The organism is Micromonospora sp. URMC 107 (genome assembly GCF_051386315.1).
Lineage (GTDB): Bacteria > Actinomycetota > Actinomycetes > Mycobacteriales > Micromonosporaceae > Micromonospora.
Genome location: NZ_JBPQTK010000014.1, coordinates 1 through 55,999, shown reverse-complemented (window position 1 = coordinate 55,999; position 55,999 = coordinate 1). Strand labels below are relative to the sequence as shown.

Genomic DNA, 55,999 nt, shown 5'->3' with positions numbered 1-55,999 from the left:
GGGGTTGAGCAGCTTGTTCGCCGGCGGTCGGTCGGGCGCGGCCGGGTGCGGTCGGGTCGGGGCGGTCTTCTTGGTCGCCTCCACCTTCCCGGCCAGCTCGACCATCTCCTCGTGGGCGACCGCGGCGCGCAGGCGTGGGAAGAGGTCGGACTCCTCGTCCTTGACGTGGTGCCGGATCGTGCTGGTCAGGTGCCCCAGCAGCTCGTCGAAGCGCGGGTCGGACGGGTCGAGCGACTCCAGCTCCTTCATGGTCCGCTCGGCGTCGGCGTGCTCGGAGATCTCGTGTTCGGCGATCTGGTCGCCGTCGGGCAACGCCTTGCGGGCGGTCGGATAGACGTGCATCTCCTCGGCGACGGCGTGGCGGACCAGCTCGGCGATCACCACGTCGGCCAGCTGCCGGCGGTGCTCGGGGGTGCCCTGCCGGCTCTCCAACTGCACGAAGAGTGACTCGACCTCACGGTGGTCGGCGGTCAGGACGTCCACCACGTCCTGCCCGGCGGTGTCTTGTGTTCTGGTCATGTCTGCCCCTTACCGGTTGCGGAACGGTCGGCTGTGGGCCTGGTACCCGAGAACCGGCGACCGAACCCACCGCGCCGCCGATCGACGTGTCTCACCGTCGCGCCGGTCGCCGCCCCACACCGCCGGCAGGACGCGCGAGGGCCGGCCCTCGTCGAGTCGGATCAGGACGAGTAGCCGCGCTCGGCGATCCAGTTGGCGACCTTGTCCAGGGTCATCCAGTACTCACCCTCGGGGGCGGCCGGGTCGGCGATCCGGATCAGGTCGCCGCCGTCCCGGTAGCCCACCAGGGTCAGGTAGTGCCCACCCTCGTACGAGTGCGGATTGCCGACGGTGTCGACCGCGGTGCCCTTGACGTTGGCCACCACCGGCCGGCCCTCGTCCAGGGCCGCGACGACGTCGGACCGCAGCCGGTCGACCTGCTCCGGCTTGGCCACCGAATCCGGGATCTCGGTGGTCCGGTACCCGCGGCCGGTCAGCTCGTTGAGCACCCGGGTGGTGTCCAGGGCCGAATCGGTGCCGGCCTCGGTGGTGCCCAGCTTCCTGGCGACCTCGTCCTGGGAGAGCGCCTTGCCCAGCGCCGACAGGGCGATCCGGGTCGCGGCCGGGCCGCAGTAGTAGAAGTTGGGCTGCGCCTGGTACTGGATGCCCACCGTGCGCTCGGCACGCCGGTCGGCGCGGCCGTTCTTGCCGGCCCGGCCCTCCTTGTCGGCGCGGCCGTTCTTGTCGGCGCGGCCGTCCTTGTCGGTGTGCACCGAGCCGACCGGGGTGGTCGCCGGCGGCGCCGCCTGGGCGGCCACCGCCGGACCCGCGAGGCATCCGCCGGCCACCAGCAGGCCGGCGACGGAAAGGCCACTCTTCTGGACGATCGAATTCATGGTCGGGCTCCAATCGGGGGTCGGCGCCTCCCGGGGGACCGGGGGCGCGCAGCACCGGGAAAGGCGCTCGGCTCGGGGACTCGACAGGCCCGCAGCGGTCGGCCCACGGGCGTACTCGGGGATGCAACGGCCCTGCCCCGACGGGCATTCCGGGCCCTGGGCCGGGGCGTACCGGCCGCACGTCGAGGTTCAACCGGGCCACGGTCGGCAGGATTCCGGCGTACGGATGCCCCACGTCACACGTCGCCCGCAGCCCCGTCCGTGCCGGGCCGGCCGGCGGACGCGCGCGGGCGAAACGGACTGGTCGAAGGCGTTCGGCGGGCGTGTCGCGGGGACGAACCGGTCGGCCGCGCCCCCGCGGGCGTGCCACGGGACGAACCGGTCAGACTGTCACAGACTGCCCAGCAGGCGGGTGACCGCGATCTCGATGACCACCCGGTCCGGATTCGGGCGGGGCGTCCGGTAGCGCTCGGCGTACCGCCGCTCGGCCTCGGCGACGGCCGGCCGGTCGGAGCGCACGACGGCCCGCCCCTCGATGGTCAGCCAGCGTCGCCCGTCGACGTGGCACACGGCCACCGGGGCGCCCCCGGGGCCGGCGGCGGCGACGTGTCGCGCCTTGCGGGAGGCCCCGCCGGTGATCACCCGGGCCAGGCCGCTCGACGCGTCGAAGGTGACCCCCACCGGTACGACGTGCGGGGTGCCGTCCGCGCGCAGGGTGGTCAACGTGGCCAGGTGCCGTTCCCGGCAGAACGCCACGACCCGCTCGTCGTGGGCCGTCAACCGGTGGTCGCCGGGCATGTCCGTCCCCTGTCTCGCGGTGCGGCGCCGGTCACGGCACGCGGCGGTGGGCCGGGTCGGGGTCGGCCGGTGCGCCGGGCAGCGGTGCGCTCGCGGCGCGGTGCTGCCGGACCAGCCGGCCGAGGTAGAGCAGCGCGCCCGTCAGCACCGCCATGTCGTCCAGGTAGATCGGGTCGGGAAGCAGGTCGATCGGCAGGACGGTGTAGAGCAGCGCGCCGTAGAAGGCGACCTTGCCGTTCACCCCGAGCGTGCCGAGCAGCCGGCGGGTGCGGATCACGCGGACGGCCAGCACCACCGCGCCGACCAGCGTGGCGACCGCCACGACGCCGACGACGACCCACGCCTCCCTGGACACACCGTCACGCTAGCCCAACGGCACCGGTTCCGCCCGGCTCCCGCCGGTCAGTACGCGGCAACCGCCGCCCGGCCCCGGGCCACCGCCGGCACGTCGCGGCCGGTCACCGTCGGGAACTCCCGGGTCTGCTCCGCCGCCGCGGCGCCCTCGATCAGCGGCAGCAGCGACTGCGACTCCTCGGGGCGGCGGTTGACCGCGGCGAACGCCTCGTCCCGCAGGCTGCGCGCCGCCTCGGCGGCGGTCTCGGCGGCCCGCCACGCGGCCTGCTCCCGCTCCCGGGCCGCCCGCTGCCGGGCGAGCAGGTTGTCCCGTACCGCCCGGCGCAGCACCAGCTCCTGCTCGACCGGGTGCAGCCGGGGGTCCCAGCCGTTGCGGTGCGCGAAGACGTCGCTGAGCTGCTCGACCGACAGCTCCTTCCGCCAGTACGCGTCGAGGGCGGCCCGGTGCAGGAAGCGCTCGCGCTCGGCGTACTCGGCGGGCGTGCGAACGGTACGCGGAAGGGGCATCGCCTCGGCGCCCGCCAGCCGGTGGACGTCCGCCTCGGCGGCCTCGTACGCCTGCCAGGCCGCCTCCACCTCCTCCTGCGCGGCCAGCCAGTCGGCCCGCAACCGGGCGGCGGTGGCGGCGGCCCGTTCCGCGGCGACCGAGACCTCCCCGGCGTACCGGGCCCGTTCGCGCGCCTCCTCGACCCGTTCCAGCTCGCTCGGCATCGCGGCGCGCCGGATCCGGGAACCGGCGTCGAACCGGAGGCGGCCGGGCCGCAGCAGCAGGCCGGCCACGGCGACGGCGACGACGCCGAGCAGGCTCAGCCAGATCACGGCGGCCCGGGGCACGTCCAGCAGGACGGAGGAGAACACGTTTTGCATGGTCAGCACCTCGCGGTCGATCGAGGGAAATCGACAGGGTCTGCGCCCGGCGTACGGGCGGGTGGGCATCGTGGGCGCGCGTGCGGGGCGTACCGGCGGCGGTGAACCGACGGGTGGACGCCGGTGACGTGGCGACCGGAGCACGGGGGGCCGGGGCGGACGGAACCGCGTCGCGCGACGGCGGCCCGTCGCGTCGGCGCCCCCGTGGTGCGAAACCGGTGGCCGACGGTCAGGCGGCGGGCGGACCGCGTCGGGCGGGAACGCCCCGGCCGGGATCGCGGGCGGGGCCGTCCGGACGGGCGACCGGAATGGCGGAGGTGTCGGCCCGACGGGCCGCCGACGGGGCGGCGGAGTCGCTGGCCTGCTCGGCCACGGGCTCCCGGCGCGGCAGCGGCTGCGGGATCCGGGCGCTCGCGACGGCCGGCAGGGCGGCGGTGACGGCGGCCGGAGCGGCGGCGGACGGCGTCGGGGCGGCGGTCGCGCCGCCGAGGCCGACGGCGAGCACCAGCGCGGCGACCGCCAGTCGGGTCAGCTCGCGCAGCGAGCGCAGCGTGACCGACCAGAACGGGTCGACGGACGCTACGGACGGCACCCGTCCAACCTATCGCCCGGGCCCGGGTCGTGCAGCGCGGCGACGGCCCGGGATCGGGTGACCGCCGCCACGATGTCCGAAATGGATCGCGGCGGGCGCGGGCGCGTCCGCCGGGAACGACGCCGGACGTGCGACGGCCCACCCGGTGGTACGCCCGCCGGGTGGGCCGTCGTCGTGCGGGTGTGCGTCAGGCGTCGGTGCCGAGCACGGGTGGGGCGGCAGCCGCGCCGTCCCCCCAGACCATGTCGTCCTCCGTCAGCCAGGTCAGCCGGCCGTCGGCGGTGTCGTCGTCGTGCACTCCGTGGCCGCCGCCCAGGACGCCGGGGCGGTTCGCCCCGCCGGCCGCGCCGCGCGCGCCGCCGGCACGTCCGGTCCCGCTGGCCGCGCGGTCACCGGCGGTGCCCTGTCGTGCCCCGTCCCGGGCGTTGTCGAAGCGCCGGCCCATCCCGGTCGCGGACCGGTTGTCCGCCACCGGAGTGCCGCCCGCGGTCCGGACCGTCGAGGCCGGCGCGTTGCCGCTCGCGGCGAGGGCTCCGGTGCCGAGCACACCAGCCGTCGGGCCGCCCTGCGGGCCGAACTGGAGGCCCGTCCCGGCCGAGGCCGTCGAGGTGCCGCCCAACCCGGCGGGACCCGTCGTGGCGGTCGCGCCGGTCAGCAGCGTGGCGCCGGCGAGGGAGGTGCCGGCCACGACGCCGCCGGGAGTGGTGACGACCGTGCCGCCGGTTCCGCCGCCGCCCGGGTGCCCGCCGCCGGCGGCGCCCGGGACGACCGTCCCGGTTCCGCCGCCGCCCGGTCCGGAACTCGGCCGGTCGGGGGCCGCGACGGTGGCGCCGCCCGGCTGCCCGGCGAGGCCGGTGGTGCCCGGCGCGGCCGTCGGCGTGCGGGCGCCCGGGCCGCTGCGCGGGGTCGTCGAGGAATCGCCACTGGTCGTGCCCGGGGTGTCCGGGTGCGGCGGCGGCGGCGCGACGAGCCGGCCGTACGCGGAGAGGTCGTAGCCGGCGGCCAGCTCGGCCACCACCTTGACCATGCGCTGGTGCGCCTTCTCCTGCTCGGCCTTGTCCTGCTGGTGGCCCAGCAGCCCGCCGACGACCATGCCCGGCACGCCGAACACGGCGCCCTTGGCCGCGCCGGCGACGGCCTGGTCGTGGTCGTCGGTCTCGGCCGGGCTCTCCGCCTGCTCGCGGGCGGTGCGCAGCTCGCCGGCCATCAGGGTCAGGCCCCGGCTCACGTCCGCCATGCCCTCGCCGAGCTTGTCGGCGTATTCGGTGACGAGCGTCAACCGCCGCTGGAACTCCTGCGAGGCCGAGCCCGTCCAGGTGTTGGCGAGCTTGTCGAGGTCGCCGCTGAGCTCGCGGGACAGCCCGTCGAGCATGCCCTTGAGCGCCGTCCACTGCGCGGCGACGCCGTCGATCTGGCCCGGCTGGCCGGCCATCACGGAGTCGTAGAGCTGCTGGTGGCTGACGTGCTGGTAGCGCTGGGTGTACTCAGACACGCGGATCCTCCTTCCGCTTCAACGCGTCGTCGACCCCGTTCAGCGCGGCGGCGATGTCGGCGGAGTTGGCCGCGTTGCGCTCCTCGGCGGTGCGGTAGTTGGCCAGGATCGTCGCGGTGGCGCTCTGCGCCGCCTTCACGGCGGCACGCAGCCGGTCGACCTGGTCCACGTAGGACTGGTGGATGTCGGAGTAGCGGCGGGAGTTCTCGGTGGCGTCGGCGAACGAGCCCAGCGCCGGAGGCCGGCACTGCATCTCGGTGCTCAGCTTCCGCAACGCCTTCTCCGCCTCGGTCAGCCGGTTGGCCAACTTCAGGTGGAAGTCCTCCAGGGACAGCAGGTCGACTGTCGTGCGCCCGGTCATGGCAGCATCCCCGTACGTCATCGTCGATAACCGTTGGCAGGGCTCAGGTTAGTCGACCGGCGCGGCTCGGGCGACCCGCTGTCGGCGTCGATCCACCACGTGCCGCTCAGCCGTCCGCCTCCGGGGTGGGGGACGACGAGTCGGACGAGGCGGGAGCCCCCGACGCGGGCTCGTCGGAGGGCGTCGCCGACGCGCCGGACCGGTCCGGCGCGGGGCTGTCGGTCGGCTTGGCCGGGCCGCCCGCCGGCGCCGACGGCGCGGGGCCGGGCGCGAAGTGGGAGAGCGCGTCGTCCCGCGAGAGGGTCGGCCCCGTGGGCACGAGGGCCAGCAGCGACGCGGGTACGGCCAGCGGGGTGACCCCCTCGTAGCCCAGCGCCGACATGGCGCCGACGCCGAGCGGGTAGCGGACGCCCTGCGCGCTGATCAGGTAGACGGTGGCGCCGGGGGCGGCGGTGCCGCTCTCGCCGGACCCGGGCGTGGCCTGCACGAGCACGCCCTTGCCGCCGGGCAGCAGCACGCCCTCGGCGGTGCGCACGCCGTCGCGCGCGCTCTGCCGCACCGGAACCGCGCCGGGCGCGGCCAGCTCCGCCGGCACGCGGTCGAAGACCTCCAGCGTGGTGGTGGGCGGCCCGCCGTCGGTGCCCGCCCGGTAGGTCGCGCAGACCGCCGTGCGGCCCTCGGTGACCGGGTGCAGCGCGGGCAGGACCTGCGGCATCCCGGCCTCCTCCGCCCGCTGGTCGGTCAGCAGCTTGCCGGCCTGCGCCGGGGTGATGTCGGTGACCTGGCCGCCGTCGCGCAGCAGCAGCAGCGCGCTGATCTCGCCGATCGCGGAGAGGCCCTCCCGGGTGAGCACGTAGTGCTGGCCGGCCGCCCGGAACACCTGACCGACCCTGGCCGGACGCTCGGTCAGGGTGCTGGCCTCGTCCTCACCCGCGATCGCCGGCTTGCGCAGGACCGGCCCGGCCGGCACGGCGTTGAGCAGTTGCTGCCCCACGGGCAGGCGGGGCGCGTTGGCCATCCGCAGCGCGGCGAGCGCGGAGTCGCCGCCCGTCACCTGCAACCGCGTGTCGCCGGTGAGCAGGTGCCGCTGGCCGTCGGCCTCCACCAGCACGGCCCGGTCGCCGAGCGGCGCACCGCCGGGCAGGGGACGGTCGATCACCACGCGGGTGCCGGACCTGCGGGGATCGGCCGGGTCCGGGACGTCGCAGACGGACCAGGGCAGGCCCGTCAGGGACTTGCGGTCCGGCAGCGCGTCCGGGGCGCCGACGATGCCGACCGTACGCCCCCGGGGCCGGTCCCGGATCGACGCCTGGGACATCGTGCGCACCTGCGGGGCGGGCTCGTTGATGATCAGCCGGGCCGAGGCGTAGTTGAGGGTGGGGTGCAGCTGCCCGTCGACGAAGACGTACGTCGCGCCGGTCTCCCGCTCGATCACCAGGGTGTTCGGCTCCAGCGGCGCCGTGTTACCGGTGAACTGCCCGTACGCGCCGACGCCACCGAGCACCACGGCCGCGGCGATGACGCTGCCGAAGACCGCCATGCCGAGCCGCCGCATCGGCAGGTTGCTGGTCTCGGGGTCGCCCGACAGCAGCGCCGAGACGATCCGGCGGGTGACGAAGCGGTACGCCTGCACCTGATCGCGGCGGGTCCGCATGACTTACCTCCGGCGGGGGGTGGGTCCGCGACGAGCAGGTCCGAGTCGGTGTCGCGGGCTTCCCTACGATAAGGGGCCGTCGACGGGTCACCGGGACCAGCGCCCGACCTGATCCGGCGGACGCTCCGCCGTCCAGAAAGGACTGTCAGCGATGACGCAGGTTCAGGCGCCACCCGGTCGTCCGGCACCGCAGCCGTCCGGCGTCGCCCAGCGGCCGGTCGTTCCGGCCGACCGGCGCGACCGTGGTCGGATCGGACCCGTGGCCGTGGGGCAGCTCGTGGTGCTGGAACTCTGCGCCCTGGCCGTCTGGGCGGCGCTGGGCGGACCGGTCTGGCTGGCCGGCGCCGTCGGGGCGCTGTCGCTGGCGGTGGTGGTCGCGGTCTTCGCCCGCCGCGGTGGCCGCTGGTGGTACGAGGACCTGCTGCTGCGCCGCCGGCTGCGGCGGCGCCGGGAGGCGGCCAGGAGCATCGTCGCGGCGGGCGGCGGGGCCGACCCGAGGCTGGCCGCCCTGGCCCCCGAGCTGACTATGACCGAGCTCACGGACCGTGGCACCCGCCTCGGTATCGGGCAGGACGCGCAGGGCTGGTTCGCGGCGGTGGCGCTGCAGGGCCGGGCCGGGGCGGCCGCCGGGTCGGTCGAGGCGTCGGTGATGGACCGGGCACTGCGCGTGCTCGCCGACTTCACCGGCCCGGTCACCCGCACCCAGGTCGTCTCGCACACCCTGGTCTGGTACCCGGCGCCGGGAGCGCCGCCCGCGGCCCACCGGACGGTCTGGCTGGCGCTGCGGCTCTCCGTGCGGGACGCCCGCGTCGAGACCGTCAGCCGGGGTGGCGGAATGCCCGGCGTGCACCGCACGCTCTCCGCCGGGGTCGGCCGGCTGGGCAAGGCGTTGACCGCGGCCGGGCTCGACCACCGGCCGCTCAGCCGCGACGAGCTGCGTGCGGCGGTGGTCTCGGCGGCCGGGCTGGACCTGGCGCCGACGCCGCCGGCGGAGACCTGGACCGGCCTGCGCGGCGGCGGTTGGACCCAGCGTTGCCTGGTCCTGCGGCCCCGGGCCGACGCGCCGTTCGGCCCGCTGGTGGACGCGGTGACGGCGACGTCGGCCCCGTCGCACACCCTGGCCGCCGTGGTGCTGCCGGGCGGGCGCGTGGCCCCGCCGATGCTCCGGGTCGCGGCGCTCGACGACCACGTGGAGGCGCTGGTCAAGGCGGTACGGGAGGTGGCGCGCCGGTCCGGCGCACCGGCCCGCCCGGTGGACGGCCAGCACGGCCCGGGGGTCTACGCCACGGCCCCGGCGGCCACCACCGTCACGACCCTGCACCCCACCGACTGAGAGCGCGGGTCAGGGGCGGAGGTTGACGATCCAGCCGTAGAGGCCGACGACCCAGAAGGCCAGCGGGACCAGCGCGATGATCAGCATGATCTCCACGATGTCGAGCAGCCGGCCCCAGACCGGGGAGATCCGCTTGCCGGCCACGGTGAGCCCGTAGATCAGGCTCACCACGGCCGCGAGCACCAGGCCGCCGAGGATCAGGCCGAGGCGTACCGCCGTCGAGCTGTTGCCGAACGTGGCGGCGGCGGTCAGGCCGAGCCCCGCCGTGCCGGCGAAGAGCACCGGGGTGCGCTGGGCGCGGCCCAGGAACGGGCGGGCCCGCAGCAGCGACAGCAGGGCCAGCACGAGGCAGAGCAGCACCGCCGGCAGGCTGCCGTGCAGCGCGAGCACGACCTGGGCGCCGAGCACCAGCAGCGACACCGTCCAGAGCAGGCCGGTCAGGAACTCGTCGGCCCGCTCGCTGAGCTGGAGGACCTGCCGGCCGTCCACCGACTCGGTGTCGCTCTTCAGGTCGTCGGGGCCGGTCGGGATGGACGGGACCGGCAGCCGGGCCAGCCGGTACGCCGCCATCGGCAGCGCCGGGACCGCGCCGAACGCGACCGCGGCGACGACGGCGGCGGCGGCCGGCGCGTCGGTGTCGAAGGCGAGGCTGACCAGCGCGCCGAGGCCGGTGGCCGCGCCGACGGCGACCGCGCCGAAGAAGAGCGGGAGCCGGTCGCCGACGGCCAGCGCGGCCACCGCCGCGCAGAGCACCACCGCCGTGGCGCCGAGGAGCACGTGCGGGGCGGCCAACCCGGTGAGCGGGCGGTCGCCGGCGAGCAGCAGCAGGCCGCCGACCCCCGCGTACACCAGGCCGACGACCCCCAGCACCGACCCGGTCGCGCTGTCGGCGGCGGCCCGGGACAACACGGCCGCGGCGACCACCAGGGCGACCGCCACGACCAGCGCGGCCAGCGCGCCGGGCAGGTGCGGCGGCCCGGTGAACAGCGCCGCCACCGCGCCGGCGCCGAGCGCCGCCGCGGCGAAGAGCACCGCGAAGGAACGGGTGGTGCCGACCTGCCAGGCGCCCGGGCGCTGGTTGGTGGCGGTGGCCACGGCGTCGACCACGTCGTCGAAGACGATCTCCGGCGCGGTGGCGGACCGGGGGTTGAAGTAGAGCACCTCGCCGTCGCGGATGCCGAGCTGCGTGGCGGTCCGGCCGCCGTCCAGCGGCTGGCCGCCCAGCCGGGCCAGGCTCCAGCCGCCGTGCCGCACCCCCTCGTCGGCCAGGTCCTCACCCGCGTAACGGAGCAGGGTCGGCAGCAGGTCGGCGAGCGGTACGTCCGACGGCAGCGCGAGGTCCATCCGCGTGCGGGGCGCCACGATGGTGATCCGGCTCAGGCCGCCGGTCGCCGTCTTCGTCGCCACAGTGGCCTCCTCGCGCTCTCTTCGATCACCCCTGGCCGGCGGCACCGACGCACGGGTTCCTGACGCCCACGGGAGATTACCTACGATGGCGGGCACGTACGATGCCCACCCGACGACTCCGGTCGCTCGCCGAACTTCATCAGGGCCGCTTCTGGGAGGAGACAGCCGTGAGCACGGTGGTGTTCCGCCGGCTCCCGCGTCAGCCGGGGCCTGCGCTGCCGCGAGGCGAGGTGCTGCTGGAGTCGCCTCCGGAGCTGCCCGAGCCGACCCCGCGCGGGATGGGGCAGCTACTGATGATCCTGCCGATGGTCTGCGGCGTGGGCGCCATGGCGTTCCTCTACGCCGGCCGGGGCGGCGGCACGATGACCTACATCGCCGGCGGGCTCTTCGGCGTCTCAATGCTGGGCATGGCGATCGGGTCGCTGAGCAACGGCAACAACGACAAGGCCGAACTCAACGCCGACCGGCGCGACTACATGCGCTACCTGGCCCAGATGCGCAAGCGCACCCGGCGCGCCGCCGAGCAGCAGCGGGCGGCGATGGCCTGGCGGCACCCGGAGCCGGACGCGCTCTGGTCGATCGCCGCCTCCCGGCGGCTGTGGGAGCGGCGGATCACCGAGGACGACTTCGGCGAGACCCGGATCGCCACCGGCCCGCAGCGCCTGGCCGTGGAGATCGTCCCGCCCGAGACCAAGCCGGTCGAGGACCTGGAGCCGATGAGCGCCATCGCGCTGCGTCGCTTCGTCCGCGCCCACTCGAGCGTGCCGGACCTGCCGACCGCGCTCTCCGTGCGGGCCTTCAGCCGGGTGGTGCTGCGCGGCGACCGGGAGCCGGTGCTCGACCTGACCCGGGCCGCGCTCGGCCAGCTCGCCACCTTCCACGCCCCGGACGACATGGTCGTCGCGATCGTCGCCGCGCCGGACCGGCAGCCCTCCTGGGACTGGGTGAAGTGGCTGCCGCACAACCACCACAGCGCCCGCACCGACGCGGCGGGCGCCCGCCGGATGGTCTTCGCGAGCCTCGCCGAGGCCGAGGAGGCGCTCGCCGGCGAGCTGGCCGGCCGGCCCCGGTTCGCGCCGGAGGCGAAGCCGCTGACCAGCGCGGCACACCTCGTGGTGGTGATCGACGGCGGCGAGGTCTCGGCGGCCTGCCAGCTCATGGGGCCGGGGCTGCTCGGCGCGACCGTGATCGACCTCTCCGGCACCGTGCCCCGGGACGCCGGCCGCTGGCTGCTCTGCCTCGACGTGGGCGACGGCAGCTCCCTCGAACTGGTCCGCGGCACGTCCTCGTCGCGGCTCGGCCGGCCCGACCGGCTCACGGAGGCCGCCGCCGAGGGGCTGGCCCGGCAGATCGCCCCGTACCGGCTGTCGCAGCAGCAGACCACGTCGGACGAGCCGCTGGCCAAGAGCATGGAGCTGCCGGACCTGCTCGGCGTCGGCGACGCCGCCTCCGTCGACGTGCAGCAGACCTGGCGCCCGCGCAGCCACCGCGACCGGCTGCGCATCCCGCTCGGCGTCGGGCCGGACGGCAACGTGGTCGAGCTGGACTTCAAGGAGTCCGCGCACGAGGGCATGGGCCCGCACGGCCTGATCATCGGCGCGACCGGTTCCGGCAAGAGCGAGCTGCTGCGCACGATCGTCGGCGCGCTGGCGGTGACGCACTCCTCCGAGGAGCTCAACTTCGTCCTGGTCGACTTCAAGGGTGGCGCCACCTTCGCCTCACTGGACGCGCTGCCGCACACCAGCGCGGTGATCACCAACCTGGCCGACGAGCTGCCGCTGGTCGACCGCATGAAGGACGCGCTGGCCGGCGAGATGACCCGCCGCCAGGAGGTGCTGCGGGCCGCCGGCAACTACGTCTCCCGCTACGACTACGAGAAGGCCCGGGCCGCCGGCGAGCCGCTGGACCCGATGCCCAGCCTGCTCATCATCTGCGACGAGTTCAGCGAGCTGCTCGCCGCGAAGCCCGACTTCATCGACCTCTTCGTGATGATCGGCCGGCTGGGCCGGTCGCTCGGCGTGCACCTGCTGCTGGCCAGCCAGCGGCTGGAGGAGGGCAAGCTGCGCGGCCTGGACACCCACCTGTCGTACCGGATCGGTCTGCGCACCTTCTCGGCGGTGGAGAGCCGGATCGTGCTCGGCGTGCCGGACGCGTACGAGCTGCCCAACGCCCCCGGCCACGGCTACCTGAAGACCGACACCACCACCATGCTGCGGTTCCGGGCCGCGTACGTGTCCGGGCCGTACCGGGCCCCGGGGCAGGCCGCCGTGTCGTCACGGGCGCTGGTGCAGCGCCGGATCGTCCGGTACGGGGTGGACTTCGTGCCGGTGCAGAACCCGACCCTGCCGGTGCCGGACGCGCTCGAGCCGGAGCAGCCCACCGACGGCAAGGCCGTGGCGATGCTGGACGTGCTGATCGACCGGCTCAAGGGGCGGGGCCGCCCGGCGCACCAGGTCTGGCTGCCGCCGCTGGCGGAGCCGCCGGGCCTCGGCGAGCTGCTGCCGCCGCTGAGCGTCGACCCGAGGTACGGCCTCTGCACCGCCTCGTGGGTCGGGCGCGGGCGGCTGGCCGCTCCCGTGGGCATCGTGGACCGGCCGTACGAGCAGCGCCGTGACCCGATGCTCGTGGACCTGGCCGGCGCCGGCGGCAACGTGGTGATCGTCGGCGCCTCGCTCAGCGGCAAGAGCACGATGCTGCGTTCCATGCTCGCCTCGCTCGCGCTCACCCACACCCCGCGCGAGGTGCAGTTCTTCTGCCTCGACTTCGGCGGTGGCGCGCTGCGCAGCCTGGACGGGCTGCCGCACACGGCCGGCGTGGCCGGGCGGCGGGACACCGAGGCCGTGCGCCGCACGGTGGCCGAGGTGGTGGCCGTGCTGGACGAGCGGGAGAACCGGTTCGCCCAGCACGGCATCGACTCGGTGGCCAGCTACCGCCGGCGTCGGGCGGCCGGGGAGTTCGCCGACGACCCGTTCGGCGACGTCTTCCTCGTCGTCGACGGCTGGAACACCCTGCGCCAGGAGTACGAGGAGCTGGAGCAGACCATCACCACCCTGGCCAACCGCGGCCTGGGCTTCGGCGTGCACGTGGTGCTGACCGCCGTGCGGTGGGCGGAGATCCGGATCAACATGCGGGACCTGCTCGGCACGAAGCTGGAGCTGCGCCTCGGTGACGCCAACGAGTCGGAGATCGACCGGCGGGCGGCGGCGAACGTCCCGACCGGTTCGCCCGGGCGCGGCCTCACCCGCGACAAGCTGCACTTCCTGACCGCCATCTCCCGGATCGACGGCCGGCGCGACATCGACGACCTGACCGAGGCGTCCGTCGCCCTGTCCCGGCACGTCGCGGAGGCATGGAAGGGCCAGCCGGCGCCGAAGGTACGGCTGCTGCCGCGCCGGCTGCACCTCAGCGAGCTGGCCCGGGTCGTCGACCGGTCGGCGCCCGGCCTGCCCATCGGCGTCAACGAGTCGGCGCTGGCCCCGGTCTACCTCGACCTCGTCAACGAGCCGCACCTGACGGTCTTCGGCGACGCCGAGTGCGGCAAGACCAACCTGCTGCGGCTGATCGCGCGGGGCATCACGGAGCGGTACACGCCGGCGCAGGCGCGGCTGGTCATCGCCGACTACCGGCGCGGTCTGCTCGGTGCCGTCGAGGGGGACCACCTGCTCGACTACGCGCCGTCGAACCAGGTGTTCGCGCAGGGGCTCGGCTCGATCCGCAGCGCGCTGTCCAACCGGCTGCCCGGCCCGGACGTCACCACCGCGCAGCTGCGCGACCGCAGCTGGTGGAAGGGGCCGGACCTCTACATCCTGGTCGACGACTACGACCTGGTCGCCTCGGGCGGGAACAACCCGCTCAGCGCCCTGCACGAGCTGCTGCCCCAGGCGCGCGACATCGGCCTGCACCTGATCATCACCCGGCGGGTGGGTGGCGTGGCCCGGGCGCTCTACGAGCCGGTCCTGCAGCGCCTGCGCGAGCTGGACCAGCCCGGCCTGCTGATGTCCGGCAACCGGGAGGAGGGCGCGGTCTTCGGCACGCTGCGGCCGAGCCCGCAGCCGCCGGGCCGGGGGACGCTGGTGCGCCGGCGCGACGGCCAGCAGCTCATCCAGACCGCCTGGGCGGAGCCCGTCTGACGAGCCGGCCTGCTGCGGGGTCGGCCGGGGGGTGATCGCATCCGGTAACCTGCGGCACGAGCGCCGCAGCCGACGAGAGGACCGTGTTGAGCACATCGTGGACGCCGGGCGCGGGAGCGGCCGGACTCGAGGGCCTCCTGCGGCAGGCGCAGGAGCAGCAGCGCCGGCTGGCGGACTTCCAGCGGCAGCGCGCCGAGCTGCGGGTCACCGGGGAGAGCCCGGACGGCCTGGTCCAGGTCACCGTCGACGGTGACATGAAGGTCGGCGACATCGAGCTCGACCCCCGGGCCATGCGGCTGGACAGCTTCACCCTGGTCGAGTCGCTCCAGGCGGCGATCGACGCCGCCTACGCCGCGCACGCCGAGCGGCAGCGCGAGCTGGTGGAGGAGATGGTCGGCGGCGGGGACCTGGTCCGGCGGGCCGAGGCGGGGAAGGTGACCCCGGAGGAGTGGTTCCGCCAGTTCGGGGTGGACATCAACGACCCGCTGCGCCGGCTGCGCGGCTGACGACGAAGGGGGAGGACAGTGGCGAACACGGTCGACGTCGGCGCGATCAGGGATGCCGCGAAGAAGCTCGCCGCCGAGGACGGCCCGAAGGCGTTCCTGCGGAACGCGAAGGAGAAGCTGGACGAGGTCAAGCTCTCCGGCATGTCCATGACCATCCTGGGCATCGGCGCCGTGGGCAGGCACAACGCGGTGATCGACGAGCACGTCGACAACCTGAGCAAGGGCGTCGAGCACCTGCAGAGGGCGGCCGACAACCTTCAGCAGACCGCAAGCAACTGGGAGAAGTCGGACCAGCCCTGGGTGGTCAAGTGACCTCGCGGGCGCAGGACGCAGGGAGGCGCTGATGCCGGAGATCCTGATCGCCAATTCCTCGGGCTCGGTGGTGGGGACGCACAGTGTCGCGGCGCAGACCGCGCCGGTGCGTACGCTGGCCGGGGCGGCCCGGGCCAACTGGATGTGGCTGGCCGGCGCCGGCATCCTCATCGCCGCCATCGTCCACCTCGAGTCCTTCGACAACGACGAGATCTCCAAGGCCGTCAAGAACTGGGGCGACGCGGCCGCGTATCTCGGCGGCGACCAGTTCGGCAAGGCGATGGAGAGCGTGCCGCCGTCCGCCGAGGAGTGGAACTTCGAGGACCGCGAGGCGTTCGACACGTTCGTGCAGCAGCTCAACATGGAGGTCGCGGCTCTCGCCGAGGCGCTCAACGCCAACAAGGACGCGTTGCAGGGCCTCCAGGACCACTACAACTCCGTGATCGACGCGCTGGTCGCCGTGTTGACGACGATCCTGATCGCGGTGATCGCGGCGGTGGCGCTCCAGGCGTTCCCGCCCACCATCCCGCTGGCGAACGCGATCGGGGTGGCCGGCCTGACCGCCAGCATGGCGATCATCGCGCTCGTCTTCCAGGACATCGGTTCGGTGCTCTCCACCATCTCGAGCTCGTTCCGGGGGGCCGAGGCGCACCAGTTCACCGCCGAGTCCAAGCCGGGCTTCGCCTCGGGGCCCGATCCCGACATCAAGGACATCAAGATCGACTGGGTGCAGGATTCGGGGTTCTACGCGGCCTGAGCGGCCGCACGAAAGGTGGGCGGCGCCGTGGCGTGGCAGGCAGTCTTGTTCGTGTACGCACTGGTCGCCGTCATGCTCTTCGTCGTGCTGGGAGTGGTCGCGCGGCTGACCCGCTCGCGTCTGGCCCAGCGGTTGGCGGAGATCGCCGTGCTCAGCAGCGCGGCCGCGTTCGCGGTGGCGCTCGGTTCCGTCGCGGACGACGGACTGCAGTGGACCCTGGTGGTGCTGCTGGGCCTCATATTCGTGGGGGGCCTGGTGATGCACGTCCGCTCGTACTCCCGTTCCTCCTAGGGGACGTGCCGTCGAGCGGCTGGCAGGCAGGCTGGGGCAGGGCTGCGCGGACTGGACGGCGTCCGCTACGGTCTTGGCTGAGTGTCCGTCGGTGGGGTGATTGCCTTGCGGCGGGGGAGGACGCGGCGACTGCGCCGCCACAAAAAGACGGAAGGGTGTGAAGCATGGCGTTCGAGGTCGAAGCAGCGACTCTGCATACCGCCGCGGGTGACGTGCGCTCCACGCGCAGCGAGGTCGACGGCGAGCTGAAGAAGCTGTGGAACGTGGTCGACGACCTGGCCATCGCCTGGAAGGGGCAGGCGTCCACCGGCTTCCAGTCGCTGATGCAGCGCTGGAACGAGGACACGGGCAAGCTGCTGACGGCGATGGACAACATCGCCGACCTGCTCGACAAGTCGGGTACGACGCACCAGGTCAACGACGAAGAGCAGCAGCAGATGCTGGACAAGTTCCACTCTGCACTCAACCCGTGATCCGCCGAGACGAGCAGGGGAGGAACTCATGAGCATCAAGGTTGACTACGCGGTCCTCGAGAGCAGCAACCAGCAGATGATGGCCATCTCGCGGACCATCGACGAGAAGCTGGACACGCTGCGGTCGATGCTGTCGAAGCTCCAGTGGGACGGTGAGGACCGTGCCGCGTACGAGCAGCACCAGGCGCAGTGGGACGCCGCCGTCCGGGACATCAACAAGATCCTGAACGACATCGGTGGCGCGGTGGGCATCGCCCGCGAGAACTACGTCAGCACCGAGATGAGCAACGCCAAGGCGTGGAACTGACACGATCGCCGACGCGGCTCCGGTCCGGTTCGACCGGGCTGGAGCCGCGTCGCGTTGTGCGCCGATAGGTCCTGGGAGAGTCATGCGTGCGAGGAAGCCTTCGCGGCCGTTGTTCAGGGTGGCCGTCGCCGCGGTGGCGTTGGCCGTCGGCGCCGGGACCGGCCCGCTGCTCGCGCCCGACCCGGCACGCGCCGACACCGTGCGCGGCCTCCAGTGGTACCTCGACTCGCTGAAGATCCCCCAGGCGCACAAGGTGACCAAGGGCAAGGGTGTCACCGTCGCCGTCATCGACACCGGCGTCGACCCGAACCTGCCCGATCTGCGCGGCCAGGTGCTGCCGGGCAAGGGTGTGACGGCCGGCGCGGCCCCCGACGGCCGCCGCGACGACGACACCAGGTTGGCCCACGGCTCGGCGATGGCGGGGATCATCGCGTCCAGGGGTGGCGGCGCGATGCGCCACCTGGGCATCGCCCCGGAGGCGAAGATCCTGCCCGTCTCCATGGGCGACTCCTTCAACTCGGGTGACCTCTCGGAGGGCATCCGCTGGGCGGCCGACGCTGGCGCGGACGTGATCAGCATGTCCGTCGGCGCCGAGGCGCAACCCACCCCGGCCGAGGTCGCGGCCGTCCGCTACGCCCTCGACAAGGACGTCGTGCTGGTCGCCTCGGCCGGCAACCGGAAGCAGGGCGACCGTCGTGTCAGCAGCCCGGCCAACATCCCCGGCGTCATCGCGGTGACCGGCCTGGCGAAGGACGGGGGGCACTTCGCCGAGAGCGTCGGCGGGCCGGAGGCGGTGCTCGCCGCGCCGATGGAGGACATCATCTCCCCCCGGCCGAAGTCCGTCTCGCCCAACGGCTACGGCCTCGGCAGCGGCACCAGCGACGCCGCCGCCATCACCGCCGGCGTGGCGGCGCTGGTCCGGGCGAAGTACCCGGACCTCGACGCGGCCAACGTGGCGAACCGGCTGATCCGCACCGCCCGCGACAAGGGCCCGGCCGGCCGCGACAGCCAGTACGGATTCGGCGCGATCGATCCGCTCGCCGCGCTGACCCGGTCCGTCCCGGCGGTGGACGCGCACCCGCTGCTCGCCGGCGCCGCGACCGGTGCCGCCCCGTCCGCCGGCGCGGTCGACCCGGCGGAGGACGACGGGCCGGCCGTGTCGTTCAGCATGAAGAAGGGCCCGGGTGCGCTGATCCAGGCGGCATTCTGCCTGGCCGTGCCCCTCGTCCTGCTGATCGTCGTGATCGTGCTGGTGCGCCGGTCCCGCCGGAAGGCGACGGCCGGCCCGCCCGGCTATTCCCCGTCGGCCGGCCCGCTCCGCTATCCGCCACCCGGCGGTCCACAGGCCGGCCCGCCCGGCTACCCGCCGCCTCCCGGTCACCCGCCGGCCGGCGCCCCGGGGGTGCCGCCCCACATCCCGCAGTTCGGTACGCCCGGCAACCCGCCGACCGGCGGAGCACCGACGGGCCTGCCCGTTCCGCCCCAGGCGGGACCTCCGCCCGGGTACGGCCCGATGCCCACCGGCGGGCCCGATCCGTACGGCGTGCCACCGGTGCCCCAGGCCGATGCCTGGCAGCCACCCGGCACCGCGCCGACGGCACCGCCACCTCCGCCGGCTCCCGGCGGGCACCAGCAGTAAGCCAGATTGTCAGTCGGCGACGGGGAGGAACCGATGACGGAAGACCGGACGAGCCCACGGGTGGACAGGACGGAGCAGCCGGAAGAGCTCCGGGTGGACACCCCCTACATGCCCATCACCCCGCTGGCACCCACGGTGCACATCAGCGGCATCACGATGGACAACGTCAACCGGGCGCAGACGCCCTCCGGCCTGGTGCCGGGGGCGGGCGAGAGCGGCGACAACACCGAGTGGGACGCGTCCAGCCTGGACAGCGCCATCGAGTGGCTCGAGTCGCACGCCTCGTTCTTGAACAAGCAGTCGTACACGATGGTCGAGATCCAGGACAAGATGGGCGGCACGGCCGGCGGCGCCGGCGTGAACGCCGTGGGTGGCGGGGCTTCGAGCCCGCTCGGTGGCTTCGACCGGGCGGGGGACCTCGCCCGCAAGCACTCCAGCCTGTTCACCAGCACGCAGCAGAACGTCCGCAAGCTCGCCGAGGACCTCTACAAGGCGGCGAACGCGCTGCGTGAGGTCAAGGAGAACTACGAGACGGCGGAGAAGGCCAACGCCATGTCCGCGGCCGAGATGGAGCGCGCCTTCAGCGAAGCCGCCACCAGCGGATCCAACGGCTGAACGGGGAGGGTGACAGGATGCCGAGCTGGGAAGAGATGTGCCAGCAGGTCGTCATTGCGGGCCGGCCGGGCGACGTCGCCAGTGCCGCGCTGGGCTGGGACCAACTGCTGAAGAACCTAACCTCCGTCAAGGAGAGCCTGGAGAAGAACGTCAAGGACCTGGGCGAGGTGTGGAAGGGGCCGGCGTACGACTCCTTCAAGACCCACGTCGAGCAGATCGCGAAGGACACCGGCCGGATCGTCGAGGACGCCGAGGGCCAGAACGGCATCGTCCGGTCGCTCAACGACGCCGCCGACAAGCTGAGCGCCGCGCAGGCCGAGTTCCCCATTCCGGCGAGCTGCGTCAACGACGTGCTGGAGGCGCGCAACGGCCGCCTCGTGATCAGCACCGGCTTCTTCGAGATGAAGGTCAAGCCCGACTTCCTCGGGCTGCTCGATCCGCTCACCTCGCTGGCGGACTGGATCAACGACAAGTCGGATGAGGCGGCCAAGGTCTACAACCAGATCAGCGGCGAGTACACGACGATCGACTCCGGTACGCCCGGCCAGACCACGCCGCTCGGCGTCCAGAGCCCCGAGGTGGAGACGCCGAACCTCGGCGGTGGCCCCGGCGCCGGCAGCGTCGGCGGCGCACCCAGCATGGGTGGGATGCCCTCGACCGGCGGCATGCCGGGCGGCGGCATGCCGTCGCTCAGCGGGGCCGGCATGCCCGAGACTGGGACCACCGGCATCGGCTCCACCGCGCACCCCAACCTGACCGGCGGCGGCTACGACCCCAACGGCGGCTACGACCCGAGCGACGTCTACACGCCGAGCACCGACAGCCTCGCCGACGACTACGGCAGCGGTCTGGCCGGGGCCGGTGCCCCGACCGTTCCCGCCCTCGGCGGCGGCGGTGGCGGCGGCCTGCCCAGCACCTCCGGGCTCGGCGCCGGTGGCGGGCTGGGTGGCGGTGGCGGCGGACTGGGTGGCGGTGGCGTGATCCCGGGCGGCGGCTCGCTCGGCCGGCCGGTGAGCCCCAACATGGGGCCGATGATGGGCGGCGGCGGGGCCGGCGCCAATCGCGGTGGCGGCCGGGGCGCCGGTGGCAAGCTCGGCGCCGGCGGCAAGCTCGGCGCGGGTGGCATGGCACCGATGATGGGCGGTGCGGCCGGTGGGGCCGGCCGCGGTGGCGGCCGCGCGGGTGCCGCCGGTGCGGGCGCCAAGGGCGTCGGTGTGGGCGCACGGGGCGTCGGTGGCATGGCCGGCATGGGTACCGGCGCCGGCTACGGCGAGGAGGAGCTTCCTCGTAACACCTGGCTGGAGGAGGACGAGGACGTGTGGGGTGCGGACGGCGGCGGTACGCCCGGCATCCTGCGCTGACAGCGTCGGCTGAGCGCCGTCCACCGCACCGGTGGGCGGCGCTCAGCGCTGTCCGGCTGGACGTGCGGCACCCGAGCCCCGGGACTTGCTCGTCCCGTCGGCGCGGTGGTGCCGGAACGAGGGGCGTCAGCCGGTCGTGGCGTCCGCTCCGGACGGGCGGCGGCCCGGACGCCAGCCCCGGCGTCGCCCGCGGATCAGGATCGGCTTGACGGAGAGCAGCAGCGCGGCGACGAGCGCGCCGACGGCGGCGGCCCAGACCGCGACGGTGCCCTGCCAGGCGAGCGGGTCCGCGGTGGAGGGCGGTGCCGGCATCGCGCCGGCCGGCGGGTCGGTACGCGTGCCGAGCAAACTCGCCACCGCCCGGTACGGATTCACCACCCCGTGGCCGACCTCGGCGTTCTTCCCCTCGGGCGGGCTGTCGGCCGTCCGGATCAGCCGGTCGGCGACCTGCTCCGGGCCGAGGTCCGGGTGGGCGGCCCGGACCAGCGCGGCCACCCCGGAGACGTACGCGGCGGCGAAGCTGGTGCCGCCCTGCGGCTCGGCCAGGTAGCCGTCGCCCCCGGGGGCCGGGCCGAGGATGTTCAGCCCGGGTGCCGCGAGGTCGACGTAGTCCCCGCTCACCGAGCTGCCCACGTGGCCGCCCTCCTCGTCGACCCCGGCGACCGCGATCACCCCGGGGTAGGCGGCCGGGAACGCGGGCCGGTCCTGCTGGTTCTCCTGGCGGTTGCCGGCGGCGGCCACCACGACCACCCCCTCGTCGAGGGCGTAGCGGACCGCGTCGGCCAGTTCCTGCCGGTCCAGGGTCACCAGCGACAGGTTGATCACGTCGGCGCCGTTTCGCACCGACCACCGGATCGCCTCGGCGATCTGCCCCGGCAGCCCCTCGTCGGCGGTGGTCTTGGTGTCGGGCAGGACGCGTACCGGAAGGATCCTGGCCTGCGGCGCGATGCCGCTGAACGACGCGCCGGTGCCCTCCTTCCCGGCGATGATGCCGGCGACGATGGTGCCATGCCCGGCCAGGTCGCAGCGGCCCTCCTGCTGCGGCAGGCCGTTGAAGTCCCGGCCCACCCTGACCTGGCCCTTGAGGGCGGGATGGCTGGCGGAGACGCCGGAGTCGATGACCGCCACCGTGACGCCGGCACCACGGGAGATCCGCCAGGCCGACGAGGGTTCGAGTCTCCTCAGCGGCCACGGCGTCTCGGCGGGAGCGGCGACGCCGGGGGGCCCGCAGCGGGGGACCGCCGCCGAGGCGGGCGACGGAGCGACGACGGCGGTGCCGAGCAGGGCCGCGGCCGCTCCACAGAGGACCGCGCGGGCACCGCGCCCGGGTCGGCGGGCCGGCTCGGTCCCGCCCGGTCGGAAACTCTCGCGCACGCGGTGAGATTACCGCCGCGGACCGGAGGCGCGCCGCCGCCTCCGCGGCGGGCGGCGGCGCGACCGGCTGATGGTGGCCTGGTGGCCGGAACTTCCGGCGGCCGGCGGCGCGGGCCCGGCCGTCAGGGGCGCTCGGTGGCCTCGGCCGGTTGCTGCTCGTCGGTGAAGAGGGCGAGCAGGGCGCCGACCTGCCGGTCCGCTTCGGCGGGGTGCCGGAACCGGCCGGCGGGGTTGAGCGTGTACTCGTTGCGTCGGCCCACCCGGGTGCGGTACAGGTAGCCGCCGGCCTCCAGGTCGGCGACGATCGCCTGGGCGGCCCGCTCGGTGACGCCCACCTCGTCGGCGACGTCGCGGAGCCGGGCGGTGGGGTTGCGGGCGATGGCGAGCAGCACGTGCCCGTGGTTGGTGAGGAACGTCCAGTTGCGGGTGCTCCCGTTCTCCCCTGTCGTCGCCATGTCCGTCATCGTATGGCCCTTGCTTCGTGTCTGCCCTGTGCCCTTGCGGCGGGCGGGTGCGTGAGCGCCACCGCACTCCGGCCCGCCGAACGTATGAAACGCATATCACGCATCCCTTGACGTATCTTGCGTTGCGTGTGACGGTGGTGGCAGCCCGCGTCCAGCGTCGGCCCGGGTGACCAGGCCGTTCACGTGAGGTAGCGAGGTGTGGGATGAGTCGTCCCGGATCGCCAGGTACTCAACCGGGCCCGGAGCGGACGCTCCCGGTGCCGGGCGCGGGCGATGCCGCGGCCGACGTCGGTACCCCGTTCGCCGCCCCCGCGAGTCCCGAGCAGGCGCTCGCCGAGCTGCACGCCGGCAACCGGCGGTTCGTGACCGGCGCCCCGCGCCACCCCAACCAGGACGCCGGGCACCGCGCCGCGGTCGCCGACGGCCAGCACCCCTTCGCGGTGATCGTCGGCTGTTCCGACTCCCGGCTCGCGGCCGAGATCATCTTCGACCGGGGCCTGGGTGACCTCTTCGTGGTCCGCACCGCCGGGCACACCATCGGCCCCGAGGTGCTGGGCAGCGTGGAGTACGCCGTCACGGTCCTGGGCACGCCGCTGGTGGTCGTGCTCGGGCACGACTCCTGCGGGGCCGTCCAGGCGGCACGTGCGGCGGACGCCACCGGCACCCCGCCGGTCGGGCACCTGTGCGCCGTGGTCGACGCGGTGGTGCCCAGCCTGCGCCGGGCCGCCGCCGAGGGCGTGGACGACATCGACCGGATCGTCGACATCCACATCGCGCACACCGTCGAGGCGATGCTGGGCCGCTCCGCCGTGCTCGCCGCCGAGGTGGCCGCCGGTCGCTGCGGGGTGGTCGGCATGTCGTACCGGCTGACCGCCGGCGAGGTGCGGACGGTGGCCGCGGTGCCCGCCCGCGCGGTCGACGCGCCGGAGCCGGCGGCCAGCGCCGCGCTCGCCTGATCCCCCGGCCCTCCGCCGGTCGGCCCTCGGCCCCGCCCGCGGCGCCCTACCGCGCCGCGCTGTGCCCCGTCGTGCGGTGCCCCGTCGTGCGGTGCCCCGTCGTGCGGTGCCCCGGAGTGCCGTGCCCCGCCGTGTCGTGCCCCGGAGTGCCGTGTCGCGGCGCGAGGGCCCGTCTCCCGCCCGTTCCGGCCTGCGGCCTGTCCCGACCCGCCGTTCCCGCGGCCGGTCCCACGCGACGCCACAGGGCCGCCGCGCGTCCGGCGGGGCGGCCCTGTGGGTGGGGTCTCGGCTAGAGCAGTGAGACGTGCACGTGGTCGGTGTGGTTCGACGGGCCGCTGTAGGACTTCCAGCCGGTCGCCGGGAACCAGATCTGCCGGTTCCAGATCACGTAGTAGATGCCGAGCCGGTCGGCGTTACGGACCAGGAAGGCGGTCAGGTTGTTGCCGTACATGTATGTGTCGTCGTTGTGCCAGGGGGAGAAGCCGCTGCGTTGCAGCGACCAGTCGCAGGCCCGGCCCTTCGGGTGCTCGTACGGCCCGCCGGAGCGGTAGCAGCCGACGAACCGGTTGAAGCCGGCCCGCCTGACCTCCTTGTACATGTGCAGGGTGCGCGCGGTGATTCGGCCGGAGGTGGTGGGGTCGTCCTCGGTGGCTGACAGCGGCCGCCAGTCGCCGTCGGCCGTGCGACCCGGCGCCATCCGGGCCACCGGCGAGGTGGCGACCACCTTGCCGTCGGTCAGCCCCCTGCCGCCGACCAGCGCGAGCGCCTTCTCCGCCTCGCGCTTGCCGCGCGCCAGTTCGTTCTTCAGCTTCTGCTGCTCGCGCACCTCGGCGTCGACCGCCAGCTTGGCCTGCTTGGCGCGGTCCCTGATCGCGTTCACCTCGGCCAGCTTCTTGGAGTTGACCAGGTTGATCTCGTCGAGGGCGGCGGCGCGGCGGACGAACGAGTCGGGGCTGGCGGTGTCCAGCAGCATCGACACCGCGCCGATCCGCCCGGTTCGGTAGGACTGGGCGGCGATCTGGCTCACCTGCGGGGCGAGCGCGTCCAGTTCGGCCTGTGCCCGGTCGACTTCCAGGGCCAGTTCGAGTTGGCGCTCCTCCGACTTCTTCAGCTTCGCCTGGGCCTGCACATAGGACCGGTTGCGGGCCTCGATCAGGTCGTCGAGCAGCTTGGGCTCGTCGTCCCCGTGCCCGGAGGGCTTGGGCGGGGTGGGCGCGGCCGCCGCCGGGAGGGGCCCGGCAAAGACCGCCAGGGCGGCGAGCACGGCCACCACGGGCGTCAACCAGCGGCGTAGGGGTGCCGTCACAGTTTTCCCTTCCGTCGACCGCCGACCGGGTTAGCTGACGGGTTCGGGGCGGAAGTGGCCCCTACCGCTGTCGCGGATTCACCCCACGTACCTGGGTCCCCGGCTCGCCTGGCGGCGATTGGGCGGCGGCACCGCAGGCGCCGCTGCGCGCCTTCGGCGGTGACCGGCAGCGAGGTTACCCGAGAGCACTCCCGGGGATCTACGTCCCTAAGCCGACTAAATGCGTTATTTCGTAATGGCGGAGGGTGAGCAGTGACGCGTTTATCAGGTCGGGCGTCCTGATCGGTCACGCTGAGGAGTGTCACCATGCGGTGTCCGTGCTCCTGTCCCGGCCGGGCCATCCGCCGGGAGCGGCGGACGGCGCGTCCGCGGCGCGCGGCCCGCTGAGCGCCTCCAGCGCCTCGGACCGGTCGGCCGCCGGCCGGGGCGTCGGCGCGGGCACGGACGCCGCTCGGTCCGTGGCGTCCCCGCCCCGCCGGCCCGCCGCGGTCACCACGGCCGCCAGCCCGGTGGTCAGCGGCACGGCGGCGATCAGGCCCAGGGTGGCGACCGCGCTGCGGACGATCTCCTGAGCCAGGAACTCGCTGGTGAGGATCTGGGTCACCGCCCGCGAGTCGGCGGTCAGCAGGAGCAGCACCGGCAGCGAGGCGCCGGCGTACGCCAGCACGATGGTGTTCACCGTCGAGGCGATGTGCGCCCGGCCGACCCGGGTCGCCGCCCGGTAGAGCTGGATCCGGGACAGCCCGGGGTTGGCGTGCGCCAGCTCGGTGACCGTGGCGGCCTGGGTGACCGTGACGTCGTCGAGCACGCCGAGGGAACCGATGATGATCCCGGCCAGCAGCAGGCCATGCAGGTCGACGTCGGCCTGGTACATCGACAACGTGGTGGCGTCCTCGCTGCCGAACCCGGTCAGGTGGGTCGCGGCGGTGGCGATCGTGCCGAGGACGCCGGTCAGCACCAGGCTGCCCAGCGTGCCGAGCACGGCGACCGAGGTCTGCGCGGTCACCCCGTGGGTCAGGTAGAGCACCACGAACATGATCAGAGCGGCGCCGACGACCGCGACCAGGAGTGGTGGGTTCCCGGCGCTGATGCCGGGCAGCACGAAGGTCAGCAGGATGGCGAAGCTCGCCGCCAGGCCCGCCAGCGCGGCCAGCCCGCGCCACCGCCCGAAGGCGACGATCGCCGCCGCGAAGAGCGCGACCAGCCAGAGCAGCGGCTTGCCGCGCTGGTGCTCCGCGATGTTGTAGGTGCTGGCCGTGGGATCGGCGGGGTCGGTGAGCTCGACCAGGATGATCTCGTCGCCCACGGCGACGGTCGGCGCGCCGGGTCCGGCCGGCACCGGCGTCTCCACCTGCTGGCCGGCGTCGGGGCCGTCCTCGACCCGCACGGTGACCGTGCCGCAGGGGCCCTGCGCCGCGTCCGGGCTCCCCTCCGGCGTCTCCGGGGCGGGCGGGCAGGGCTCCGTCACCACCCGCGTCACCGTCCCGTGGTGGCGGGGCGGCTCGGTGCCGGCGGCGGGATCGCGCGAGTCCCACGGCCAGAGCACCAGCGCCGCGATCACCGTGGCGACGAAGAGGGGCACCACCGTCGCGACGAGGATCCGCCGCACCCCCGGCGGGGCGGACGGAGCGGGACGGGTGTGGTCGGCGCCCATCGAGTGTCTCCCAACGAGTCCAGGGCGGGGTACGTGCCGGCGGGCCGGTCGGTTCAGCGTCGCCGCGTGGCGGGGGACGGGGGTCGCCTCCGCGTGGCGGTGCGGTCACGTACCGCGGTCGTCGGCCCCGGCCCGGTCGTGAACGGTCACCGCCGCCGCCCGGTGGGGGGCGCGGGACGGGCGGTGCGGAATCCGGAGGGCCATCGGCCGAATGGTAGCCATCCCGGGATGCGGGCGCAGGTGGTGCGGGGTGGTGTCGGGACGCGGACGCCGACGGGCCACCTTCGGCGCCGGCTGTTCCCAGGGCGCGCCGCGCGGTGGACGAGCTCGCCCGGGGCGCGAACGCGGGGGCCAAGGCTCTGGCCGGACAGATCGTCGGCACCCAGCAGGCCGAGACCGACACCATGAGGAAGATCCTCGGCCGGCTCTGACCCGGTCGCCCCGGCGTTCCACCCAGGGGGGGCGCCGGGGCCCCGGCGCCGGGCCGCGACCTCCGAACGGGTCGGGACGGGCGTCCGGTGGCGCGGCGGCTGGTCCGCCGGGAGGGGCCCGGCGGCGGTGTCGCCCGGTCAGCCCCGCCTCATCAGGCGGCCGACGTCAGCCCCGCTTCATCAGGCGGCCGACGGCGGCCATCATCTCGGTGGCCATCTCGTCGGTGCGGCCCTCGGCCGCGCCCTCGTGCATGCAGTGCCGGGCGTGCCCGTCGAGCAGGCCGAGCGCGACCTTGTCCAGGGCGGCCTGGATCGCGGAGATCTGGGTGAGCACGTCGATGCAGTAGCGGTCGTCGTCGACCATCTTCTCGATGCCACGGACCTGCCCCTCGACGCGGCGCAGCCGCGCGAGCAGCTGGTCCTTGGTGGCGGTGTAGCCCCTGGTCGGGGCGGGCGTCGGTGTGGTCATGGGGTCGAGGATACCGTACCCCTCGGGGGTATGGTACGGTCGTTCCTGGCCGGGATACCCCCACCGGGTACCGGTACAACGCACAGGCGCCGGTCTGCCTCCGGCTTACCCCTGGGGGGTATAGGCTGGAGGCGTCGAGAGGAGAGTTCGATGACCACCACGACGTACCAGGTGCAGGGCATGACCTGCGGGCACTGCGCCACCTCCGTCAGCAACGAGGTCGGCGCAATCCCGGGCGTCAGTGACGTCCAGGTCGACGTCGCCGCAGGTCGGGTCACCGTCACCAGTGAGGGCCCGTTGGACACCGACACCGTGCGCTCCGCCGTCGACGAGGCCGGTTACGACCTCGTCGGCGTCTGACAGCGAGCACGGGGGAAACGAGGCGCATCATGAACACGGCGACGAAGCTGAGCGGTTTCGCCCTCGGCCTCGCGGTGTTGTTCGGCGCGACGTACGGGGTCGGCCGGGTGGCCGACCCCGTGGCGCCGCCCGCCGAGGCCCCGCACGAGGCCACCGGGGGGCACGGCAACGACGGCGGATCCGGACACGGGGGCGACAACGGCGCAACGGCGCACCTGCCCGGCGGCCTGCTCGTCTCCGACCGCGGGTACACCCTCCGTCCGGTGGACGCCCCGGCCGGGCAGTTCGCCTTCCAGGTCACCGGCCCGGACGGCCGGGCGGTCACCGCGTACGACGTGGCGCACGACAAGCGCATGCACCTGATCGTGGCCCGCCGCGACCTCTCCGGCTTCCGGCACGTGCACCCGGAGATGGCGCCGGACGGCACCTGGCGGGTCGACTCGCCGCTCGCCGGGCCCGGCGTGTGGCGGGCGTTCGCCGACTTCACCCCGACCGGGGGCGAGCCGCTGACCCTCGGCGTCGACGTGACCGTCCCCGGCGCGCTGACCGGGCGGCCCCTGCCCGCGCCGGCGACCAGCACCACGGTCGACGGCTACACCGTCACGCTCACCGGCGCCCCGCAGCCCGGCCGCACCGCCGAGCTGACCCTGACCGTGAGCCGCGGCGGCGCGCCGGTCACCGACCTGGAGCCCTACCTGGGCGCGTACGGCCACCTGGTGGCGCTGCGCCAGGGCGACCTGGCGTACCTGCACGTGCACCCCAACGGCGAGCCCGGTGACGGGCGGACGCGGCCCGGCCCCGAGGTGAGCTTCTCGGCCGAGGTGCCGTCGGCCGGCGCCTACCGGCTCTACCTGGACTTCAAGCACGGCGGCGTCGTGCGTACCGCCGAATTCACCGTCGTCGCCGGCAGTCCGACCGCGCCGGGTGTCCCGGCCACGACGGGCGCCCCGACGGCGGGCACGCCCGCCGCCACGAGCTCCCCGTCCGCCGACGCCGGCCACGGCGTCCCCGGTCACGGGCACGACTGAGGGACCGTGATGACGATCAGCAGCAAGCCCCTGGCGTACGCGCCGAACCAGATCGAGCTGGCGATCGGTGGGATGACCTGCGCCTCCTGCGCCTCCCGGATCGAGAAGAAGCTGAACCGGATGGACGGGGTGACCGCCACCGTCAACTACGCCACCGAGAAGGCCACCGTCCGCTACGCCGACGAGGTCACCCCGGACGACCTGATCGCCACGGTGGAGAAGACGGGCTACACGGCGGCCCTGCCGCCCCCGCCCGCGCCCGCCGGCGGCGAACCGGCCGCCGCGCCGGTGGACGAGCTGCGCGGCCTGCGTACCCGACTCTGGGTCTCGCTCGTGCTCACCGTGCCGGTGATCGTGCTGGCGATGGTGCCCGCCTGGCAGTTCGACTTCTGGCAGTGGCTGTCGCTGACCCTGGCCGCCCCGGTCGTGGTCTACGGCGGCCTGCCCTTCCACCGGGCGGCCTGGATCAACCTGCGGCACGGCGCGGCGACCATGGACACCCTGGTCTCGGTCGGCACCCTGGCCGCGTTCGGCTGGTCGGTCTGGGCCCTCTTCCTCGGCACCGCCGGCACGCCGGGGATGACCCACCCGTTCAGCCTCGCGATCAGCCGCACCGACGGCGCCGGCAACATCTACCTGGAGGCGGCGGCCGGGGTGACCGTGTTCATCCTCGCCGGCCGCTACTTCGAGGCGCGGGCGAAGCGGACCGCCGGGGCGGCCCTGCGCGCCCTGCTGGAGCTGGGCGCCAAGGACGTCGCGGTGCTGCGCGGCGGCACGGAGACCCGGATCCCGGTGGACCAGCTCGCCGTGGGGGACCGGTTCGTGGTCCGGCCCGGCGAGAAGATCGCCACGGACGGCGTGGTCGACGAGGGCACCTCGGCGGTCGACGCCAGCATGCTCACCGGCGAGTCCGTCCCGGTCGAGGTCGGTCCGGGCGACTCCGTGGTCGGTGCGACCGTCAACGCGGGCGGCCGGCTGGTGGTCACCGCCACCCGCATCGGGGGCGACACCCAACTGGCCCAGATGGCCCGGCTGGTCGAGCAGGCACAGACCGGCAAGGCGGCGGTGCAGCGGTTGGCCGACCGGATCTCCGGCGTCTTCGTGCCGATCGTGATCGCGCTCGCGGTGGGCACCCTCGGCTGGTGGCTCGGCACCGGGTCGGGCGCCACCGCCGCGTTCACCGCCGCCGTGGCGGTGCTGATCATCGCCTGCCCGTGCGCCCTCGGACTGGCCACGCCGACCGCCCTGCTGGTCGGCACCGGGCGGGGTGCGCAGCTCGGCGTCCTGATCAAGGGACCGGAGGTGCTGGAGTCCACGAAGCAGGTGGACACCGTCGTGCTGGACAAGACCGGCACCGTGACCACCGGTCGGATGACCCTGGTGGACGTGGTCCCGGCGGCCGGCGAGGACCGCGCCGAGCTGCTCCGGGTCGCCGGGGCGCTGGAGTCCGCGTCCGAGCACCCGATCGCCCGGGCCATCGCCGCCGGGGCGGCCGAGGCGGGCACGCTGCCGCCGGTGGCCAACTTCGCCAACGCCGAAGGGCTCGGCGTGAGCGGGACGGTCGAGGGCCGGGAGGTGCTGATCGGCCGGCCCCGGCTGCTGCGCGAGCACGGTCTCGACGTACCGGAGGAGGTCGCGCGGGCGGCGGCCACGGCGGAGGGCGAGGGGCGGACGGCGGTGCTGGCCGGCTGGGACGGCCGGGCCCGCGGCGTCCTCGCGGTGGCCGACGTGGTGAGGCCGACGAGCCGGGCGGCGATCGCACGGCTCCGCGCGCTCGGCCTGACGCCGGTGCTGCTGACCGGCGACAACACCACCGTCGCCCGCGCGGTGGCCACCGAGTTGGGCATCGACGAGGTGGTCGCCGAGGTGCTGCCCGCCGACAAGGTCGACGTCGTGCGGCGGCTCCAGGGCGAGGGGCGGACGGTGGCGATGGTCGGTGACGGGGTCAACGACGCCGCCGCGCTGGCCCAGGCGGACCTCGGCCTGGCCATGGGCACCGGCACGGACGTGGCGATCGAGGCGTCCGACCTGACCCTGGTGCGGGGCGACCTGATGGCCGCCGTGGACGCGATCCGGCTCGCCCGGCGCACCCTCGGCATCATCAGGGGCAACCTGTTCTGGGCCTTCGCCTACAACGTGGCGGCCCTGCCGCTGGCCGCCGCCGGCCTGCTGAACCCGATGATCGCCGGCGCCGCGATGGCCTTCTCCTCGGTCTTCGTGGTCGCCAACAGCCTGCGGCTGCGCGGCTTCCGCCCGGTCGTCTGACCCCTTCCCACCCGCGCCGCCGGCCCACCCGTGGGGCCGGCGCCGCGGGTCGTGGCGGGGCCGGCGCGGGCCGTGTGCTGACGGTGGGTGACCGGGGACGGTTGGACGGCGGCGGGACGGGGTACCTCAGGGGGCGTACCGGCACCGCCAATCGGGAGGTTGACATGGGTTTCGACGACAAGATCAACAACACGACCGAAGATGCGGCCGGCAAGCTGAAGGAAGGCGCCGGCCGGGCCACCGACAACGAGCGGCTCGAGGCCGAGGGGCGCAACGACCAGGCCAGCGCCAAGCTCAAGCAGGCCGGCGAGAAGATCAAGGACGCCTTCAAGAGCTGACCCGCGTACGCGCCCTCCGCCGGATCGGCATCCAGCCGACCCGGCGGAGGGCGTACTGGCGCATCCGGCGGACGTGTCCCCCGGGTGGCGCCACTCGTTGGCAGGTCGACGTCCCGCCGCCCGGCGTCGGCCGAACCCGGGCCGTTCCCGCAGGACGGCCGAGAGCCCGAACGGGAGGTCCCGTGTCCCGATCCGTCGTCTACGCGCGGCGCGCCGCCGCCACGGTGGCGCTCGGGGTGCTCGCCGTGGGATGCCAGGACACCGCGCGGGAGGAGGCCGCCCGCACCGGCGCGCCCCCGCCGAGCCCGACGGCCTCGGCGAGCGCCACCCCGAGCCCGTCCCCGGTCGCCACGACCGCCGCCAACACCGCCGAGGTCTGCCGCGAGGTCGACCGGGTGATCCTCGCCGGCAGCCGGAGGATCGCCACCGACTCGGCGGCCTCGGTGACCCGTGACCTCACCGGGGAGCAGGTCGCCGACCAGCTCCGGCGCAACCTGGCGGAGCTGGCCGACGACGTACGCGCCCAGGCCCGCCAGGCCGCCGACCCGGAGATCCGCGCCCTGATCGAGGAGACCGCCGACCGGATCGACGCCGGCTCCCGGGCGTCCCGGCCGGCCGCCTGGATGGACTCCACCTTCACCGGCATCCCGCCGAAGCTGACCCGCGAGTGCCGCGCCTGAGCCGGTAGCGGCGCCGTGCCAGGACCAGCTCACGGGTGGCCGGGTGCCTCGGCGCCCGCGAGCCGGGCGGCCCGCAGCTCCAGGTAGCGCTGCTCGGGCAGGCTCGTCGTCCCCCGGGCCGCCGCCCGGTACGCCGCCCGCGCCCGCCGCGGTTCGCCCGCCAGCTCCCACAGGTGGGCGCGGACGGCGGCGAGCCGGTGGTGCCCGGCGGTGCGGTCGTCGTCGTCGAGCCCGGTGAGCAGGGCCAGGCCGGCGCGGGGACCGTCCACCATGGCCACCGCGACCGCCTGGTTCAGGGTGACCATCGGGCTCGGGGCGGTCCGGGCGAGGAGCCGGTAGAGCGCCACGATCTGTCGCCAGTCGGTCCGCTCGGCGGACGGGGCCTCGGCGTGCACGGCGGCGATCGCCGCCTGGAGCTGGTACGGGCCGGGCGGCGACCAGGTCAACGCCTCGGTGACCAGAGCGGTCCCCTCGGCGATGGCGGCGTGGTCCCAGCGGTCGCGGTCCTGCTCGGCGAGCGGGACCAGCTCCCCGGCCGGCCCGGTGCGGGCGGCCCGGTGCGCGTCGGTGAGCAGCATCAACGCCAGCAGCCCGGTCACCTCGCCGTCGTCCGGGAGCAGCCGGTGCACCAGCCGGGCCAGCCGGATCGCCTCGGTGGTCAGGTCGGCCCGGTGCAGCTCCGGCCCGCTGGAGGCGGTGTACCCCTCGTTGAAGATCAGATAGAGCACCTGGAGCACGGCCCGCAGCCGCTCGTCCCGGTCCCCGGGCGCGGGCATGGTGAAGCGCGCCCCGGCGGCCTCGATCCGCTGCTTGGCCCGGCGGATGCGCTGGCTCATCGTCGCCTCGGGCACGAGGTACGCCCTCGCGATCTGCGCGGTGGTGAGGCCGCCGACCGCCCGCAGCGTCAGCGCGACCTGGGCCGACCGGGCCAGCGCCGGGTGGCAGCAGAGGAACAGCAGGGCCAGGGTGTCGTCCCCCGCCGGCGGCTGGTCGTCGGCCGCCGGCGCGACCGTCGCGTACGCCGGCTCGCGGGCGGCCAGCGCGGCCTCCCGGTCGCGGCGGGCGCGCTCGCTGCGCCACTCGTCGGTCAGCCGGCGCGTGGCGACGGTGAGCAACCAGGCCCGGGGGTTGTCCGGCACGCCCTGCTCCGGCCACCGCACGGCGGCGGCGAGCAGCGCCTCCTGCACGGCGTCCTCGGCGGCGGCGAACTGGCCGTAGCGGCGGACGAGCAGGCCGAGGACCTGCGGCGCCAGGTCGCGCAGCAGGTCCTCCAGGTGCCGTCCGGTCACATCTCGGTCCCGGCCTCGTCCATGACCGCCCGCACCTCCAGCACGCCGAAGCCCCGCCGCACGTCCGGCCAGCTGGCGGCGATCTCGGCGGCCCGCTCGGGGCTGTCGCAGTCGACCATCAGATAGCCGGCGAACTGCTCCTTGCTCTCCATGTACGGCCCGTCGGTCACCTCCGGCCGGTCCCCGGCCAGCCGGACCGTACGCGCCTGCGACGGGTCTGCCAGGGCCTGGCCGCCGAGGAACTCGCCCGACTCGGTCAGCTCCCGCATGACCTCGTCGACCTCGCCGAAGAGCGCGCTGCGCTCCTGCTCCGAGAGCCCCTCCACGAACCCCGGGCGGTTCCAGATCAGCAGCATATACTTCATCGGGTGCTCCTCGTCGCGTCGGCCGCGCCCATCGTGGCGCGTCTCCGGTGAGGGGTCGGAGCCGACCCGCCGGTTCCGACAGCCGACGGGGAGGAATCTCAGCGCCGGCCGCGTAGCTGGCGCTTCGGGGCGGGGCCGGCGGCGAGCGAGGCGCGGTCGGCGGCGGAGGTGCCCGAGGACCAGCCGTCGGCGTCGCGGACGGTGAGCCGGCCCCGGGTGACGCCGGGGAAGAGCGTGTCGAGGCGTTCGCGTACCGCCTCGGCGCGGGTGGCGAGCACCGGCAGCAGCCGCTCCGGCCCGGCCTGCGCCGTCGCCTCCCGGTCGGCGGCGTCGGTGGCGGCCCGCAGCCGCTCGCCGATCCGCAGCGCGAAGGCGTTGAGGAAGGACTCGTCGTAGTCCCGGGTCCGCCGGCCGCCGCCCTTGGCCCGCCGTTCGCCCCGCCCGCGCAGCATCGCGGTGGTGGCCTGCACCAGCAGCGAGGTGTGGAGCAGCTCGACGGCCTCCAGGTCGGCCGGCCAGCCCAGCACCGTGGTGAAGCCGAGGTCGTCGGACCAGACGGCCTCGCAGCGGTTCGCCGCCGCCACCTCCTGCGCCAGCAGCGCCTTCGCGCCCGCGTACGGGGGGTCGGTGCCGAGGCGCACCCCGCCGGGCCGGTCGGCCGGCTCGGCGACGCCCGCCAGCAGTGCCTGGTCGATGCTGTGCCGGGCGATCAGCTCCTGGGCCTTGCCGGTCAGCGCCTCCGCCTCGGCCGGGTAGGTGGTCGACTCCGCCTTGGCCAGCAGCGCCCGCACCCGGTCGAGCATCCGGGAGCCGCTGCCCGGCCCGCCGCGCGCGACGCCCGCCAGGGGCGCGCCGGGCGGCGGGCGCAGCACGGCGATCGGTGGGAGCCCCTCCACCAGGGCCAGCGCGTCGACCGCCGCCCGCAGCGCGGTGAACCGGTCGTACCCCACGCGCGCCGACCAGGCGGTCAGGTGACCCTCGTCGGCGTCCCACCACACCCCCGCGCCCAGGTCGCGCAGCTGGTCGTCCCACCACGGCGGCACGGGCCCGGCCAGCTCGCGGCGCTGCGCGGCGAGCGCGTCGGTGACCAGCCCGGCAGCCCGGGAGCCGAGTCGGCGGGCGGCGAGCCGGCCGAGGTCCACCGGCTGCCAGCCGTGCTGCGCCAGCCGCGCGACGCCCCGGGCGAGGCGGCGCAGGAGCGCGGCGTCCACCGCCGCCGCGCCGTCCGCGGCGCCCGTCCCGATCATCAGCCGGTCCAGCTGACGCTCCGCGAGGCGTACGTCGGTGCCGCGCACCGCCGCGAGCGCGTCGCTGATGAGTTCCTCGGCGTCCGGCACGGCCGTGTCCTCCTGGGGTCTGCTTCTCCCGCGCCGGGAAACGATCGTCACCCGCCCGCCGAAGGTACCTCCGGGCCCGCCCGCCGTCCGCCGGTCGTGACCGGTGCCACCGCGACCTCCCCGGCCCGACCGCCCGGCCGGCGGGGAGCTTCCGCATGGTTCGGCCGGTCCCGGGTAGTTCCGGGGAACGCGAGCGATGCGAGGTGGAGATGGCGGGATCGTGGTTGCTGGGCAACGGCTCCGGCGCTGCGGCGCGGCGGCCGACGGCCGTGCTGGTCGCGGTGCACCAGGACGAGGCGGGGGACACCGGGCCGGGTACGGAGGTGTCGCTGGCCGAGCTGCGCCGCCTCGCCGACACCGACGGGCTGGCTGTCGTCGACGAGGTGGTGCAGAACCGGCCCCGCCCCGACCCGGCGACCTTCGTCGGCTCCGGCAAGGTCGACGAGCTGGCCGCCCTCACCGAGCGGACCGGCGCCGACCTGGTCATCGCCGACGGCGAGCTGACCCCGGGACAGGTGCGCAACCTGGAGGAGCGGGTCGGCGTACGGGTGGTCGACCGCACCGCGCTGATCCTGGACATCTTCGCCGAGCACGCCCGCACCAGCGAGGGCCGCGTGCAGGTGGAGCTGGCGCAGATCGCGTACCAGCTGCCGCGGCTGCGCGGCGACGGACGCTCGATGTCGCGGATCGGTGGCGGCCGGATGGCCGGCGGCGCCGGCATGGGTGTACGTGGCCCCGGTGAGATGCGGCTGGAGACCCAGCGGCGCCGGCTGCGTCAGCGGGCCACCCGGCTGCGCCGCAGCGCCTCGGAGCTGACCCGGCGGCGGGACCGCAACCGGGAGCGGCGGGCCCGCAACCAGGTCCCCTCGGTGGCGATCACCGGTTACACGAACGCCGGCAAGTCCGCCCTGCTCAACCGGATGACCGGGGCGGACGCCCAGGTGCAGGACGTGCTGTTCGCGACCCTCGACCCGACGGTGCGCCGGGTACGCGTCGGCGACGTGCTCTTCACCGTCACCGACACGGTCGGGTTCGTCCGGCACCTGCCGCACCAGCTGGTCGACGCCTTCCGGTCGACGCTGGACGAGGTCAGCCGCAGCGACCTCGCGCTGCACGTGGTGGACGCCTCCGCGCCCGACGCCCTCGACCAGATCACCACCGTGCACGGCGTGCTGCACGAGATCGGCGCCGGCGACGTGCCGGAACTGCTGGTGCTCAACAAGATCGACGTGGCCCCGGCGGAGTGGGTCGACGCGCTGCGCCGCGTCCATCCCGCCGCCGTCGCCGTGTCGGCGCTGACCGGCGCCGGCACGGACGAGCTGCGCGCCGCGCTGGCCGACCGCCTGGCCCGCCGGTGAACCGCTCCGGCGCACCCGATCTCCGCCGGTCCGTGCTCGCCGCCGCCGTGATCGGCGCGGCGGTGATGGCGGCCGTCGACGAGATCGTCTTCCACCAGCTCCTCGGCTGGCACCACTTCTACGACCGCTCCACCCCCTCCGTCGGGCTGCTCTCCGACGGGCTGCTGCACTCGGCCGAGCTGCTCGCCCTGGTCGGCGGCTTCTTCTGGTTCGCCGACCTGCGCCGCCGGGACGCCCTGGTGCCCCGGGCCGCCTGGGGCGGGTTCCTGCTCGGCGCCGGGGCGTTCCAGCTCTTCGACGGCATCGTCGACCACAAGGTGCTCCGGCTGCACCAGATCCGCTACGGGGTGCACCTGCTCCCGTACGACGTGGTGTGGAACGTGGCGGCGGTGGTGCTGTTGCTGCTCGGCGCGTGGGTGACCTGGCGGGTGCGCCCCCGCCCCGGCCGCGACGCCCGGTGACGCCGCTCGCGTACACCGGTGCGGCCGCCGGGCCGGATCCGATGCCGCTCGCGGCGGTCGCGTTGCTCGCCGCCGGCTACCTGCTGGCGGTGTCCCGGGACCGGCGCGGCTGGCGCCGCCGGCGTACGGTCGCCTGGCTGGCCGGCTGCGCGGTGCTCGCGGTCGCTCTCGGCCCGCTGGCCGGCGGGCCCGGCGACCCGCGCGTGCACATGGCCCAGCACCTGCTGCTGGGCATGGTCGCGCCGCTCGCGCTGGCCCTCGGCGCGCCGGTGACCCTGCTGCTGCGGGTCGTCCCGCCGCCGGTCGGCCGCCGGGTGGGCCGGTTCCTGCGGGCCGGGCCGGTGCACCTGCTTGCCCATCCGGTGACGGCGGCGCTGCTCACCACGGGCGGGCTGGCGCTGGTGCTGCTCACCCCGCTCTACGCGGCGGCCGAGCGGAACCCGGTGCTGCACCACGCCCTGCACGTGCACTACGTCGTCGCCGGCTACCTGCTCGCCTGGTCGGTGGCCGGCCCGGACCCGGCCCCGCGCCGGCCGGGCCTGGCGGTGCGGGCCGGCGCGCTGCTCGGCGCGGGCGCCGGGCACGCCGTGCTGGCGAAGTACCTCTACGCGCACGCCGCCACCCTGCCGCCCGCGCTGCCCGACCGGGACGTCGCGGCGCTGCGCGCGGCGGCCCGGTTGATGTACTACGGCGGCGACGTCGCCGAGCTGCTGCTCGCCACCGCCCTCTTCGCGGCCTGGTACCACCGGCGTCGGCCACGTCGGCCGGCGCCCTCCGGCGGCGCGGACCCGTCCGGGCCCGCGCCAGGACGCGCGGCCGTCCGGGTCGGTCCGGTCAGCCGGCGTACGCGTGCCCGGCCGTCAGCCGCAGGGTGAAGCCGCCGTCGTCGCGCTGCCAGGTCACGTGGTTGCAGGACTGGTAGGTGATCCAGAGGCCGAGCCCGCCGGGGGCCCCGTCGGACGCGGGGAGCAGGCCGCAGAACGGGTCGTCCGGCCCGTCGCCGCCGTCGCTGACCGTCGCCACGATGCGGTCGTCGCCGGCCCAGACGCACAGCCGGACCGGCGGCCTGCCGTGGCGCAGCGCGTTGGTGACGATCTCGCTGACCGCGACGACCAGGTCCTCCACGTCGTCGATCGGCAGTTGGCCCTGGTCGGCCTTGTGCACGGCGGCGCGCGCCTCGGCCGCCGTCGGGTCGGTCAGCTCGATGACCGGCGGCCGCGCCAGGAGGGGGTCGGGTACGACCCGGGGGCACCGCCGCAGGTATTCGGTGGGCGGCGTCCACGTCGGGCTGGGCACGTGCCGCCCGTCGGCGGTGGCGAAGCGGGGGTGCGTCCGGGCCACGTCCGCCAGCACCTCCGGCGGCGTGATCCGGGTGTCGTACGCGCACATGCTCCACAGTGGGAAGTCGTCGTAGGCGTGGTTGATCGCCGCCTCGTAGCGGGCCCACCAGTCCCAGGTCGCGCGGAACGAGGCCGGGGGCACCTCACCGATGATCCGGACCTGCCCGGCGCCGGCGGCCACCAGTTCGGCGAGGAGCTCCCGGTAGCTGCGGATGGCGGCGGCGGGCCGGGAGTAGAGGTCGCCGCCGGGCAGGAACTCGACCGGGGTATCGGCCGGCAGCGCCGAGCGGACCAGGCCGCCGGTGCGCTCGCCCAGCACGACGAAGGTCGGCTCGCCCGCCTCGGCGCCGCCGAGCAGGAAGGGCACCGCCACGGCGAGCAGCTCGTCGTCGGTGTCGTAGCGGACGGCCTCGTGGTAGTAGCCGTGGTGCTGGGCGGCCGCACCCGTCCTCATGGCGTGACCTCCACCCGGATCCCGGGCAGATTCAGCAGGTCCACCAGGCGGGCCGCGGCCGAGCGGGGGGTGCGCAGCACGGCGGTCGCGCCGCGCCGGTGCGCGTACTCGGCCAGGTGGGTCAGGGCACGGTGGTCCACGAAGCGCAGGTCGGCCGCCGACAGCACCAGCTCACCGTCGGTGGGCCGCAGGTCGGCGCGGTCCAGGGCGGTGCGGAACAGCTCGTGGTTCGACATGTCCAGCTCGCCGGCGAGCGCGGCGTGCCCGTCGGCGGGCGGCGCGGCGTACAACCGGAACAGCAGGTCCTCGACGTTGCTGCGCGGATGCATGCAGGCCAGCTCGGAGACCGCCCGGTCACCCAGCTTCAGCCGGTGGTAGGCGCACGCGGCCTTGAACGGCCGGGTGCGCATGTAGCGGTCGATGAGGTGTTCGTAGCGGGTGAAGACGTCCAGCTGGGCCGGGGTGCGGACCAGTTCGGTGGCCTCCGCGACCACGCGCAGCCCGCTGTGGCCGGCGGCCAGCGCCGCGTCGGTGGCGGCCGCGTAGGCGGCGACCTGCGTGGCCGGATCGACGACGTGGTCGGGCGAGTAGGTCGAGACCAGGGGGACCACCGCGGCGGCGTTGCGGCGCACGGCGTCGGTGAAGCTCGGCAGGGCGCGCAGCCGCTCGGCCACCAGGTCCGAGGGGCGCGGTGTCACGTACCAGAAGCGCTCGCCGGCGGCGAGGCTCGCGGCGAGGTGGCGCTCCGCCAGGTCGGCGAGGGACTCCGGGTCGTCGTACGACCAGCAGATGTGGCCGCCCGGCGCGGCCCGCCGTTCGCTGCTGGTCATGCTGGTTGCCTCACGGCAACCAGTGTAGGCCGCCCGGGACCGGGCACCCGGCCGGCGATCTGCCGGGACGCCTCGGGCGGCGGCCTGCCGTCCGGTTCGTCGCGCCTGGGCCGGTTCCTCCGGCGGGCCGCTCCGCCGCCGGGGTCTCGCCGACCCGGTCAGCCAGTGCCGGTCAGGCCCTCCGCGCGCCGCTGAGGCGCGCGGTGCGGGGGAAGGACGCCCAGATGTTCTTGGTGGTGCCGGTGGCGTACCAGCCGACGTCGAGGGAGAGGGCGCGGGCCAGCTCCAGGCCGCGCCCGCCGTCGCCGGTGGGCCGGGCCTCGGCGAGCTGCGGCAGGGAGCCCAGGTCGTGGTCGGCGACGTCGAGGATGAGGTACTCGTCGGTGGCGAGCAGCCGGACGACGGTCGGCGGGATCCCGTGGCGCAGGGCGTTCGTGGCGAGCTCCGTGGCGATCAGCGCGACGAGCTCGGGGACCTCGTCCAGGGCCTCGCCCTCACCGAGCACGTCGCCGGTCAGTTCCTCGTGCAGGGACGCCCGCAGGGCGCGCAGGTCCGCCGCCTCCGACAACGTCCACCGCCGCAGCTCGGTGGCCTGCGACGGGGGTGGGGAACTGCTCAGCTGGCCCATGGTCTCGTCCTACCCGATCTCCGGCCGGCTCATGCCCCGGCACAACGGTCAGCGCACCGGGTCGTGGGTGCCCCGGGGCACCCGGGGACGGCAGCGGCGCACCCGCTCGGCGGCCATCCGTCCCCCGACCGCCAGCCCGTGCCGCTCGACCGCCGTCAGGCCGTACGCCCCGCACGTGGGGTTGAACCGGCACCGTCCCGGCCAGTGCGGCGACGGCCCACCGGCGGTTGCCCCGGATCGCCGCCACCCCCGCCCGGTCCAGCACGGGCGCCCGGGTCGCCGTCGCCGCCGCGCATGAGCAGGTTGGCCCGGAAACCGGGCAGTCGGCGGGATCCGGACGCGGTGCGCCACCCCGGTGCCCCCGGGCCGGCGGCCGCATGCCCGGCGACGGTTGCGGGTAGTGCACAGACAATGACCGAGAGGAGAACGCCGTGCCCAGCACCACGATGCCGATGCTCGAGACGTATCCCAAGTCGATCAACCTGGACGGGGCCAAGCTGGCCGCCGTCATCGATGCGCTGAACACCTGCGCCCAGGCCTGCACCGCCTGCGCCGACGCCTGCCTGAGCGAGGACATGGTCGCCGAGCTGACGAAGTGCGTACGGACGAACCTGGACTGCGCGGACATCTGCACGGCGACCGCCCGGGTGCTGTCCCGGCACACCGGCTACGACGCCAACATCAGCCGCAGCATGCTGGAGGCGTGCGCCACCGCCTGCAAGTCCTGCGGCGACGAGTGCGCCGGCCACGCGGGCATGCACGAGCACTGCCGGGTCTGCGCCGACGCCTGCCGCGCGTGCGAGCGGGCCTGTCGCGACCTGCTCGCCACCATGAGCTGACCCGTCCGGGTGGTCGACGTGGTCGACCGGGCGCCGGCGCCGGCATGCCGTACGGGGTGCCGGCGCCGTCCTGTCCGCCGGTGGCCGCGCAACCGGGCCGAACCGGTGACGATACCCCGAGGGGGTATGTATGGTGGTCGTGAGGAGGCGCAGATGCCCCACGAGACGCACCCCGACGACCACCCGCCCCGGCCGGCGGGCGCGCACGCCGGCGAGCCCGCCCACGGCGCGGGCGGACACGGCGAGCCCGCCCACGGCGCGGGCGGACACGGCGGCCACGACAAGCACGCCGGGCACGACCCGGAGATGTTCCGCCGGAAGTTCTGGCTGAGCCTGGCGCTGACCGTGCCGATCGTGCTGACCAGCGACATGGTGATGGACTGGTTCGGCTACCGGCTGGAGTTCCCGGGCGTGGCATGGGTCGGCCCGGTGCTCGGCACCGTCGTCTTCTGCTACGGCGGCTGGCCGTTCCTGGTCGGCGCGGTGCGGGAGGTGCGCGACCGGGCGCCCGGCATGATGCTGCTGATCGCGATGGCCATCACGGTGGCCTATCTCGCGTCGGTGGCCACCGCGCTCGGCGTCTTCGACCTGGACTTCTGGTGGGAGCTCGCGGCCCTGGTCACGATCATGCTGCTCGGGCACTGGCAGGAGATGAAGGCCATCGGGCAGGCGCAGGGCGCGCTGTCGGCCCTGGCGGCACTGCTGCCCGACGACGCCGAACGGGTGACGGCGGACGGCGGGGTCGAGCGGGTCTCCGTGGCGGACCTGCGGGTCGACGACCTGGTGCTGGTCCGCCCCGGCGGGCGGGTGCCGGCCGACGGCCGGATCACCGAGGGCGGCGCCGAGCTGGACGAGTCCATGGTCACCGGCGAGTCGAGGCCGGTCTCCCGCGGCGCCGGGGACCGGGTGGTCGCCGGCACGGTGGCCACCGACGCGGCGATCCGGGTGCGCGTCGAGGCGGTCGGCGAGGACACCGCGCTGGCCGGCATCCAGCGCCTGGTGGCCCAGGCCCAGCAGTCCAGCGGTCGCGCGCAGGTGCTCGCCGACCGCTTCGCGGCCTGGCTGTTCTACGTCGCGACCGTGGTGGCCCTGGCGACCCTGGTGACCTGGGCCGTGCTCGGCGACCTCGGCGCGGCCGTGGTGCGTACCGTCACCGTGCTGGTGATCGCCTGCCCGCACGCGCTGGGCCTGGCCATCCCGCTGGTGATCGCGCTGTCGACCGCCGTGGCGGCCCGGGGCGGGATCCTGGTCAAGGACCGGCTGGCGCTGGAGCGGATGCGCACGGTCGACGCGGTCCTGTTCGACAAGACCGGCACCCTGACCCGGGGCGAACACGTGGTGGCGGGGGTGGCGGCCACGGGGGGCGGCAGCGAGGACGACGTGCTCGCCCTGGCCGCGGCGGTGGAGGCGGACAGCGAGCATCCGCTGGCCCGGGCAATCGTGGCCGCCGGGGCCGAGCGCGGCGCGGCCCGGCGGGCGACGGGGTTCCGCTCGCTGACCGGACGTGGCGTCCGCGCCGAGGTCGACGGCACGGCGTACGCCGTCGGGGGGCCCGCCCTGCTCCGCGAGCTGGGCGCGCGGGTGCCCGACGACCTGGCCGGCCGGCAGGCCGACTGGTCGCGCCGGGGCGCGGCGGTGCTGCACCTGCTGCGACTCGACGGCGACGCGGCCAGCGTCCTCGGCGCCCTCGCGCTGGAGGACCAGGTCCGCCCCGAGGCGCGCGAGGCGATCGCCGAGCTGCGGGCGCAGGGCGTCGGCAAGATCGTGATGATCACCGGGGACGCCCGCCCGGTCGCCGAGGCGGTCGCCGCCGACCTCGGCTTCCGTCCCGGCGTCGACGAGGTCTTCGCCGAGGTGCTGCCCGCCGACAAGGACGACGCCGTGGCCGAGCTGCAACGGCGCGGGCTGCGGGTGGCGATGGTCGGCGACGGGGTGAACGACGCCCCCGCCCTGGCCCGCGCCGACGTGGGCATCGCCATCGGCGCCGGCACCGACGTGGCGATCGAGTCCGCCGGGGTGGTGCTCGCCTCGTCCGACCCGCGCGGCGTGACCGGCGTGATCCGGCTGTCCCGGGCCTCGTACCGGAAGATGATCCAGAACCTGGGCTGGGCGGCCGGCTACAACGTCGTCGCCCTGCCGCTGGCCGCGGGCGTGCTGGCCTGGGCGGGGGTGACGCTCAGCCCGGCGGTCGCCGCGATCCTGATGTCCGCCTCGACGATCGTGGTGGCGCTCAACGCCCAGCTGCTGCGCCGCGTCCGGCTGGCCCCCGGAGAGTGAGTCGTCGATCCTATAGCCGATCAACAAAACTGTCTTGACAAAATAAATTGTCGGTGCGACGCTGTGGTCATGTTCGACATCGCAGTGATCGAGGACCCGGCGGCGGCCGAGGCGTCGCTGGACCCGATGCGGGCCCGGCTGCTGGCCGCGCTCGCCGAGCCGGCCTCGGCGACGATGCTCGCCGCCCGCGTCGGCCTGCCGCGGCAGAAGGTCAACTACCACCTCCGGGCGCTGGAGCAGCACGGCCTGATCGAGCTGGTGGAGGAGCGCCGCAAGGGCAACGTGACCGAGCGGGTCATGCGGGCGACCGCGGCGTCGTACGTGATCTCGCCGGTGGCCCTCGCCGCCGTGCGGCCCGACCCGGCGCAGTCGCCGGACCGGCTGTCGGCGCGGTGGCTGCTGGCGCTGGCCGCCCGCCTCGTGCAGGACGTCGGCGCGCTCGTCACCGGCGCCGAGCGGGCGAAGCAGCGGGTGGCGACGTTCGCCGTCGACGGCACCGTCCGGTTCGCCTCGGCGCGCGACCGGGCGGCCTTCGCCGAGGAGTTGGCGGCCGCCGTCACGGCCCTGGTCGGCAAGTACCACGACGAGCACGCCCCCGGCGGCCGCGACCACCGGGTGGTGGTCGCCCTGCACCCCAGCGCCGACCCCGACGACAGCACCGCAAACGAGGAGCACTGACATGGGACACCATTTCGAGCTGCGCAAGGACGTCGAGCTGGCCGCCACGCCCGAGCAGGTGTGGGAGGCCATCGCCACCGGTCCGGGCATCGACTCCTGGTTCATGGGCCGCACGGAGGTCGAGCCGGGCGAGGGTGGCCGGACCCGCCTGACGATGGCCGGTCAGGTCGAGGAGTCGACGATCACCGCGTGGGAGCCCGGGAAGCGGCTTGCCGACCGCACCGAGCCGGCCCCGGACGGCACCTTCATGGCCCTGGAATACCTCATCGAGGGCCGCGAGCAGGGCAGCACGACCCTGCGGCTCGTCCAGAGCGGCGTCCTCGGGGACAACTGGGAGTCCGAGTACGAGGCGATGGGCATCGGCTGGGACATGTACCTCGGAACGCTGGCCGCGTACCTCGCCCACTTCCCCGGCCGGACCGCGGCCCCGGTCTCGGCGTTCCGTCCGGACGCCGGCGGCGCGGACCGGGTGTGGGCGGCCGTGGCCGAGGCCTTCGGCGTCGCCGGCCCGATCGCCGAGGGGGACCGGGTCCGGTTCACCGTCGGCGGCCTGCCGCCGATCGAGGGCGTCGTCGACCTGGCCGGCCTCCCGACCTATGTCGGCGTCCGCACCGACGACGCGCTCTACCGGTTCCTCTACTCCGGCGCCGAGCGCGGCGACGCCCTGGTCCTCGGCCACCACGTCTTCGCCACCGGGCAGGACCCGGCCCGGGCCGAGCGGGCCTGGCAGGACTGGCTGGCCGCCCTGCCCGTCGGCTGATCCGCCGGCGGGTGGCCCGGCCACCCGCTCCACCACCGCAAGCGGCCCCGCACTCAGCGACGTGCGGGGCCGCTTGCGGCGTGCTGCCCGCGGGCCAGAAGCGGCGACGCGGACGCGCCGGCCTGCCACCCGCCCCGGCGCGCCGTCGGGGCCCGTCCGGGTCGGTCACGAGGTCCCGGTGCCGGGCCGTACCCTGCTTCCGGTCCGACAGGCGGTCGCGGCCGGGGGCGGGGTGTGGCCTGGGCGACACGGCCGGTCGACGCTTGTTGCATATATTTGGCAATTGCGGAATGCTGGCGTTAGTGGCCGGCTGCCCCGGCGCGCGATGATCAAGCCATCGCCGGGGCGTCCGCCCGCTCGTGACCGTGGAGCGCTGCGGGCACGGTCGGCCAGACCAGGACGCCGACCCGGCGGGACGCCGGGCGGTCGTGCGGAGAACAGACCCGGGAGCATGTGATGGGTACGCCTGTGTCCAAGCGCGTGACGGCGATCGCCGCCGCTGGGATCCTCGCCGTGGCCGGCTGCTCCTCGCCGACGACCACGACGACGGGCGCGGGCGGCGCCGGCACCCTCGTCGTGGCGACGGCGGGCGAGCCGGACGCGCTGAACCCGGTGCTGAACTACGGCGTCGACGGCAGCTCCCTGATCTTCGACGGGCTGGTCGCCCGCGACGCCCGCAACGAGCTGGTGCCGGCGCTGGCGCGGGAGCTGCCGACCGTGTCGGCGGACGGCAGGACCGTCACCGCGAGGCTGCGCGACGGCGTGCTGTTCCACGACGGCAGCCCGTTCACCGCGCAGGACGTGGTCTTCACATACCAGGCGGTGCTGGACCCGAAGGTCGACTCCACGCTCCGTTCCGACCTGGACATGCTCGCCTCGGTCACCGCGCCCGACCCGTCGACCGTGGTGTTCACGCTGAAGTACGCCTACGCGCCCTTCCCGCAGCGGCTGGCCCTGGGGATCGTGCCGGCGAAGGCCCTGGCCGGGCAGGACATCAACAAGGCCGAGTTCAACCGCAAGCCGGTGGGCACCGGCCCGTACCGCGTGACGTCGTGGACCCCGGGCGACCGGCTCGTGCTCGCGGCCAACGACAGCTACTGGGGCGGTAGGCCCGCCAACAGCGGCGTGGTGGTGGCGTTCGTCGCCGACGACAACGTACGCGCGCAGCGGATGCGGGCGGGGGAGTTCGACGCGGCGGAGCTGGCCCCGAAGCTGGCCACCGGCTTCGACGGGCAGGCCGGCTACCGGGTGCAGCGGGTGCCCACCGCCGACTACCGGGGCGTGATGCTGCCGATGGGCAACCCGGTCACCGCCGACCTCGCGGTGCGGCGGGCGCTGAACGCGGCGGTGGACCGCGCGGCGATGGTCACCGGCCTGCTCGGCGGGGCGGGCGAGCCGGCGTTCGGGCCGGTCCCGCCGACGTCGGAGTTCGCCGAGCCGTCGATCGTCGGCAAGCCCGCCGCCGACCCGGCCGCCGCGACCGCCGCCCTCGACGCCGCCGGCTGGAAGCCGGGCCCGGACGGGATCCGCGCCAAGGACGGCCGGCAGGCGGCGTTCGCGCTCATGTACCCGGCCACCGACAGCCTCCGCAAGGAACTCGCCCTCGCGGTGACCGCCGACGCGAAGAAGGTCGGCATCAAGATCACCCCCGAGGGCCTGACCTGGGACGCGATCACCCCCCGGATGAAGAGCGACGCGCTCGTCATGGGCTACGGCACCCCGTACGACCCGGACTTCGTCTCCTACAAGCTCTTCGGCTCCGCCTTCGCCGGCCAGGGCTTCTTCAACCCTGGCTCCTACCGGTCGCCCGTGGTGGACAAGGCGTTGCAGGACGGTCGCGCCAGCGCCGACCCGGCCGCCCGCAGGGCCGCGTACGCCACGTTCCAGAAGCAGCTCGCCACCGACGTGCCGTGGGTGTTCCTCACCTACCTCCAGCACACCTACGTGGTGAAGGACGCGGTCACCGGGGTGACCCCACGGGTGGAGCCGCACGAGCACGACGTCGCCAACAGCCTCTGGTGGAACGTCCACACCTGGACGAGGAAGTCGTGACGACGCCCGCCCCGACAACCGCGCCCGTCCCGACAGCCGCGCCGGCCCCGGCGAAGACCACGGCCCGACGCCGGACGCGCCGGATGGCCGGAGCCGGCAAGGTAGTCCGCCGGCGGCTGCTGGTGGCCGTGCCCATCCTCGCCGCCACCAGCGTCGGCATGTTCGCCCTCGGCGCGGCCTCGCCGATCGACCCCGCCCAGCAGTACGCGGGCGCGGCGGCGTTCACCACCAGCGAGGAGAACCTGGCGCAGATCCGCGCCAACTGGGGCGTCGACGACCCGCTGCCGGTGCAGTACCTCCGCTGGGTGGGCAACCTGCTCCAGGGCGACCTGGGCTGGTCCACCAGCCGCCACGAGCCGGTCACCTCCGTGCTCGCCGCCCGCGCCGGCTGGACCCTGCTGCTCGTCGGCGCCGCCCTCGCCCTCGTCCTCGTGGCGAGCCTGCTGCTGGGCACGCTGGCCGCGTACCGGCGCGGGGGCTGGTTCGACCGGGGGCTGCGCGCCACCGCGTACGCCGTGCAGTCGATGCCGGTGTTCTGGATCGGGCTCGCCGCGATCGCCCTGTTCGCCCTCACCCTCGGGTGGCTGCCGGCGGGCGGGCTCACCGACATCACCGCCACCGGCACCGACCCCGCCGACGTGGCCCGGCACCTGATCCTGCCGGTGGGCGTGCTGGCGATCGCCCAGACGCCGTGGTTCGTCCTGTTCATCCGGGACGCCGTCGCCGACAGCCTCCGCGACGACCACGTCCTCGCCGCCCGGGCCCGGGGCCTGCCAGGCCGTACGGTCCTGTTCGGCCACGCCCTGCGTACCGCGCTGCTGCCGTTCCTCACCCTCGTCGGCACCCACCTGCCGGAGCTCATCGGCGGCGCCGTCCTGGTGGAGACCGTGTTCTCCCTGCCCGGCCTCGGCGCGGTCACCGTCCAGGGCGCGCTGGGCAGCGACTTCCCGTTGCTGGCCGCCACCACCCTGGCCACCACCGTCGTGGTGCTGGCCGCGAACCTCGGCACCGACCTCGCCTACGCCGCCGCCGATCCCCGGGTACGCCTCGATGACTGACCTCGCCCTGCCCGTCCGGGTCCGGCGGCCGAAGCCGCGTACGGGCCGGGTCGGTGCCGCCGTCGCCTGGACCGTGCTCGTCGGCGCGGGCCTGGCCTGCCTCCTCGCCCCCGTCCTCTGGCCGCTCGACGAGAGCGCGGTGGACCTGGCCAGCACCCGGCTCGCGCCCTCCTGGGCGCACCCGGCCGGCACGGACGACCTGGGCCGCGACGTGGCCCACCGCAGCCTCTACGGCCTGCGGGTCTCGCTGCTCGTCGGCGCGGTCGCCGCGCTCGTCGCCACCGTGATCGGCGGCCTCGTCGGCGCGGTGGCCGGCACCTTCGGCGGCTGGGTCGACCGGGTGCTGATGCGGGTGGTCGACACCATCGCGGCACTGCCGCACCTGCTGCTGGGCATCTTCATCGTCGCGATGCTGCGGCCGAGCCTGGGCGCGGTGATCCTGTCGATCGGGCTGACGCACTGGCTCTCCACCGCCCGCATCGTCCGGTCGGAGCTGCTCAGCCTGCGCACCCGGCCGTTCATCGACGCCGCGATCTCCGGCGGCGCCAGCCGCGCCCGGGTGATCACCCGGCACCTGCTCCCGCACGTGCTGCCCCGGCTGGCGCTGGCCACCACGCTGATGGTGCCGCACGCCGTCTGGCACGAGACCGCGCTGTCCTTCCTCGGCCTCGGCCTGCCCCCGCACCTGGCCTCGATCGGCAACATGATCAACGACGGGCAGCGCTCCCTGCTCACCGGCGCCTGGTGGGCCAGCATCGTGCCCGGCCTGCTCCTCGTCGTCGTCACGCTGGCCCTGGCCGCCCTCACCGGCCGGTGGCGCGACCGCCTCGACCCGCGCGTACGAGCGGAGCTGAACCTGTGACCACCACCCGCGAGCCCACCGCCGACCCCGCCGGGACCGTCGCCACGGTCGGCACCGCCGCCCCGGCCGACGCCGTTGGCACGGGCGGCACCGCCGCCGACGGTCGGCCCGGCCTGCTGGAGGTCGACGGGCTGACCGTCCGCTTCCAGCTCCGCGACGCCGTGGTGCAGGCCGTCACCGACCTGCACCTGACCGTCCACCCGGGCGAACTCCTGGCCGTGGTCGGGGAGTCCGGCTGCGGCAAGTCGGTCCTCGCGCACGCCCTGCTCGGCCTGCTCCCCGGCAACGCCACCGTCACCGGTCACGCCCGCCTGCGCCCGCCCGCCGGGGCGGAGACCGACCTGGTCGGCGCCTCCGAGCGTTACCTCGCCCGCGCCGTACGCGGCCGGGCGGTCGGGCTGGTGCCGCAGAGCCCCGCCACCGCGCTGACCCCCGTGCGGACGGGCCGGCGGCTGCTGGAGGAGACCCTGCGCGCACACGGGCACACCCGGCGCGAGGCGCCCGCGGCGGCCGAGCGGGTCGCCGCCGACGTCGGCCTCGACCCCGCCGACCTCGACCGCTACCCCCACGAGCTCTCCGGCGGCATGGCCCAACGCCTGGCCACCGCCCTCGCGCTCGCCCCCGACCCGCCGCTGCTGCTCGCCGACGAGCCCACCACGGGCCTCGACCGGCCCCTGGTCGACCACACCCTCGACCTGCTGCGTCGCCGCTGCGACGCCGGCGGCGCCGTCCTGCTCATCACCCACGACCTGGCCGCCGCCCGCCGGGTCGCCGACACGGTCGCCGTCATGTACGCCAGCCGGATCGTGGAACGACGGCCCACCGCGGAATTGTTCGCGGCGCCCGCCCATCCCTACACCGCCGGCCTGCTCGACGCCCTGCCCGAACGGGCCTTCCGGCCGGTCCCCGGCCACCCGCCGATGCTCACCGACCTGCCCCCCGGCTGCGCCTTCGCCCCGCGCTGCGGCCGCGCCACCGACGTCTGCCGCACCCCGCCCGCGCCCTCGGCGGGCCCCCCGGGCCGGGTCGCCTGCCACCACCCGCTGACCCTCGGAGCGCCGGCATGACCAGCACCGCCGGAGCGCCGGCATGACCAGCACCGCCGGAGCGCCGGCATGACCAGCACCGCGCTCGCCGCCCACCACGTCACGGTCTCCTACGGCCGCCGGCGCGTCCTCGACGGCGTCGACCTGCGCGTCGCCCCCGGCGAGACGGTCGGCCTGCGCGGGCCCTCGGGCAGCGGCAAGTCCACCCTCGCCCGGGTCCTCGCCCTGCTGCACGCCCCCGAGGCCGGGCACGTCACCCTCGACGGCCACCCGGTGGCGGGCGCCCGGCACCGGCTGCCCGCCGCCGTCCGCACCCGCGTCGCGATCCTGTTCCAGAGCCCCCGCGCCGCCACCGACCCCCGGCTGGGCCTCGCCGACATCATCGCCGAACCGCTCCGCGCCACCGGCACACCCGAGGCACAGGCGCGGGCCCGGGCGGCGGAGCTGGCCGACCTGGTCGGCCTCACGCCCGACCTGCTCGCCCGCCGTCCGCACGCGGTCAGCGACGGGCAGCTGCAACGCGCCTGCCTCGCCCGCGCGCTCGTGCACCGGCCGGACTACCTGCTCTGCGACGAGGCCACCGCCATGCTGGACGCCTCCACCCAGGCGCACCTCGCGGCCGTCGTCACCGACTACCAGCGGCAGCACGCCGCCGGGGTCCTGCTCATCACCCACGACCCGGCGCTGATGGCCCGCTGGGCCACCCGGGTGGTCGACCTGCCGGCTCCGTCACAGCCCTGACCGCCCGGCAGCCGACCGTCCCTCATGGTGTTCGTCACCGTGACTTCCGGGCAAGCCGGCGGCTAGGGTGACGCTGCCGTGGTGTTCGGGAAGCCGGTGTGAGACCGGTGCGGCCCTCGCCACTGTGATCGGGAAGTCCGCGGCCCTCGTCGTAAGAGGTCACTGGGCGTCAAGCCTGGGAAGGCCGGCCACGGACGCACCTCCCCGTCAGCCAGGAGACCGGCCACGGCACTGCGATGACCCGTCCACGAGGTGTTGGAAGGCGGTCCCGATGCGCGTGCGCGCAGTGCGGCCCACCCTGTCCCGGCGCGTTGCCGCGCCCCTGTCCGTCCTCGTCGTCCTGCTCGGCGCCTGCGCCACGGACGACCCGGCCACGCCGCCGCCGGCCGCCGCCCCGGTCACGCTGACCAACTGCGGTACGCCGGTCACCGTCGCCGCCCCGCCCGAGCGGGCGGTCACCCTGAACCAGCCCGCCACCGAGATCATGCTGGCCCTCGGCCTGGCCGACCGGATGGCCGGCACGGCGTACCTGGACGACGCGATCCTGCCGGAGCACGCCGCCGCGTACGCCGCCGTGCCGGTGCTGTCGGACCGGTACCCGGCGAAGGAGAAGCTGCTGGAGGCGGCACCGGACTTCGTCTACGCCTCGTTCCACAGTGCCTTCGGCGACGAGGGCGTCGGCGACCGCGCCGCGCTCGCGGGACTCGGCATCGGCACGTACCTCTCGCCGGCCGGGTGCCCGAAGCAGCACCGGCCGGCGAAGCTGACCGTCGAGGACGTGTTCGCCGAGATCCGGGACGTGGCGGCCGTCTTCGGGGTGCCGGAGCGGGCCGAGCAGCTCATCGCCGACCAGCGGGCCCGGATCGCCACGGCCGCCGCCCGGATCGGCGGCGTACGGGACGTGTCCGTGCTCTGGTGGGACGCCGGCACCGACGCCCCGAGTGTGGGCGCCTGCTGCGGCGGCCCCAACATGATCATGTCGGCGGTCGGGGTGCGGAACGTGTTCGCCGACCTCGGCGGCGGCTGGGCCGACACCAGCTGGGAGGCGGTCGTCGACCGCGATCCCGACGTGATCGTGCTGGTCGACGCGGGCTGGGACGCGGCCGCCGCGAAGCGGGCCTTCCTCACCCGGCATCCCAGCCTGAAGGACCTGCCCGCGGTGGCCGGGCAGCGGTTCGTCGTCGTCCCGTTCTCGTCCACCTCCGCCGGGGTGCGCGTCGTGCTCGGCGTCGAGGCGCTCGCCGCGGGCGTGGCGCAGCTGCCCGCCGGGGCGGACCGCTGACCGCCGTGGCCGGCCGCACCGCCCCCGGTCCGGCCCGCCGTACCGCCCCCGCCGGGGCCCGCGCGGCCCACCCGGTCGGCCTGGCGGCGCTGCTGGTGGCGTTGCTGGCCGGGCTGGTCGTGTCGATCGGCGCGGCCGTCACCGTCGGTCCGGCCGACATTCCCGTGTCGACGGTCTGGTCGGTCGTGGCCGACCGCCTGGGGCTCCCGCACGCCGAGGTGCCGCTGCTGCGCGAGCACATCGTCTGGCGGCTGCGCCTGCCCCGGGTGCTCGGGGCCGCCGCGGTGGGGGGCGGGCTGGCGGCCGCCGGCGCCGTGATGCAGACCGTCACCCGCAATCCGCTGGCCGACCCGTACCTGCTCGGGGTCTCCTCCGGGGCGTCGCTCGGCGCGGTCGCGGTCCTCGTCCTGGGCTTCGGCGGCGGGGCCGCCGCGCTCACCGGGGGCGCCTTCGCCGGGGCGCTCGCGGCGTTCGTGGTCGTCGCCGCGGTGGCCGGCCCGCAGGCCGCCCTGGCCCCCACCAGGGTGGTGCTGGCGGGCGTGGCCGTCGCGCAGCTCTGCGGGGCGGCGACCTCCTTCGTCATCATCTGGGTCGCCGACCCGCACGCCACCCAGAGCATCACCTTCTGGCTCTCCGGCTCGTTGGCCCGCGTCGACTGGGCCGCCCTGGCCTGGGCCGCGCCGGTCCTGGCCGCCGTGCTCGCCCTGGTGGCGGCGTACGCCCGCACGCTCAACGCGTTCGCCTTCGGCGAGGACGCCGCGGCGACCCTCGGCGTCCCGGTCACCCGGGTCCGATGGCTGCTGCTGGTCGCCACCGCGCTGCTCACCGCGGCGCTGGTCGCCGTCAGCGGCGCGGTGGGCTTCGTCGGGCTGATCCTGCCGCACGCCGCCCGGTTCCTCACCGGGGCGGACCACCGGCGCCTGCTGCCCGTCGTCGTCCTCGCCGGCGCGATCTTCCTGGTCTGGGTGGACACCGCCGCGCGGACCCTCTTCGCGCCCCGGGAACTGCCGGTCGGCGTGCTGACGGCCCTGCTCGGCGTGCCCGCCTTCGTGGTGCTGCTGCACCGGCGGAAGTTGCGTGGCTGATGCTCACCGTCACCGGCGTCTCCTGGTCCGTCGCGGCCCGGCGGATCCTCGACGACGTCACCTGCGCGGTGCCGGCGGGCAGCCTCGTCGGGCTGCTCGGCCCCAACGGCTGCGGCAAGACCACCCTGCTGCGGATCGTCGCCCGGCTCGCCGCGCCGGACGCCGGGCTGGTCACGGTCGACGGCGACGACGTCGCCACCCTGCCCCGGGCCACGCTGGCCCGCCGTGCCGCGCTGCTCGCCCAGCACGCTGACACGGACCTGGACCTCACCGTCGGCGAGGTGGTGCTGCTCGGCCGTACGCCGCATCGCGGCTCGCGCTGGTCCGACAGCGCCGCCGACCGCGCCGCCGCGGCGGACGCGCTGGCCCGGGTGGACCTGGACGGGTACGCCGACCGCCGCTGGCACACCCTCTCCGGCGGCGAGCGGCAGCGGGTGCAGCTGGCCCGCGCCCTGGCCCAGCAACCGCTGCTGCTGTTGCTCGACGAGCCCACCAACCACCTCGACATCGGCCACCAGCTGCACCTGCTGCACCTGGTCCGCCGCTCCGGGGTCACCTCCCTGGCCGCGCTGCACGACCTCAACCTGGCCGCCATGTTCTGCGACGCGGTGGTCGTCCTGGCCGCCGGGCGGGTCGTCGCCGCCGGCACGCCCGCCGAGGTCCTCACCCCCGGGTTGCTCGCCGAGGTCTACGGGGTGCGGGCCGACGTCGTGGCGCACCCGACCACCGGAGGGCCCGCCATCACCTACCACCCGCCCGCGCCATGACCGTCGCACCGGGGTGCCTCGTCACCGTCTGCCGCGACTGCTGCTGCGGCAGCGCCCGCAAGCACCCGTCCGTCGACCACGACGCGCAGCTGCGGCGGCTGCGCGCCGGGCTGCCTGCACCGCACCGGGTACGGATCAGCGCCTGCCTCGACCTATGCGCGCAGTCCAACCTGGTCGTCGTGCACCCCACCCCGGCGGCACGCCGCGCCGGCGCGCGGCCGGTCTGGTTCGGCCTGGTCCTGGACGACGCCGTCGTCGACGACATCACCGGATGGGTCCGGGCCGGCGGGCCGGGCGTGGCGCCGCTGCCCGCCGCGCTGGAGCTGTCGGTGGTCGCCCCGGCGTTCGACCCCGGCCGGTGAGGCGGCCTCAGGCGGTCCCCGCCGCACCGGCCCGACCGTCGCGGGTCCTCGCCGCCGGGCCGCCGCCGGTCGGGCCGCCGTCGCCGGTCGGGCCGTCGTCGCCGGTCGGGCCGTCGTCGCCGGTCGGGCCGTCGTCGCCGGTCGGGCCGTCGTCGGCGCGGCCGGTGGCGGTGGGATCGGCGCGGCCGGCGGCGGCGAGGAAGGCGTTGTAGCGGGCCAGGTCGTCCGGCTCGCCGCTGGCCTCGGCGCGCGCGGCGGCCCGGTCGAGGCGGGCCTGTTCCCGCCGGTCGGCGCGGATCCACTGGCGGACCAGCACGACCAGGACGACCGCGGCGGGGATCTCCCCGAACGCCCAGGCGATGCCCGCGCCCAGCTTCTGGTCCTCGATCAGCGACGACGCCCAGTCGGGGTGGACGGCGACGTACCAGTCCGGGGCGATGAGGGTGGTGGTCTGCATCAGCACGAGGCCGAAGAAGCCGTGCGCCATCATCGACGCGAGGTGGATGATCACCAGGAGGGGGTGGGCGAGCCTCGGCCGGCCCGGGTCGACCCCGACGAGCACCCAGAACAGCAGGTACCCGGCGACCACGAAGTGGGTGAGCATGGCCAGGTGGCCGAGGTGGGAGCGCATCAGCGTACCGAGCAGGTCGCTGAGGTAGAGGCCGAAGAGGCTGCCGGCGTAGATGCCCAGCGCGACCAGGGGGTGGGTGAGCAGCCTCGCGGGCCGGCTGTGCAGCGCCAGCAGCAGCCACTCCCGGGCGCCGCGGACCTGCGGGTCGGCGGGGCGACGCAGGGCGCGCAGCGCGAGGGTGACCGGTGCGCCGCCGACGAGCAGGATCGGCACCAGCATCGACAGCACCATGTGCTGCACCATGTGGGCGCTGAACAGCACGTACGCGTAGCGGGCCACGCCCAGGTTGGTGACGGCGGCCAGCAGCAGCAGGCCGGCCGACCAGCTCGCGGTCCGGGCCACCGGCCAGCGGTGGCCGGCCCGGTGCAGCCGCCACACCCCGGCCAGGTAGCCACCGATGCCGAGGACGGTGAGGGTCAGGAAGAACATGTCCGGCAGCGGCTGGCCGATCAGCCGTTCCGGGGTCGGCGCGGCGGGCATCGGGAAGCCGAGCAGCTCGGTGATCGGATCGGCGTCGAGCGGGTCCTGGGTCACCGGGGTGGGGCTGCGGGACAACGCCACCGCCAGCCCGACGGTGGCGGCGAACACGACCAGCTCGCCGGCGGCCAGCCGGGCGAACGCGCCGCGTCGGCCCGCGCGCAGGGCCGGCAGGGTCCGCGACCGGTGCACGGCGCCCAGGGCGCCCAGCACCGCCAGGGCGACGAGCTTGCCGAGGACCAGCCAGCCGTACCGGGACTGCCAGAGCTGGGCCACGTCGCCGAGGCGTACGGCGGCGTTGGCCGACCCGCTCACCGCGACGGCCACGAAGCAGCCCAGGGCGAGGCGGCCGTACCGGTCGGCGGCGTCGGCTAGCTGTCGGCTGCGGCGGACCATCAGCAGCGCCACCAGCCCGCCGACCCAGAGGGCGGCGGCCAGCACGTGCAGGGCGAGGCTGGACACCGCGATCTGGTGGTTGCCCGCCCCGGCGGCGTGCCCGGTGAACGCCGGCGGCAGCACCCCGACCAGCGCGATCGACGCCGCCGCGGCGGCGAGCCCGCGCGACACCCCCACCCGGGCCAGCACCGCCACCGCCAGCGCCAGCCCCGCCTGGAGCAGCAGCGCCTGCCCCTGCGAGATCGAGGTGGCGAAGCTGACCACGGTGGCGGCGCCGAGCCCGTCCACGGGGACGCCGAGCAGGTCCGACACCGTCAGCACGATCAGCGCCACCGCGGCCACCGCCCAGGCCGCGGCCGCCGCGCCCGCGCGACGCAGCAGCAGCCAGCCGTACGCCGAGACGCTCCGCCCGTCGCCGGGCAGCAGGAACGCCGCGGTCACCGCCATCCCTACCGTCAGGGTCGCGAGGCCGTCGGCGAGCAGTCGGACCACGGGCAGCGCCCACGCCGTGACCGGCCCCGGATCCGGCAGCCCGGGGATCGCGACCGCGAGCGCGTCGCCGGCGCGCAGGCCGAGCAGGAGCACGGCCACCGCCGACGCCACGGCCGCGACGGGCACGAGCCACGCGGCACGGCCCCGGGCGCCGGGGTGTCGGG

The 55,999-nt window shown here is 75.2% G+C and carries 56 protein-coding genes and 2 riboswitches (1 of these 58 cut by a window edge); of the genes, 33 read left to right on the top strand and 23 right to left on the bottom strand.

The genetic code is table 11. The annotated features are described in order from the left end of the window. The 9 genes from ACSNN9_RS05485 to eccB all read right to left on the bottom strand — a co-directional run. Positions 1-519 carry the 5' portion of a hemerythrin domain-containing protein gene (locus ACSNN9_RS05485; RefSeq protein ID WP_436671521.1) on the bottom strand. The gene continues 84 nt to the left of window position 1, outside the view, so the window shows 519 of its 603 coding nt (coding positions 1-519); the start codon lies at positions 517-519; its stop codon lies beyond the left edge, outside the window. Positions 520-680: 161 nt separating this feature from the next. Continuing rightward, positions 681-1,394 carry a C39 family peptidase gene (locus ACSNN9_RS05480; RefSeq protein ID WP_436671520.1) on the bottom strand — a complete coding sequence of 238 codons (714 nt, stop codon included), beginning with the start codon at positions 1,392-1,394 and terminating at the stop codon, positions 681-683. A 390-nt stretch (positions 1,395-1,784) separates the two neighbouring features. Continuing rightward, entirely contained in the window at positions 1,785-2,192 is a 408-nt protein-coding gene (locus tag ACSNN9_RS05475; protein ID WP_436671519.1) for a pyridoxamine 5'-phosphate oxidase family protein, read from the bottom strand. 31 nt (positions 2,193-2,223) lie between these two features. Beyond that, positions 2,224-2,547: a DUF1232 domain-containing protein gene (locus tag ACSNN9_RS05470; RefSeq protein ID WP_436671518.1), complete on the bottom strand. Its 324-nt coding sequence runs from the start codon at positions 2,545-2,547 to the stop codon at positions 2,224-2,226. A gap of 47 nt (positions 2,548-2,594) precedes the next feature. Continuing rightward, positions 2,595-3,413 carry a hypothetical protein gene (locus ACSNN9_RS05465; RefSeq protein ID WP_436671517.1) on the bottom strand — a complete coding sequence of 273 codons (819 nt, stop codon included), beginning with the start codon at positions 3,411-3,413 and terminating at the stop codon, positions 2,595-2,597. Positions 3,414-3,642: 229 nt separating this feature from the next. Further along, a complete protein-coding gene (locus ACSNN9_RS05460; protein ID WP_436671516.1) occupies positions 3,643-4,005 on the bottom strand; it encodes a hypothetical protein in 363 nt (120 codons plus the stop codon). Between the two features lie 187 nt (positions 4,006-4,192). Next, a complete protein-coding gene (locus ACSNN9_RS05455) occupies positions 4,193-5,497 on the bottom strand; it encodes a WXG100 family type VII secretion target (protein WP_436671515.1) in 1,305 nt (434 codons plus the stop codon). Further along, positions 5,490-5,858, bottom strand: a complete 369-nt coding sequence (locus ACSNN9_RS05450) for a hypothetical protein (RefSeq protein ID WP_358086093.1) — start codon at positions 5,856-5,858, stop codon at positions 5,490-5,492. Before ACSNN9_RS05450 ends, ACSNN9_RS05455 begins: the two co-directional genes overlap by 8 nt. Positions 5,859-5,964: 106 nt before the next feature. After that, complete coding sequence (eccB, locus tag ACSNN9_RS05445) at positions 5,965-7,512, bottom strand: type VII secretion protein EccB (protein WP_436671514.1); 1,548 nt, start codon at positions 7,510-7,512, stop codon at positions 5,965-5,967. Positions 7,513-7,771: 259 nt separating this feature from the next. Between eccB and ACSNN9_RS05440 the strand changes: the two genes are divergently transcribed. Further along, on the top strand, positions 7,772-8,845 hold the full coding sequence (locus tag ACSNN9_RS05440; RefSeq protein WP_436671513.1) for a type VII secretion protein EccE: 1,074 nt from the start codon (positions 7,772-7,774) through the stop codon (positions 8,843-8,845). 9 nt (positions 8,846-8,854) lie between these two features. On the opposite strand, the gene eccD is transcribed toward ACSNN9_RS05440, so the two are convergent. Beyond that, complete coding sequence (eccD, locus tag ACSNN9_RS05435; RefSeq protein ID WP_436671512.1) at positions 8,855-10,252, bottom strand: type VII secretion integral membrane protein EccD; 1,398 nt, start codon at positions 10,250-10,252, stop codon at positions 8,855-8,857. 167 nt (positions 10,253-10,419) lie between these two features. Here eccD and eccCa point away from each other — a divergent pair, with 167 nt between their 5' ends. The 10 genes from eccCa (at position 10,420) to ACSNN9_RS05385 (ending at position 20,643) form a co-directional block, all read left to right on the top strand. Next, positions 10,420-14,382 (top strand): type VII secretion protein EccCa, encoded by a 3,963-nt coding sequence (gene eccCa / locus ACSNN9_RS05430; RefSeq protein WP_436671511.1) that lies wholly within the window; start codon positions 10,420-10,422, stop codon positions 14,380-14,382. An 83-nt stretch (positions 14,383-14,465) separates the two neighbouring features. After that, positions 14,466-14,888, top strand: coding sequence for a YbaB/EbfC family nucleoid-associated protein (locus ACSNN9_RS05425; RefSeq protein WP_436671510.1), 423 nt, complete (start codon positions 14,466-14,468; stop codon positions 14,886-14,888). An 18-nt stretch (positions 14,889-14,906) separates the two neighbouring features. Beyond that, positions 14,907-15,200, top strand: coding sequence for a hypothetical protein (locus tag ACSNN9_RS05420; protein ID WP_436671509.1), 294 nt, complete (start codon positions 14,907-14,909; stop codon positions 15,198-15,200). Positions 15,201-15,231: 31 nt separating this feature from the next. Beyond that, positions 15,232-15,957 carry a hypothetical protein gene (locus tag ACSNN9_RS05415; protein ID WP_436671508.1) on the top strand — a complete coding sequence of 242 codons (726 nt, stop codon included), beginning with the start codon at positions 15,232-15,234 and terminating at the stop codon, positions 15,955-15,957. Between the two features lie 45 nt (positions 15,958-16,002). Continuing rightward, on the top strand, positions 16,003-16,248 hold the full coding sequence (locus tag ACSNN9_RS05410; RefSeq protein ID WP_436671507.1) for a hypothetical protein: 246 nt from the start codon (positions 16,003-16,005) through the stop codon (positions 16,246-16,248). Between the two features lie 164 nt (positions 16,249-16,412). After that, positions 16,413-16,721, top strand: a complete 309-nt coding sequence (locus tag ACSNN9_RS05405) for a WXG100 family type VII secretion target (protein WP_121396950.1) — start codon at positions 16,413-16,415, stop codon at positions 16,719-16,721. Between the two features lie 28 nt (positions 16,722-16,749). Further along, on the top strand, positions 16,750-17,028 hold the full coding sequence (locus ACSNN9_RS05400; RefSeq protein ID WP_089002279.1) for a WXG100 family type VII secretion target: 279 nt from the start codon (positions 16,750-16,752) through the stop codon (positions 17,026-17,028). 118 nt (positions 17,029-17,146) lie between these two features. Then, on the top strand, positions 17,147-18,667 hold the full coding sequence (locus ACSNN9_RS05395) for a S8 family serine peptidase (protein WP_436671539.1): 1,521 nt from the start codon (positions 17,147-17,149) through the stop codon (positions 18,665-18,667). Between the two features lie 93 nt (positions 18,668-18,760). Further along, the gene (locus tag ACSNN9_RS05390) at positions 18,761-19,282 is read left to right on the top strand and encodes a hypothetical protein (protein ID WP_436671506.1); all 522 of its coding nucleotides are present in this window, start codon (positions 18,761-18,763) and stop codon (positions 19,280-19,282) included. Positions 19,283-19,299: 17 nt separating this feature from the next. Further along, positions 19,300-20,643 carry a WXG100 family type VII secretion target gene (locus ACSNN9_RS05385; RefSeq protein WP_436671505.1) on the top strand — a complete coding sequence of 448 codons (1,344 nt, stop codon included), beginning with the start codon at positions 19,300-19,302 and terminating at the stop codon, positions 20,641-20,643. A gap of 126 nt (positions 20,644-20,769) precedes the next feature. On the opposite strand, the gene mycP is transcribed toward ACSNN9_RS05385, so the two are convergent. Next, positions 20,770-22,017, bottom strand: coding sequence for a type VII secretion-associated serine protease mycosin (gene mycP / locus ACSNN9_RS05380; RefSeq protein ID WP_436671504.1), 1,248 nt, complete (start codon positions 22,015-22,017; stop codon positions 20,770-20,772). Between the two features lie 122 nt (positions 22,018-22,139). Next, positions 22,140-22,481: a helix-turn-helix transcriptional regulator gene (locus ACSNN9_RS05375; RefSeq protein ID WP_436671503.1), complete on the bottom strand. Its 342-nt coding sequence runs from the start codon at positions 22,479-22,481 to the stop codon at positions 22,140-22,142. A gap of 203 nt (positions 22,482-22,684) precedes the next feature. Here ACSNN9_RS05375 and ACSNN9_RS05370 point away from each other — a divergent pair, with 203 nt between their 5' ends. After that, positions 22,685-23,437 carry a carbonic anhydrase gene (locus ACSNN9_RS05370; protein ID WP_436671502.1) on the top strand — a complete coding sequence of 251 codons (753 nt, stop codon included), beginning with the start codon at positions 22,685-22,687 and terminating at the stop codon, positions 23,435-23,437. Between the two features lie 289 nt (positions 23,438-23,726). Here ACSNN9_RS05370 and ACSNN9_RS05365 read toward each other — a convergent pair whose 3' ends face one another. The 3 genes from ACSNN9_RS05365 to ACSNN9_RS05355 form a co-directional block, all read right to left on the bottom strand. Further along, entirely contained in the window at positions 23,727-24,743 is a 1,017-nt protein-coding gene (locus ACSNN9_RS05365) for a coiled-coil domain-containing protein (protein ID WP_436671501.1), read from the bottom strand. Positions 24,744-24,746: 3 nt separating this feature from the next. Beyond that, a riboswitch (cyclic di-AMP (ydaO/yuaA leader) is annotated at positions 24,747-24,878 on the bottom strand. Between the two features lie 166 nt (positions 24,879-25,044). Next, a complete protein-coding gene (locus tag ACSNN9_RS05360) occupies positions 25,045-26,397 on the bottom strand; it encodes a YibE/F family protein (protein WP_436671500.1) in 1,353 nt (450 codons plus the stop codon). Between the two features lie 597 nt (positions 26,398-26,994). Then, positions 26,995-27,297: a metal-sensitive transcriptional regulator gene (locus ACSNN9_RS05355; protein WP_436671499.1), complete on the bottom strand. Its 303-nt coding sequence runs from the start codon at positions 27,295-27,297 to the stop codon at positions 26,995-26,997. Between the two features lie 150 nt (positions 27,298-27,447). Here ACSNN9_RS05355 and ACSNN9_RS05350 point away from each other — a divergent pair, with 150 nt between their 5' ends. From ACSNN9_RS05350 to ACSNN9_RS05330, 5 genes are all read left to right on the top strand, one after another. Further along, positions 27,448-27,657, top strand: coding sequence for a heavy-metal-associated domain-containing protein (locus ACSNN9_RS05350; protein WP_358086055.1), 210 nt, complete (start codon positions 27,448-27,450; stop codon positions 27,655-27,657). A gap of 29 nt (positions 27,658-27,686) precedes the next feature. After that, entirely contained in the window at positions 27,687-28,685 is a 999-nt protein-coding gene (locus ACSNN9_RS05345; RefSeq protein WP_436671498.1) for a hypothetical protein, read from the top strand. A 9-nt stretch (positions 28,686-28,694) separates the two neighbouring features. Then, positions 28,695-30,950 (top strand): heavy metal translocating P-type ATPase, encoded by a 2,256-nt coding sequence (locus ACSNN9_RS05340; RefSeq protein WP_436671497.1) that lies wholly within the window; start codon positions 28,695-28,697, stop codon positions 30,948-30,950. A gap of 164 nt (positions 30,951-31,114) precedes the next feature. After that, positions 31,115-31,288: a CsbD family protein gene (locus ACSNN9_RS05335; protein ID WP_121396938.1), complete on the top strand. Its 174-nt coding sequence runs from the start codon at positions 31,115-31,117 to the stop codon at positions 31,286-31,288. 182 nt (positions 31,289-31,470) lie between these two features. Continuing rightward, a complete protein-coding gene (locus ACSNN9_RS05330) occupies positions 31,471-31,968 on the top strand; it encodes a hypothetical protein (protein WP_436671496.1) in 498 nt (165 codons plus the stop codon). 29 nt (positions 31,969-31,997) lie between these two features. Here the strand turns inward: ACSNN9_RS05330 and ACSNN9_RS05325 are convergent, their stop codons facing one another. From ACSNN9_RS05325 to ACSNN9_RS05315, 3 genes are all read right to left on the bottom strand, one after another. After that, entirely contained in the window at positions 31,998-33,257 is a 1,260-nt protein-coding gene (locus tag ACSNN9_RS05325; protein ID WP_436671495.1) for an RNA polymerase sigma factor, read from the bottom strand. Continuing rightward, complete coding sequence (locus ACSNN9_RS05320; protein ID WP_358086045.1) at positions 33,254-33,622, bottom strand: YciI family protein; 369 nt, start codon at positions 33,620-33,622, stop codon at positions 33,254-33,256. The genes ACSNN9_RS05325 and ACSNN9_RS05320 overlap by 4 nt, the downstream gene beginning before the upstream one ends. A 98-nt stretch (positions 33,623-33,720) precedes the next feature. Further along, complete coding sequence (locus ACSNN9_RS05315; RefSeq protein WP_436671494.1) at positions 33,721-34,959, bottom strand: DUF2786 domain-containing protein; 1,239 nt, start codon at positions 34,957-34,959, stop codon at positions 33,721-33,723. A 209-nt stretch (positions 34,960-35,168) separates the two neighbouring features. On the opposite strand from ACSNN9_RS05315, the gene hflX reads away from it, so the two are divergent. The 3 genes from hflX to ACSNN9_RS05300 are packed head-to-tail and all read left to right on the top strand — an operon-like array spanning position 35,169 to position 37,653. Beyond that, entirely contained in the window at positions 35,169-36,317 is a 1,149-nt protein-coding gene (gene hflX, locus ACSNN9_RS05310; RefSeq protein ID WP_436671493.1) for a GTPase HflX, read from the top strand. Continuing rightward, entirely contained in the window at positions 36,314-36,778 is a 465-nt protein-coding gene (locus ACSNN9_RS05305; protein WP_436671492.1) for a DUF2243 domain-containing protein, read from the top strand. The genes hflX and ACSNN9_RS05305 overlap by 4 nt, the downstream gene beginning before the upstream one ends. After that, a complete protein-coding gene (locus ACSNN9_RS05300) occupies positions 36,775-37,653 on the top strand; it encodes a cytochrome c oxidase assembly protein (protein WP_436671491.1) in 879 nt (292 codons plus the stop codon). The genes ACSNN9_RS05305 and ACSNN9_RS05300 overlap by 4 nt, the downstream gene beginning before the upstream one ends. Here ACSNN9_RS05300 and ACSNN9_RS05295 read toward each other — a convergent pair. The 4 genes from ACSNN9_RS05295 to yidD form a co-directional block, all read right to left on the bottom strand. After that, positions 37,613-38,572: an anti-sigma factor RsbA family regulatory protein gene (locus tag ACSNN9_RS05295; RefSeq protein ID WP_436671490.1), complete on the bottom strand. Its 960-nt coding sequence runs from the start codon at positions 38,570-38,572 to the stop codon at positions 37,613-37,615. The genes ACSNN9_RS05300 and ACSNN9_RS05295 overlap by 41 nt on opposite strands. After that, positions 38,569-39,402: an MEDS domain-containing protein gene (locus ACSNN9_RS05290; protein ID WP_436671489.1), complete on the bottom strand. Its 834-nt coding sequence runs from the start codon at positions 39,400-39,402 to the stop codon at positions 38,569-38,571. Before ACSNN9_RS05290 ends, ACSNN9_RS05295 begins: the two co-directional genes overlap by 4 nt. Positions 39,403-39,574: 172 nt before the next feature. After that, positions 39,575-40,030 (bottom strand): ATP-binding protein, encoded by a 456-nt coding sequence (locus tag ACSNN9_RS05285; protein ID WP_436671488.1) that lies wholly within the window; start codon positions 40,028-40,030, stop codon positions 39,575-39,577. Positions 40,031-40,078: 48 nt separating this feature from the next. Further along, positions 40,079-40,381, bottom strand: coding sequence for a membrane protein insertion efficiency factor YidD (gene yidD, locus ACSNN9_RS05280; protein ID WP_436671487.1), 303 nt, complete (start codon positions 40,379-40,381; stop codon positions 40,079-40,081). 80 nt (positions 40,382-40,461) lie between these two features. On the opposite strand from yidD, the gene ACSNN9_RS05275 reads away from it, so the two are divergent. The 13 genes from ACSNN9_RS05275 (at position 40,462) to ACSNN9_RS05215 (ending at position 53,839) form a co-directional block, all read left to right on the top strand. Then, a complete protein-coding gene (locus ACSNN9_RS05275) occupies positions 40,462-40,869 on the top strand; it encodes a four-helix bundle copper-binding protein (RefSeq protein ID WP_436671486.1) in 408 nt (135 codons plus the stop codon). Between the two features lie 153 nt (positions 40,870-41,022). Beyond that, complete coding sequence (locus ACSNN9_RS05270; RefSeq protein WP_436671485.1) at positions 41,023-43,146, top strand: heavy metal translocating P-type ATPase; 2,124 nt, start codon at positions 41,023-41,025, stop codon at positions 43,144-43,146. 69 nt (positions 43,147-43,215) lie between these two features. Continuing rightward, entirely contained in the window at positions 43,216-43,824 is a 609-nt protein-coding gene (locus ACSNN9_RS05265) for an ArsR/SmtB family transcription factor (protein ID WP_436671484.1), read from the top strand. Between the two features lies 1 nt (position 43,825). Next, the gene (locus ACSNN9_RS05260) at positions 43,826-44,584 is read left to right on the top strand and encodes an SRPBCC family protein (RefSeq protein WP_436671483.1); all 759 of its coding nucleotides are present in this window, start codon (positions 43,826-43,828) and stop codon (positions 44,582-44,584) included. Between the two features lie 456 nt (positions 44,585-45,040). Further along, positions 45,041-46,636, top strand: coding sequence for an ABC transporter substrate-binding protein (locus tag ACSNN9_RS05255; protein WP_436671482.1), 1,596 nt, complete (start codon positions 45,041-45,043; stop codon positions 46,634-46,636). A gap of 83 nt (positions 46,637-46,719) precedes the next feature. Then, positions 46,720-47,694, top strand: coding sequence for an ABC transporter permease (locus tag ACSNN9_RS05250; RefSeq protein WP_436671481.1), 975 nt, complete (start codon positions 46,720-46,722; stop codon positions 47,692-47,694). After that, positions 47,687-48,556: an ABC transporter permease gene (locus ACSNN9_RS05245; RefSeq protein WP_436671480.1), complete on the top strand. Its 870-nt coding sequence runs from the start codon at positions 47,687-47,689 to the stop codon at positions 48,554-48,556. The genes ACSNN9_RS05250 and ACSNN9_RS05245 overlap by 8 nt, the downstream gene beginning before the upstream one ends. Beyond that, positions 48,553-49,623, top strand: coding sequence for an ABC transporter ATP-binding protein (locus ACSNN9_RS05240; RefSeq protein WP_436671479.1), 1,071 nt, complete (start codon positions 48,553-48,555; stop codon positions 49,621-49,623). The genes ACSNN9_RS05245 and ACSNN9_RS05240 overlap by 4 nt, the downstream gene beginning before the upstream one ends. 48 nt (positions 49,624-49,671) lie before the next feature. After that, a complete protein-coding gene (locus ACSNN9_RS05235) occupies positions 49,672-50,343 on the top strand; it encodes an ABC transporter ATP-binding protein (RefSeq protein ID WP_436671478.1) in 672 nt (223 codons plus the stop codon). 62 nt (positions 50,344-50,405) lie between these two features. Continuing rightward, positions 50,406-50,585, top strand: a riboswitch (cobalamin riboswitch). Positions 50,586-50,614: 29 nt separating this feature from the next. Next, entirely contained in the window at positions 50,615-51,625 is a 1,011-nt protein-coding gene (locus ACSNN9_RS05230; RefSeq protein ID WP_436671477.1) for an ABC transporter substrate-binding protein, read from the top strand. 5 nt (positions 51,626-51,630) lie between these two features. Further along, on the top strand, positions 51,631-52,710 hold the full coding sequence (locus ACSNN9_RS05225) for a FecCD family ABC transporter permease (RefSeq protein ID WP_436671476.1): 1,080 nt from the start codon (positions 51,631-51,633) through the stop codon (positions 52,708-52,710). Continuing rightward, complete coding sequence (locus tag ACSNN9_RS05220; RefSeq protein ID WP_436671475.1) at positions 52,710-53,477, top strand: ABC transporter ATP-binding protein; 768 nt, start codon at positions 52,710-52,712, stop codon at positions 53,475-53,477. The genes ACSNN9_RS05225 and ACSNN9_RS05220 overlap by 1 nt, the downstream gene beginning before the upstream one ends. Continuing rightward, on the top strand, positions 53,474-53,839 hold the full coding sequence (locus ACSNN9_RS05215; protein WP_436671474.1) for a hypothetical protein: 366 nt from the start codon (positions 53,474-53,476) through the stop codon (positions 53,837-53,839). The genes ACSNN9_RS05220 and ACSNN9_RS05215 overlap by 4 nt, the downstream gene beginning before the upstream one ends. Before the next feature lie 7 nt (positions 53,840-53,846). On the opposite strand, the gene ACSNN9_RS05210 is transcribed toward ACSNN9_RS05215, so the two are convergent. Next, on the bottom strand, positions 53,847-55,999 hold a 2,153-nt coding region (locus ACSNN9_RS05210), incomplete at its 5' end, for a cytochrome c oxidase assembly protein (RefSeq protein WP_436671473.1).

Bases quoted from the DNA above. Each gene is read 5' to 3' on its own strand.
- ACSNN9_RS05480 (WP_436671520.1), bottom strand. From the start codon at position 1,394: ATGAATTCGATCGTCCAGAAGAGTGGCCTTTCCGTCGCCGGCCTGCTG.
- ACSNN9_RS05475 (WP_436671519.1), bottom strand. From the start codon at position 2,192: ATGCCCGGCGACCACCGGTTGACGGCCCACGACGAGCGGGTCGTGGCG.
- ACSNN9_RS05465 (WP_436671517.1), bottom strand. From the start codon at position 3,413: ATGCAAAACGTGTTCTCCTCCGTCCTGCTGGACGTGCCCCGGGCCGCC.
- ACSNN9_RS05450 (WP_358086093.1), bottom strand. From the start codon at position 5,858: ATGACCGGGCGCACGACAGTCGACCTGCTGTCCCTGGAGGACTTCCAC.
- eccB (WP_436671514.1), bottom strand. From the start codon at position 7,512: ATGCGGACCCGCCGCGATCAGGTGCAGGCGTACCGCTTCGTCACCCGC.
- ACSNN9_RS05415 (WP_436671508.1), top strand. From the start codon at position 15,232: ATGCCGGAGATCCTGATCGCCAATTCCTCGGGCTCGGTGGTGGGGACG.
- ACSNN9_RS05405 (WP_121396950.1), top strand. From the start codon at position 16,413: ATGGCGTTCGAGGTCGAAGCAGCGACTCTGCATACCGCCGCGGGTGAC.
- ACSNN9_RS05400 (WP_089002279.1), top strand. From the start codon at position 16,750: ATGAGCATCAAGGTTGACTACGCGGTCCTCGAGAGCAGCAACCAGCAG.
- ACSNN9_RS05385 (WP_436671505.1), top strand. From the start codon at position 19,300: ATGCCGAGCTGGGAAGAGATGTGCCAGCAGGTCGTCATTGCGGGCCGG.
- ACSNN9_RS05375 (WP_436671503.1), bottom strand. From the start codon at position 22,481: ATGACGGACATGGCGACGACAGGGGAGAACGGGAGCACCCGCAACTGG.
- ACSNN9_RS05370 (WP_436671502.1), top strand. From the start codon at position 22,685: ATGAGTCGTCCCGGATCGCCAGGTACTCAACCGGGCCCGGAGCGGACG.
- ACSNN9_RS05360 (WP_436671500.1), bottom strand. From the start codon at position 26,397: ATGGGCGCCGACCACACCCGTCCCGCTCCGTCCGCCCCGCCGGGGGTG.
- ACSNN9_RS05355 (WP_436671499.1), bottom strand. From the start codon at position 27,297: ATGACCACACCGACGCCCGCCCCGACCAGGGGCTACACCGCCACCAAG.
- ACSNN9_RS05350 (WP_358086055.1), top strand. From the start codon at position 27,448: ATGACCACCACGACGTACCAGGTGCAGGGCATGACCTGCGGGCACTGC.
- ACSNN9_RS05345 (WP_436671498.1), top strand. From the start codon at position 27,687: ATGAACACGGCGACGAAGCTGAGCGGTTTCGCCCTCGGCCTCGCGGTG.
- ACSNN9_RS05340 (WP_436671497.1), top strand. From the start codon at position 28,695: ATGACGATCAGCAGCAAGCCCCTGGCGTACGCGCCGAACCAGATCGAG.
- ACSNN9_RS05335 (WP_121396938.1), top strand. From the start codon at position 31,115: ATGGGTTTCGACGACAAGATCAACAACACGACCGAAGATGCGGCCGGC.
- ACSNN9_RS05320 (WP_358086045.1), bottom strand. From the start codon at position 33,622: ATGAAGTATATGCTGCTGATCTGGAACCGCCCGGGGTTCGTGGAGGGG.
- hflX (WP_436671493.1), top strand. From the start codon at position 35,169: ATGGCGGGATCGTGGTTGCTGGGCAACGGCTCCGGCGCTGCGGCGCGG.
- ACSNN9_RS05295 (WP_436671490.1), bottom strand. From the start codon at position 38,572: ATGAGGACGGGTGCGGCCGCCCAGCACCACGGCTACTACCACGAGGCC.
- ACSNN9_RS05290 (WP_436671489.1), bottom strand. From the start codon at position 39,402: ATGACCAGCAGCGAACGGCGGGCCGCGCCGGGCGGCCACATCTGCTGG.
- ACSNN9_RS05285 (WP_436671488.1), bottom strand. From the start codon at position 40,030: ATGGGCCAGCTGAGCAGTTCCCCACCCCCGTCGCAGGCCACCGAGCTG.
- ACSNN9_RS05270 (WP_436671485.1), top strand. From the start codon at position 41,023: ATGCCCCACGAGACGCACCCCGACGACCACCCGCCCCGGCCGGCGGGC.
- ACSNN9_RS05265 (WP_436671484.1), top strand. From the start codon at position 43,216: ATGTTCGACATCGCAGTGATCGAGGACCCGGCGGCGGCCGAGGCGTCG.
- ACSNN9_RS05260 (WP_436671483.1), top strand. From the start codon at position 43,826: ATGGGACACCATTTCGAGCTGCGCAAGGACGTCGAGCTGGCCGCCACG.
- ACSNN9_RS05255 (WP_436671482.1), top strand. From the start codon at position 45,041: ATGGGTACGCCTGTGTCCAAGCGCGTGACGGCGATCGCCGCCGCTGGG.
- ACSNN9_RS05250 (WP_436671481.1), top strand. From the start codon at position 46,720: ATGGCCGGAGCCGGCAAGGTAGTCCGCCGGCGGCTGCTGGTGGCCGTG.
- ACSNN9_RS05245 (WP_436671480.1), top strand. From the start codon at position 47,687: ATGACTGACCTCGCCCTGCCCGTCCGGGTCCGGCGGCCGAAGCCGCGT.
- ACSNN9_RS05235 (WP_436671478.1), top strand. From the start codon at position 49,672: ATGACCAGCACCGCGCTCGCCGCCCACCACGTCACGGTCTCCTACGGC.
- ACSNN9_RS05230 (WP_436671477.1), top strand. From the start codon at position 50,615: ATGCGCGTGCGCGCAGTGCGGCCCACCCTGTCCCGGCGCGTTGCCGCG.
- ACSNN9_RS05220 (WP_436671475.1), top strand. From the start codon at position 52,710: ATGCTCACCGTCACCGGCGTCTCCTGGTCCGTCGCGGCCCGGCGGATC.
- ACSNN9_RS05215 (WP_436671474.1), top strand. From the start codon at position 53,474: ATGACCGTCGCACCGGGGTGCCTCGTCACCGTCTGCCGCGACTGCTGC.